Source organism: Microvirga sp. HBU67558, from assembly GCF_018069605.1.
Classification (GTDB): domain Bacteria; phylum Pseudomonadota; class Alphaproteobacteria; order Rhizobiales; family Beijerinckiaceae; genus Microvirga; species Microvirga terrae.
Window position 1 is genome coordinate 56,738 of the sequence record NZ_JAGPUP010000558.1, and the last position, 54,553, is coordinate 111,290.

The 54,553-nt window shown below is 66.6% G+C and carries 57 protein-coding genes and 1 other RNA gene (2 of these 58 cut by a window edge); 36 read left to right on the forward strand and 22 right to left on the reverse strand.

Annotated elements, in window-relative coordinates:
• On the reverse strand, nt 1-851 hold the 5' portion of the coding sequence (locus KBI52_RS27825) for a murein L,D-transpeptidase (protein WP_210812400.1). 913 nt of this gene lie to the left of the window's left edge; 851 of the gene's 1,764 nt are visible here — the first part of the coding sequence; its start codon is at nt 849-851; its stop codon lies beyond the left edge, outside the window.
• 428 nt (nt 852-1,279) lie between these two features.
• On the opposite strand from KBI52_RS27825, the gene KBI52_RS27830 reads away from it, so the two are divergent.
• The 9 genes from KBI52_RS27830 (at nt 1,280) to KBI52_RS27870 (ending at nt 12,049) form a co-directional block, all read left to right on the forward strand.
• On the forward strand, nt 1,280-3,106 hold the full coding sequence (locus KBI52_RS27830; RefSeq protein ID WP_210812427.1) for a M3 family oligoendopeptidase: 1,827 nt from the start codon (nt 1,280-1,282) through the stop codon (nt 3,104-3,106).
• A 92-nt stretch (nt 3,107-3,198) separates the two neighbouring features.
• Nucleotides 3,199-5,145, forward strand: a complete 1,947-nt coding sequence (locus KBI52_RS27835) for a PQQ-dependent sugar dehydrogenase (protein ID WP_210812401.1) — start codon at nt 3,199-3,201, stop codon at nt 5,143-5,145.
• Nucleotides 5,146-5,252: 107 nt separating this feature from the next.
• The gene (locus KBI52_RS27840) at nt 5,253-6,620 is read left to right on the forward strand and encodes an AarF/ABC1/UbiB kinase family protein (protein ID WP_173948059.1); all 1,368 of its coding nucleotides are present in this window, start codon (nt 5,253-5,255) and stop codon (nt 6,618-6,620) included.
• Between the two features lie 58 nt (nt 6,621-6,678).
• Nucleotides 6,679-7,896: a glycosyltransferase gene (locus KBI52_RS27845; RefSeq protein WP_210812402.1), complete on the forward strand. Its 1,218-nt coding sequence runs from the start codon at nt 6,679-6,681 to the stop codon at nt 7,894-7,896.
• A 113-nt stretch (nt 7,897-8,009) separates the two neighbouring features.
• Nucleotides 8,010-8,303 carry an aa3-type cytochrome c oxidase subunit IV gene (locus KBI52_RS27850; RefSeq protein ID WP_173948057.1) on the forward strand — a complete coding sequence of 98 codons (294 nt, stop codon included), beginning with the start codon at nt 8,010-8,012 and terminating at the stop codon, nt 8,301-8,303.
• A gap of 76 nt (nt 8,304-8,379) precedes the next feature.
• On the forward strand, nt 8,380-9,516 hold the full coding sequence (locus KBI52_RS27855; protein WP_210812403.1) for a Re/Si-specific NAD(P)(+) transhydrogenase subunit alpha: 1,137 nt from the start codon (nt 8,380-8,382) through the stop codon (nt 9,514-9,516).
• 20 nt (nt 9,517-9,536) lie between these two features.
• The gene (locus tag KBI52_RS27860) at nt 9,537-9,986 is read left to right on the forward strand and encodes a proton-translocating transhydrogenase family protein (protein WP_173948055.1); all 450 of its coding nucleotides are present in this window, start codon (nt 9,537-9,539) and stop codon (nt 9,984-9,986) included.
• 4 nt (nt 9,987-9,990) lie between these two features.
• Nucleotides 9,991-11,388, forward strand: coding sequence for an NAD(P)(+) transhydrogenase (Re/Si-specific) subunit beta (locus KBI52_RS27865; protein ID WP_210812404.1), 1,398 nt, complete (start codon nt 9,991-9,993; stop codon nt 11,386-11,388).
• A gap of 181 nt (nt 11,389-11,569) precedes the next feature.
• Nucleotides 11,570-12,049: a GNAT family N-acetyltransferase gene (locus KBI52_RS27870; protein WP_173948053.1), complete on the forward strand. Its 480-nt coding sequence runs from the start codon at nt 11,570-11,572 to the stop codon at nt 12,047-12,049.
• Here the strand turns inward: KBI52_RS27870 and KBI52_RS27875 are convergent.
• The 6 genes from KBI52_RS27875 to KBI52_RS27900 all read right to left on the reverse strand — a co-directional run bounded on the left by KBI52_RS27875 (nt 12,019) and on the right by KBI52_RS27900 (nt 16,028).
• Nucleotides 12,019-12,642: a nucleotidyltransferase family protein gene (locus KBI52_RS27875; RefSeq protein ID WP_173948052.1), complete on the reverse strand. Its 624-nt coding sequence runs from the start codon at nt 12,640-12,642 to the stop codon at nt 12,019-12,021. The two genes, KBI52_RS27870 and KBI52_RS27875, sit on opposite strands and share 31 nt — an antisense overlap.
• Before the next feature lie 20 nt (nt 12,643-12,662).
• Nucleotides 12,663-13,526: a tetratricopeptide repeat protein gene (locus KBI52_RS27880; protein ID WP_173948051.1), complete on the reverse strand. Its 864-nt coding sequence runs from the start codon at nt 13,524-13,526 to the stop codon at nt 12,663-12,665.
• Between the two features lie 228 nt (nt 13,527-13,754).
• Nucleotides 13,755-13,985: a 30S ribosomal protein S21 gene (gene rpsU / locus KBI52_RS33525; protein ID WP_009763401.1), complete on the reverse strand. Its 231-nt coding sequence runs from the start codon at nt 13,983-13,985 to the stop codon at nt 13,755-13,757.
• 166 nt (nt 13,986-14,151) lie between these two features.
• Complete coding sequence (locus tag KBI52_RS27890; RefSeq protein WP_210812405.1) at nt 14,152-15,234, reverse strand: 5-(carboxyamino)imidazole ribonucleotide synthase; 1,083 nt, start codon at nt 15,232-15,234, stop codon at nt 14,152-14,154.
• Between the two features lie 7 nt (nt 15,235-15,241).
• Nucleotides 15,242-15,733, reverse strand: a complete 492-nt coding sequence (purE, locus tag KBI52_RS27895) for a 5-(carboxyamino)imidazole ribonucleotide mutase (protein ID WP_173948049.1) — start codon at nt 15,731-15,733, stop codon at nt 15,242-15,244.
• Nucleotides 15,734-15,827: 94 nt separating this feature from the next.
• Nucleotides 15,828-16,028 carry a YdcH family protein gene (locus tag KBI52_RS27900; RefSeq protein ID WP_036355000.1) on the reverse strand — a complete coding sequence of 67 codons (201 nt, stop codon included), beginning with the start codon at nt 16,026-16,028 and terminating at the stop codon, nt 15,828-15,830.
• Between the two features lie 300 nt (nt 16,029-16,328).
• Between KBI52_RS27900 and KBI52_RS27905 the strand changes: the two genes are divergently transcribed.
• Nucleotides 16,329-16,511 (forward strand): YdcH family protein, encoded by a 183-nt coding sequence (locus KBI52_RS27905; protein ID WP_173948048.1) that lies wholly within the window; start codon nt 16,329-16,331, stop codon nt 16,509-16,511.
• 77 nt (nt 16,512-16,588) lie between these two features.
• Here KBI52_RS27905 and KBI52_RS27910 read toward each other — a convergent pair whose 3' ends face one another.
• The gene (locus KBI52_RS27910) at nt 16,589-17,347 is read right to left on the reverse strand and encodes a sulfite exporter TauE/SafE family protein (protein WP_210812406.1); all 759 of its coding nucleotides are present in this window, start codon (nt 17,345-17,347) and stop codon (nt 16,589-16,591) included.
• Nucleotides 17,348-17,460: 113 nt separating this feature from the next.
• Between KBI52_RS27910 and KBI52_RS27915 the strand changes: the two genes are divergently transcribed.
• Both KBI52_RS27915 and KBI52_RS27920 read left to right on the forward strand, forming a co-directional pair.
• Nucleotides 17,461-19,374, forward strand: a complete 1,914-nt coding sequence (locus KBI52_RS27915; protein ID WP_173948046.1) for a propionyl-CoA synthetase — start codon at nt 17,461-17,463, stop codon at nt 19,372-19,374.
• A 13-nt stretch (nt 19,375-19,387) separates the two neighbouring features.
• Complete coding sequence (locus KBI52_RS27920) at nt 19,388-19,597, forward strand: hypothetical protein (protein ID WP_210812407.1); 210 nt, start codon at nt 19,388-19,390, stop codon at nt 19,595-19,597.
• A 57-nt stretch (nt 19,598-19,654) separates the two neighbouring features.
• Here the strand turns inward: KBI52_RS27920 and KBI52_RS27925 are convergent, their stop codons facing one another.
• Together KBI52_RS27925 and KBI52_RS27930 are read right to left on the reverse strand one after the other, a co-directional pair.
• On the reverse strand, nt 19,655-20,371 hold the full coding sequence (locus KBI52_RS27925) for a DUF1013 domain-containing protein (protein WP_173948044.1): 717 nt from the start codon (nt 20,369-20,371) through the stop codon (nt 19,655-19,657).
• 151 nt (nt 20,372-20,522) lie between these two features.
• Entirely contained in the window at nt 20,523-21,521 is a 999-nt protein-coding gene (locus KBI52_RS27930) for an NAD(P)H-quinone oxidoreductase (protein WP_210812408.1), read from the reverse strand.
• Nucleotides 21,522-21,618: 97 nt separating this feature from the next.
• Here KBI52_RS27930 and KBI52_RS27935 point away from each other — a divergent pair, with 97 nt between their 5' ends.
• A complete protein-coding gene (locus KBI52_RS27935; RefSeq protein ID WP_173948042.1) occupies nt 21,619-21,825 on the forward strand; it encodes a DUF1192 domain-containing protein in 207 nt (68 codons plus the stop codon).
• Between the two features lie 299 nt (nt 21,826-22,124).
• Nucleotides 22,125-22,655 carry a DUF1465 family protein gene (locus KBI52_RS27940; RefSeq protein ID WP_210812409.1) on the forward strand — a complete coding sequence of 177 codons (531 nt, stop codon included), beginning with the start codon at nt 22,125-22,127 and terminating at the stop codon, nt 22,653-22,655.
• 162 nt (nt 22,656-22,817) lie between these two features.
• Here KBI52_RS27940 and rpmE read toward each other — a convergent pair whose 3' ends face one another.
• Nucleotides 22,818-23,057 (reverse strand): 50S ribosomal protein L31, encoded by a 240-nt coding sequence (gene rpmE, locus KBI52_RS27945; RefSeq protein WP_173948040.1) that lies wholly within the window; start codon nt 23,055-23,057, stop codon nt 22,818-22,820.
• Between the two features lie 164 nt (nt 23,058-23,221).
• Between rpmE and KBI52_RS27950 the strand changes: the two genes are divergently transcribed.
• The 3 genes from KBI52_RS27950 to pip all read left to right on the forward strand — a co-directional run bounded on the left by KBI52_RS27950 (nt 23,222) and on the right by pip (nt 26,299).
• Entirely contained in the window at nt 23,222-25,021 is a 1,800-nt protein-coding gene (locus tag KBI52_RS27950) for an ABC transporter transmembrane domain-containing protein (RefSeq protein ID WP_210812410.1), read from the forward strand.
• An 81-nt stretch (nt 25,022-25,102) separates the two neighbouring features.
• Entirely contained in the window at nt 25,103-25,276 is a 174-nt protein-coding gene (locus tag KBI52_RS27955) for a DUF3606 domain-containing protein (RefSeq protein ID WP_173948038.1), read from the forward strand.
• A gap of 54 nt (nt 25,277-25,330) precedes the next feature.
• On the forward strand, nt 25,331-26,299 hold the full coding sequence (gene pip, locus KBI52_RS27960) for a prolyl aminopeptidase (protein ID WP_210812411.1): 969 nt from the start codon (nt 25,331-25,333) through the stop codon (nt 26,297-26,299).
• On the opposite strand, the gene KBI52_RS27965 is transcribed toward pip, so the two are convergent.
• The 9 genes from KBI52_RS27965 to tkt all read right to left on the reverse strand — a co-directional run bounded on the left by KBI52_RS27965 (nt 26,286) and on the right by tkt (nt 36,597).
• Complete coding sequence (locus KBI52_RS27965) at nt 26,286-27,314, reverse strand: peptidoglycan -binding protein (RefSeq protein ID WP_173948036.1); 1,029 nt, start codon at nt 27,312-27,314, stop codon at nt 26,286-26,288. The genes pip and KBI52_RS27965 overlap by 14 nt on opposite strands.
• Nucleotides 27,314-28,279, reverse strand: coding sequence for a flagellar motor protein MotA (locus KBI52_RS27970; RefSeq protein ID WP_173948035.1), 966 nt, complete (start codon nt 28,277-28,279; stop codon nt 27,314-27,316). Before KBI52_RS27970 ends, KBI52_RS27965 begins: the two co-directional genes overlap by 1 nt.
• 234 nt (nt 28,280-28,513) lie before the next feature.
• Nucleotides 28,514-29,308 (reverse strand): inositol monophosphatase family protein, encoded by a 795-nt coding sequence (locus KBI52_RS27975; RefSeq protein WP_173948034.1) that lies wholly within the window; start codon nt 29,306-29,308, stop codon nt 28,514-28,516.
• Nucleotides 29,309-29,437: 129 nt separating this feature from the next.
• Nucleotides 29,438-30,337, reverse strand: a complete 900-nt coding sequence (locus KBI52_RS27980) for a tetratricopeptide repeat protein (RefSeq protein WP_173948033.1) — start codon at nt 30,335-30,337, stop codon at nt 29,438-29,440.
• The gene (locus tag KBI52_RS27985; protein ID WP_210812412.1) at nt 30,337-30,987 is read right to left on the reverse strand and encodes a thiamine phosphate synthase; all 651 of its coding nucleotides are present in this window, start codon (nt 30,985-30,987) and stop codon (nt 30,337-30,339) included. The genes KBI52_RS27980 and KBI52_RS27985 overlap by 1 nt, the downstream gene beginning before the upstream one ends.
• A 107-nt stretch (nt 30,988-31,094) precedes the next feature.
• Nucleotides 31,095-32,183 carry a class II fructose-bisphosphate aldolase gene (fba, locus tag KBI52_RS27990; protein WP_210812413.1) on the reverse strand — a complete coding sequence of 363 codons (1,089 nt, stop codon included), beginning with the start codon at nt 32,181-32,183 and terminating at the stop codon, nt 31,095-31,097.
• 222 nt (nt 32,184-32,405) lie between these two features.
• Entirely contained in the window at nt 32,406-33,596 is a 1,191-nt protein-coding gene (gene pgk / locus KBI52_RS27995; RefSeq protein ID WP_173948030.1) for a phosphoglycerate kinase, read from the reverse strand.
• A 13-nt stretch (nt 33,597-33,609) separates the two neighbouring features.
• A complete protein-coding gene (gene gap, locus KBI52_RS28000) occupies nt 33,610-34,617 on the reverse strand; it encodes a type I glyceraldehyde-3-phosphate dehydrogenase (protein WP_173948029.1) in 1,008 nt (335 codons plus the stop codon).
• 45 nt (nt 34,618-34,662) lie between these two features.
• A complete protein-coding gene (gene tkt, locus KBI52_RS28005; protein WP_247654702.1) occupies nt 34,663-36,597 on the reverse strand; it encodes a transketolase in 1,935 nt (644 codons plus the stop codon).
• Between the two features lie 421 nt (nt 36,598-37,018).
• Between tkt and KBI52_RS28010 the strand changes: the two genes are divergently transcribed.
• From KBI52_RS28010 to tolB, 17 genes are all read left to right on the forward strand, one after another.
• Entirely contained in the window at nt 37,019-37,312 is a 294-nt protein-coding gene (locus KBI52_RS28010) for a DUF4164 domain-containing protein (protein WP_173948027.1), read from the forward strand.
• A 3-nt stretch (nt 37,313-37,315) separates the two neighbouring features.
• A complete protein-coding gene (zapA, locus tag KBI52_RS28015; protein ID WP_173948026.1) occupies nt 37,316-37,684 on the forward strand; it encodes a cell division protein ZapA in 369 nt (122 codons plus the stop codon).
• A gap of 14 nt (nt 37,685-37,698) precedes the next feature.
• The gene (locus KBI52_RS28020) at nt 37,699-38,415 is read left to right on the forward strand and encodes a GNAT family N-acetyltransferase (protein WP_210812415.1); all 717 of its coding nucleotides are present in this window, start codon (nt 37,699-37,701) and stop codon (nt 38,413-38,415) included.
• 151 nt (nt 38,416-38,566) lie between these two features.
• Nucleotides 38,567-38,724, forward strand: a non-coding RNA gene (ssrS, locus tag KBI52_RS28025) — 6S RNA.
• Between the two features lie 4 nt (nt 38,725-38,728).
• The gene (locus KBI52_RS28030; RefSeq protein WP_173948024.1) at nt 38,729-39,310 is read left to right on the forward strand and encodes a 5-formyltetrahydrofolate cyclo-ligase; all 582 of its coding nucleotides are present in this window, start codon (nt 38,729-38,731) and stop codon (nt 39,308-39,310) included.
• Between the two features lie 13 nt (nt 39,311-39,323).
• Nucleotides 39,324-40,145, forward strand: a complete 822-nt coding sequence (locus tag KBI52_RS28035) for a TIGR00282 family metallophosphoesterase (protein WP_210812416.1) — start codon at nt 39,324-39,326, stop codon at nt 40,143-40,145.
• A 195-nt stretch (nt 40,146-40,340) separates the two neighbouring features.
• Nucleotides 40,341-41,033 carry an exopolysaccharide biosynthesis protein gene (locus tag KBI52_RS28040; protein ID WP_173948022.1) on the forward strand — a complete coding sequence of 231 codons (693 nt, stop codon included), beginning with the start codon at nt 40,341-40,343 and terminating at the stop codon, nt 41,031-41,033.
• Between the two features lie 181 nt (nt 41,034-41,214).
• On the forward strand, nt 41,215-42,504 hold the full coding sequence (locus KBI52_RS28045; protein WP_210812428.1) for an HD-GYP domain-containing protein: 1,290 nt from the start codon (nt 41,215-41,217) through the stop codon (nt 42,502-42,504).
• A 147-nt stretch (nt 42,505-42,651) separates the two neighbouring features.
• Complete coding sequence (locus KBI52_RS28050; protein ID WP_173948021.1) at nt 42,652-43,398, forward strand: YebC/PmpR family DNA-binding transcriptional regulator; 747 nt, start codon at nt 42,652-42,654, stop codon at nt 43,396-43,398.
• A 108-nt stretch (nt 43,399-43,506) separates the two neighbouring features.
• A complete protein-coding gene (gene ruvC / locus KBI52_RS28055) occupies nt 43,507-44,010 on the forward strand; it encodes a crossover junction endodeoxyribonuclease RuvC (protein ID WP_173948020.1) in 504 nt (167 codons plus the stop codon).
• Nucleotides 44,011-44,181: 171 nt separating this feature from the next.
• Nucleotides 44,182-44,799, forward strand: a complete 618-nt coding sequence (gene ruvA / locus KBI52_RS28060; protein WP_173948019.1) for a Holliday junction branch migration protein RuvA — start codon at nt 44,182-44,184, stop codon at nt 44,797-44,799.
• Nucleotides 44,800-44,896: 97 nt separating this feature from the next.
• The gene (gene ruvB, locus KBI52_RS28065; RefSeq protein ID WP_173948018.1) at nt 44,897-45,943 is read left to right on the forward strand and encodes a Holliday junction branch migration DNA helicase RuvB; all 1,047 of its coding nucleotides are present in this window, start codon (nt 44,897-44,899) and stop codon (nt 45,941-45,943) included.
• Nucleotides 45,936-46,382, forward strand: coding sequence for a tol-pal system-associated acyl-CoA thioesterase (ybgC, locus tag KBI52_RS28070; protein WP_210812417.1), 447 nt, complete (start codon nt 45,936-45,938; stop codon nt 46,380-46,382). The genes ruvB and ybgC overlap by 8 nt, the downstream gene beginning before the upstream one ends.
• A gap of 299 nt (nt 46,383-46,681) precedes the next feature.
• Nucleotides 46,682-47,422 carry a protein TolQ gene (gene tolQ / locus KBI52_RS28075; protein WP_173948016.1) on the forward strand — a complete coding sequence of 247 codons (741 nt, stop codon included), beginning with the start codon at nt 46,682-46,684 and terminating at the stop codon, nt 47,420-47,422.
• Between the two features lie 12 nt (nt 47,423-47,434).
• Complete coding sequence (locus KBI52_RS28080) at nt 47,435-47,881, forward strand: biopolymer transporter ExbD (protein ID WP_173948015.1); 447 nt, start codon at nt 47,435-47,437, stop codon at nt 47,879-47,881.
• Between the two features lie 28 nt (nt 47,882-47,909).
• Nucleotides 47,910-49,037: a cell envelope integrity protein TolA gene (gene tolA / locus KBI52_RS28085; RefSeq protein ID WP_371823222.1), complete on the forward strand. Its 1,128-nt coding sequence runs from the start codon at nt 47,910-47,912 to the stop codon at nt 49,035-49,037.
• Between the two features lie 27 nt (nt 49,038-49,064).
• Nucleotides 49,065-50,399: a Tol-Pal system beta propeller repeat protein TolB gene (gene tolB, locus KBI52_RS28090; protein WP_173948014.1), complete on the forward strand. Its 1,335-nt coding sequence runs from the start codon at nt 49,065-49,067 to the stop codon at nt 50,397-50,399.
• Between the two features lie 40 nt (nt 50,400-50,439).
• Here tolB and KBI52_RS28095 read toward each other — a convergent pair whose 3' ends face one another.
• Nucleotides 50,440-51,054, reverse strand: a complete 615-nt coding sequence (locus tag KBI52_RS28095; RefSeq protein ID WP_173948013.1) for an HdeD family acid-resistance protein — start codon at nt 51,052-51,054, stop codon at nt 50,440-50,442.
• A 203-nt stretch (nt 51,055-51,257) separates the two neighbouring features.
• Nucleotides 51,258-52,769, reverse strand: a complete 1,512-nt coding sequence (locus tag KBI52_RS28100) for a phosphatidylserine/phosphatidylglycerophosphate/cardiolipin synthase family protein (protein WP_210812418.1) — start codon at nt 52,767-52,769, stop codon at nt 51,258-51,260.
• Between the two features lie 261 nt (nt 52,770-53,030).
• Between KBI52_RS28100 and pal the strand changes: the two genes are divergently transcribed.
• Both pal and ybgF read left to right on the forward strand, forming a co-directional pair.
• The gene (pal, locus tag KBI52_RS28105; RefSeq protein WP_173948011.1) at nt 53,031-53,537 is read left to right on the forward strand and encodes a peptidoglycan-associated lipoprotein Pal; all 507 of its coding nucleotides are present in this window, start codon (nt 53,031-53,033) and stop codon (nt 53,535-53,537) included.
• 226 nt (nt 53,538-53,763) lie between these two features.
• Nucleotides 53,764-54,553, forward strand: the 5' portion of a protein-coding gene (gene ybgF, locus KBI52_RS28110; RefSeq protein WP_210812419.1) for a tol-pal system protein YbgF. Its footprint extends 221 nt past the window's final position; 790 of the gene's 1,011 nt are visible here — the first part of the coding sequence; the start codon lies at nt 53,764-53,766; its stop codon lies beyond the right edge, outside the window.

Sequence of the window (54,553 nt, forward strand, 5' to 3'; positions counted from 1 at the left end):
GGCCCTCGTGGAAGCCGGACGCTCGGCTGCGACGGGTGACTTTCGCGCAGCTTCGCCAGCCGCTCCTTCAGGGCCTTGTAGCCGGGATGCGGCGGGTTGTAGGCCTCGAGCGCTCCGCCCGCGTCTCCCGCGGAGGAGACGCGGCTCAGCACGTCACCGGGGGACGGGAGATCGAGCTTCGGGGTCACGAGCGGCGACAGCCGGGCGAGATCGATGCGCCCCCCGCGGGCGTCCCGGGCATAACGGATCACGGACAGGGAGAGCTTCACGTCGGCCCGAGCCCATTGCGCCGGCGGCGCATCCTTGCGCAGGCCCCGGTCGGGCAGAGCGTAATCGGCTGGATCGAGACCGTCCTCGTCGGCGGCTTTCAGGCGTTCCATCACGCCGCGGGCGGCAGGCGACCAGACCCCGTCCCGGGCCCAGACGAGGGGACGCTCGGCCTGAGCGTAATAGGCCGACAGGGCGTCCCGGTCCTTGCCGCTCACCCGCAGGTCGCGCATGGCGGCCTCGTCGGCGAGCAGGCCTTCCACGGCCATGCGGAAGAGATCCGTCTGCATCAGGGCGGTGACGGGCGCCGCATCGGGCAACGGGATGTCGATGACCGGGGAAGCCCTCAGATCGGCTGCCTCGACGGTGACGGGCGCAGGCTCGAGGAGCGGAATGGCTTGGGAAGCCGTGTCCGGCCTTGGCGGGGTCTCCGGAACGGCGGCATCGTGGAAGGAGGGTTCCGCGGGAGCGGTCTGGACGAGATCCGGCTGGATGCCGGCGTCTTCTGCAAGAGCGGCAAGGGGGAGGAGTGAAACAGACCCAATGAGGCCGAGCCAAAGTGCCGTCTTGCGCAAGCCACGCATGATCCTGCTCCTCGTCGCAATGAAGGTGGAGGCTCGAAAGTCCCCCATCGAAAGGATTTCGTCAGTGTTCCCGCACACGTTCTGTTACGCTTAACGCACAAAACGCCATGCGGCTTCACCCTCTAGGTCAAGTTCCTTCAATTTTCTGTAAAAAAGCCCGAGCACGGCGGGCCTCCCGCCTCCATACGAACGATGCGACCATCGCCTGCGAGTAGGCCGGACGAGGTATGAAGGGTCGAACCCGCGAGCGGGAATCGCCGAGGCGATGCCAGGAGAAGGGTAAACCGGCCGTTGACAGGAGGCAGGCGGCGCGCCCGGGCCGAGACGGGTTGATCCGCAGAGCGCGGCGGCCAATATGTGTGCAGGACCATTCCGTTAGACCGATCCCAAGCAGGCCATCGCCCGTGACCTCCCTGACAGCCTCTCACATGCATCATCCGTCCACCGCCGGCGCCGCGCAGGCCGAACTCGGGCTGCTGCCCGAATGGAACCTCTCCCACCTCTATCCTGGCATGGACAGCGAGGCCTTCAGGCAGGATCTCGCGAAGGCCGAATCGGAGTGCCGGGCCTTCGCCGCCGCCTATCGCGGCAAGCTCGACGGGATGGCCAGAGGCGAGAACGCGTCGGAGCGGCTGGACGACGTGGTGAAGCGCTACGAAGCGCTCGAAGATCTGCTCGGCCGCCTCATGTCCTACGCGGGCCTTGTCTATTCCGGCGACACCACCGACCCGGTCCGGGCGAAGTTCTACGGCGACACGCAGGAGCGCCTGACCGCCGCCTCGACGGAGCTTCTCTTCTTCGGGCTCGAACTCAATCGCATCGAAGACGCGGTGCTCGACAAGGCGGTGAGCGAGGAACCGCTCAGGCATTACAAGCCCTGGATCGAGGATCTGCGCAAGGACAAGCCCTTCCAGCTCGAGGACAAGATCGAGCAGCTCTTCCATGAGAAGTCGGTGACGGGCCGCTCGGCCTGGAACCGTCTGTTCGACGAGACCATCGCGTCGCTGCGCTTCACGGTGCGCGGCGAGGATCTGCCCATCGAGCCGACCCTGAACAAGCTGCAGGATCCGGACGAGAGCGTGCGCAAGGACGCCTCCGACGCCCTGGCCAAGACCTTCAAGGCGAATCTTCGCACCTTCACGCTCATCACCAACACGCTTGCCAAGGACAAGGAGATCTCCGACCGCTGGCGCGGCTTCGAGGACGTGGCCGATTCCCGCCATCTGGCGAACCGGGTCGAGCGCGAGGTCGTGGAGGCCATGGTGTCGGCCGTCCGGGAAGCCTATCCGCGCCTGTCGCACCGCTATTACGCCCTGAAGGCCCGGTGGTTCAAAAAGGACAAGCTCGACCATTGGGACCGCAACGCGCCCCTGCCGAAGGTCGAGCAGCGCACCATTTCCTGGAACGAGGCGAAGGATACGGTTCTGTCGGCCTATTCCGCCTTCTCGCCGCGCATGGCCGACATCGCGCAGCGCTTCTTCGACGAGGGCTGGATCGATGCGCCGACCCGTCCCGGCAAGGCGCCCGGCGCCTTCGCCCACCCGACCGTGCCCTCGGCCCACCCCTATGTGCTCCTGAACTACCAGGGCAAGCCGCGGGACGTGATGACCCTGGCGCATGAGCTCGGGCACGGGGTGCACCAGGTCATGGCCGGCCCTAACGGCGCGCTCATGGCGCCCACGCCCCTGACCCTCGCCGAGACGGCGTCCGTCTTCGGCGAGATGCTCACCTTCCGCCGTCTCCTCGACCAGACCGTCGATCCGGTCCAGCGCAAGGCGATGCTGGCCGCGAAGGTCGAGGACATGATCAACACGGTGGTGCGCCAGATCGCGTTCTATTCCTTCGAGCGCAAGGTGCATCTGGAGCGTCGCAACGGGGAGCTCACGGCCGACAAGTTGTGCGAGCTCTGGATGTCCGTCCAGGACGAGAGCCTCGGGCCGGCGATCCGGCTCGGCCCGGGCTACGAGAGCTTCTGGACCTACATCCCCCACTTCATCCACTCGCCGTTTTACGTCTACGCCTATGCCTTCGGCGATTGCCTCGTGAACTCGCTCTACGGCGTCTACGAGCGGTCCAACGAAGGCTTCGTGGACCGCTATTTCGCGCTCCTCTCGGCGGGCGGCACCAAGCACTACTCGGAGCTGCTCGCGCCCTTCGGCCTCGATGCGGGAGATCCGGCCTTCTGGCAGATCGGCCTGTCCATGATCGAACGGCTGATCGGCGAGCTGGAGGCGATGGAGACCCCAGCCTCCTAGCATTTTGCCGGGCGACCCGGAGACCGGCCGCCCGGGCCTGCACACGATAAGAACAGAACGAACACGGATGGGGCTGGACCGGGAGGTCGACCATGGCGGTTCGTATCGGGAGCCAGGCTGAGGACCGGCTGAGCGGAACCAAAGCGGCGGACACGATCTACGGGTACGATCCCAATGCCCGGACGCCGCCCACGGTGGCGGCCACCATGATCGTGTCCGGCCTGGACAACCCGCTCTATCTGACAGCGGCGCCAGGTGATTCCCGGCATCTTTTCATTCTCGAGAAGCGCGGGCTCGTGAAGGTCCACGACACCGGAACGGGCCAGACCCTCGGCGGACCCTTTCTCGACGTCTCGACACAGGTTGCGACCGCCGGGGAGCAGGGCCTCCTCGGGCTCGCCTTCGCGCCCGATTTTGCGACGAGCCGGCGATTCTACGTCTATCTCAGCACGACGGCCGGCGATGTCGAGATCCGGGAATACAGGACGCAGGCGTCGAACCCGCTCGTTGCGGATGCCGGCAGCATGCGGCTCATCGACCGGATCGACTACCCGTCGTCCACCAACCACCGCGGCGGGTGGATCGGCTTCGGACCCGACGGCTATCTCTACGTGGCGACCGGCGACGGCGCGAACGGCGCCAATGCGCAAAGCATCGGCAACCAGCTCGGCAAGATCCTCAGGCTCGACGTGAAAGCCGACGCCTTTCCGTCCGACCCGGCGCGGAACTACGCCCTGCCGCCGGACAATCCAGCCTCGATCGAGGGCATTGCCGGCAGTGCGGCGGGCACCGGCATCTATGCGGCCGGCCTGCGCAATCCCTGGCGCGTGAGCTTCGACCGCCTGACCGGCGAGATGATGATCGGCGATGTCGGCCAGAGCACCACCGAAGAGATCGATCTGGGGCGGGCGGGCGCCAATTACGGCTGGAGCGCCACCGAAGGCCCGTTCGATCCCCGGGCTTTCCCCAATTTCACGAACCCGATCCACGCCTATGGCCGCGATCTCGGCGTCGCGGTCACGGGCGGCTACGTCTATCGCGGGCCCGAACCGGATTTCCAGGGGATCTACTTCTTCTCGGATTTCGGCACCAGCGGCATCTGGACCCTGCAGCGCGCCTCCGGGTCATGGTCGTTCAAGGATCTCACCGGGCAGGTGGCCGTCGGGGGCGGTCCGATCGGATCCGTCTCGTCGCTCGGGGAGGATGGAGCCGGCAACCTCTACCTCGTCGATTACGGGGGCAAGATCTTCCGTCTGGACCTCAGGTCCGGCACTGGCCCGGACATCCGGGCCGATGCGGCGGACGTCCTCAGCGGCGGTGGCGGCAACGACCGGATCTTCGGCGGCGGCGGCAACGACTCGCTGTACGGAGGCGCCGGCAACGACACCCTTCGGGGCGGGCCGGGCGCCGACCTCCTGTCGGGTGGAAGCGGCGTCGACTATGCGGATTATCGTGATTCCTCCGGACCTGTGCGCATCGACCTCGCACGGAAGACCCAGGCGGGCGGCGATGCCGCAGGCGACCGCCTGGTCGGCATCCAGGGCGCGCTCGGCAGCGCGTTCAACGACGCGCTCAGGGGCTCCGGGAGCCACGACACGTTGCGTGGCGGCGCCGGCGACGACAGCATCTCGGGCAATGCCGGCAACGACAGGCTTTATGGCGATGCCGGTCAGGACACCCTCGTCGGAGGCCCAGGGAAAGACTGGATGTCCGGAGGACCCGGGGCCGACGTGTTTCGCTGGAGGTCGGCCGGGTCCGCCGGGCCGGATCTGAACAGCGCCGATGTGGTGCGCGACTTCAGCCACGGGGCTCACGATCGCCTGGATCTGGTGGCGATCGACGCCAACAGCCTGCGCGGCGGCAACCAAGCCTTCGCGTTCATCGGAAGGGCCGATTTCACGGCGGCCGGGCAGGTCCGGTACGAGGTCTCGGGATCCGAGACACGCGTTCTCCTGAACACGGATGCGGATCATGATGCCGAGGGCATCATCCGCCTCATGGCGATCCGCAGCCTGAAGGCGGGAGACTTTCTCCTGTAGCCAAGCCGAGCGCCCACCCCGGTAAAAGGCCGCGGAAGGACGCCCTGGCGCTCGGCAGACCACGCCATATCTAAAGCTCTCCAGTTCAGAGCAAGAGATTCCACGTCATGGCCGATACCGACCGCGAAGCGAACCGCTTCTCCGCGCGCGCCGCCCGCTATGCCCGCGTGGGCGCCAACATGGGCGGAGTCGCGGCCCGCATGGCCGGCTCCCGGCTGTTCGGCGGCGATGCCCGCGACGCGTCCAACGCGGCCGTGCTGGCGCAGGCGCTCGGCGGCCTGAAGGGGCCGATCATGAAGGTGGCGCAGCTTCTGGCCACCATTCCGGATCTGATCCCGCCGGAATACGCCGCGGAGCTTCAGAAGCTGCAGAGCGAGGCGCCGCCCATGGGAGCGGCCTTCGTGAAGCGGCGCATGCAGGCGGAGCTCGGGGCGCAATGGCAGAGCCGCTTCGGCTCCTTCGATCTCACCCCGGCCGCCGCCGCATCCCTCGGCCAGGTCCACCGCGCATCCACGAAGGACGGGGAGAAGCTCGCCTGCAAGCTGCAATATCCCGACATGCAGTCGGCCGTGGAGGCGGACCTCAAGCAGCTCGAGCTCGTCTTCGCCCTTCACCGGCGCATGGATCCCGCCATCGATACCCGCGAGATCGCCAAGGAGATCGGAGAGCGGGTGCGCGAGGAGCTCGATTACGAGCGCGAGGCGAAGCACGCAGCCCTTTATGCCCAGGCCCTGACCGACGTGGCGGAGGTCCGGGTGCCCCGGGTCCATCCGGACCTGTCCACCCGGCGGCTTCTGTCGCTCGAATGGCTCGAGGGCGAGAAGATCCTCGGCTTCACCGAGGCTCCGGTCGAGATCCGCAACCGGCTGGCGGTCGCCATGTTCAAGGCCTGGTGGCACCCCTTCAGCCATGCGGCCGTCATCCATGGAGATCCGCATCTCGGCAACTACACGGTGTTCTCCGAGGACGGGGAGGCGCAGGGCATCAACCTGCTCGATTACGGCTGCATCCGCATCTTCCATCCCCGCTTCGTGGGCGGCGTGGTCGATCTCTACCGCGGCCTTCAGACGGACGACCGGGCCCGGGTCGTCCACGCCTACGAGACCTGGGGCTTCAAGAGCCTCTCGAACGAGCTGATCGACATCCTCAACATCTGGGCCCGCTTCATCTATGCCCCGCTCCTCGACGACCGCGTCCGCACGGTGGCCGATGGGGTCAAGCCCGGCGAGTACGGCCGCCGCCAGGCCTTCGAGGTCCACAAGGCCCTGAAGGAGAAGGGGCCGGTCACGGTGCCGCGCGAGTTCGTCTTCATGGATCGTGCGGCGGTGGGTCTGGGCGCGGTCTTCCTGCATCTGAAGGCCGAGCTGAACTACCACCGGCTCTTCGAGAACGAGATCGACCGCTTCTCCCTGGACAACCTGGAGCATAAGCAGAAAGAGGCTCTGGCCGCCGCCGGTTTACCAAATCCGGTGTAATGAGGTTGCATCTTTCGCCGGTTGGCCGTAGAGGCTAACGGTAGGGTAGGGGCAACCGATGAAGATCGCTTTCGTTCACCAGAACTTTCCGGGCCAGTTCCTGCGTCTGGCCCGGACCTTCGTGGCCGAGGGGCATGAGGTCGTGGGCCTCGGGATGGTCAAGCAATGCGCCATCCCGGGCGTGAAGTACTTCTCCTACGACGCGGTGCCTGGGCCGGACGACGCGCCCTACCAGAACCGCTACTCGCCGGTCATTCCACGCCTGCGTCGGGCCTATGGAGTCGCCTACCGGGCAAAGGCGCTGGCCAGCCAGGGCTTCGAACCGGATGTCGTCGTGGTCAATACCGGCTGGGGCGAAAACCTGTTCCTGAAGGACATCTGGCCCAAGGCCCGCCATGTGGCCTATTTCGAATATTATTACCACGCCAAGGGGCAGGATCTGGACTTCGATCCCGAATTCCCGGTCACCAACGAGGAGGTGATCTGGCGCCTGCGCCTGAAGAATTCCATGCAGCTCGGGGCGCTCGACGCCGCCGACCTCGCCGTGGCGCCGACCCGCTACCAGCGGGACACGTTCCCCACCTACCTGCGCGACCGGCTCGCCATCATCCATGACGGCATCGACACCCACAAGCTCCTGCCGGACCCTCAGGTCAGGCTCCAACTCGGCGAGAGCGGGCCGCAGCTGACCCGCGAGAAGCCCGTCGTCACCTATGTGACACGCAACATCGAGCCGATGCGTGGCGCGCACGTGGTCTTCAAGAGTCTGCCCTATCTTCTCGACATCGATCCTGACCTCAGGGTCGTCATCGTCGGCGGCCGCGGCACGAGCTATTCCGGCTCCGCGCCCAACGGGCAGTCGTGGTTTGATGTGTTCAAGGCCCGGATCGAGCGTCCGATCGACTGGTCCCGGGTCCATTTCGTCGGAAACCTGCCCTATGACCAGTTCGTGAAGGTCCTGCAGGTCTCCTCGGCCCATGTCTACATGACCTATCCCTTCGTGCTGTCCTGGTCGTCCATCGAGGCCATGGCGCTCGAATGCCGGATCGTGGCCTCGGACACCGAGCCGGTGCGGGAGGTCATCCAGGATGGGGTGAACGGGCGCCTCTTCCCCTTCTTCGACGAGAAGGCCCTGGCTGATCGGGTGCGCGAGACGCTCGCGGAGAAGGAGAAATCCGCCGCCATGGCCGCCGAGGCCCGCCGGATCGCCGTGGCACGATATGATTACGAGACAGTCTGCCTGCCCCAGTGGCGAGAATTCCTCGGGATCAAATGAGCGCAAAATGCATTCATAAAGTTTTCGTTTGGAGCCATTCGAAAGATTGCGGCTCCTCATCGCATGCGCTAAACGCAGCAGTTAACAAGTGACGCTGAACAGGGCTTTGAAACATGGCCGATACAAAACATGCGCCGCACGGGGGCTACAGTCCGGATATGGACAGCCGCGCTCATGAGGCGACCTATCAGGGATTTGTCCAGTTCGCCGAAATCGCCACGGCGGTCATCATCTGCCACGTGCTGGCCCTCGCGGTCGGCGGGATCAAGCATGCCTGGCTGACGGCGATCTTCGGCGTGATCCTCTCGCTCGTGGCGGGCGGCATCGGCGCGATGGCTCCATCCGTCGGCGTTCGGGCTCCGGCAGCCGTCGGCGTCCTCCTCCTGCTGGCGCTCATCTTCTACTGAGCGGCGGACGATCGCCTGACAGAAACGAGACAAGAGCTTGTATCCAAGCCGTTGACCACATCTTAGGGGGGCCTACATGCGGATCGCCGTTCTCTCCGAAACCGATGGAGCGGAGACTCGCGTTTCCGCCACCCCCGAGACGGTCAAGAAATACAAGACGCTCGGCGCCGACGTGGTCGTGCAGGCCGGGGCAGGGTCCAAGGCCGGCATCCCCGATGCGGAGTTCGAGGCGGCCGGCGCTTCGCTCGCCGGGACCGCCGAGGAGGCCCTGAGGGATGCCGATGTCATCCTGAAGGTCCGCCGCCCCGCAGAGGGCGAGCTGAAAGGCGCCAGGCCCGGCGCGCTCGTCATCGCGATCATGGATCCCTACGGCCAGGACGCAGCCCTCAAGGCGCTGGCCGACGCGCAGGTCTCCGCGTTCTCCATGGAGCTGATGCCCCGCATCACCCGCGCCCAGGTGATGGACGTGCTGTCCTCCCAGGCCAATCTCGCCGGCTACCGGGCCGTGATCGATGCCTCCGCCGAGTATGGTAAGGCGTTCCCGATGATGATGACCGCGGCCGGCACCGTGCCGGCAGCCCGCATCTTCGTCATGGGCGCCGGCGTCGCCGGCCTCCAGGCCATCGCAACCGCCCGCCGCCTCGGCGCCGTGGTGACCGCCACCGACGTCCGGCCCGCCGCCAAGGAGCAGGTGGAGAGCCTGGGCGCCAAGTTCGTCGCCGTGGAGGACGAGGAGTTCAAGCAGGCCGAGACCGCCGGCGGCTACGCCAAGGAAATGTCGGCCGAGTATCGGGCCAAGCAGGCCGAGCTGGTCGCGTCCCACATCGCCAAGCAGGACATCGTCATCACGACGGCCCTGATCCCCGGACGGCCGGCGCCGAAGCTCGTATCCCGCGCCATGGTCGAATCCATGAAGCCGGGCTCCGTGATCGTCGATCTGGCGGTGGAGCGCGGGGGCAATTGCGAGCTGGCCCAGCCGGGCCGGGTGGTGGAGCATAACGGCGTGAAGATCGTGGGCCACCTCAACATGCCCGGGCGCCTCGCCGCAACGGCCTCCAGCCTCTACGCGAAGAACCTCTACGCCTTCGTCGAGACGCTGGTGGACAAGGAAACCAAGGCTCTGGCCGTGAAGTGGGACGACGAACTGGTCAAGGCCACCTGCCTGACCCGTGACGGCGCCATCGTCCACACCGCCTTCCAGCCGACCGCTTAAACCGTCCAGGGGAGGACACCATGGCAACGCTTACGCCCGAACAGGCCGTCGAACAGGCCCGAGCGGCGGCAGAGGCTGCCCGCCGCTCGGCCGAAGCCGCCCAGACCATCGCCGATCAGGTGGCGGATGCGGCCGGAGCCGCGGCCGCCGCCGTCACCCACGGGGCCGTCGACCCGACGGTGTTCCGTCTGGCCATCTTCGTCCTGGCGATCTTCGTCGGCTACTACGTGGTCTGGTCGGTGACCCCGGCGCTGCACACGCCCCTCATGTCGGTCACCAACGCCATCTCGTCCGTGATCGTGGTCGGCGCCGTGCTGGCGGTGGGCGTCGACGTGGCCCCGGCCCTCGGGGAAGGCCCGATCTGGGCCCGGGTGCTCGGCTTCATCGGCCTCGTCCTGGCGTCCATCAACATCTTCGGCGGCTTCCTGGTGACCCAGCGCATGCTCGCCATGTACCGCAAGAAGGGGTGAGGCGATGTCGGCCAATCTAGCCTCGATCCTCTACCTCGTCTCCGGCGTCCTGTTCATCCTGGCGCTGCGAGGCCTGTCGCACCCCACCACGTCCCGGCAGGGCAACCTCTACGGCATGGTGGGCATGGGGATCGCCATCCTCACCACCCTGTTCGTGTCCCCGCCGAGCGGCTTCGGCGGCTGGATCCTGGTGATCTTAGGGTTGGCCATCGGCGGCGGCGTCGGAGCGGTGGTCGCCCGGCGCGTGCCCATGACGGCAATGCCCCAGCTGGTCGCCGCGTTCCACTCCCTGGTCGGTCTCGCGGCGGTCCTCGTCGCGGCCGGCGCGCTCTATGCGCCCCAGGCCTTCGGGATCGGCTCGGTCGGCACCATCCACGGCGGATCGCTGTTCGAGATGGCTCTCGGCGTCGCCATCGGGGCGATCACCTTCACCGGTTCCGTGATCGCGTTCCTGAAGCTCGACGGACGCATGTCCGGCAAGCCGATCCTGCTGCCGAGCCGGCACCTGATCAATATCGGCCTCGGCCTCCTGCTGCTGGTCCTGCTCGTCGCCTTCATCCGCACGGAGAGCCACGCGGCCTTCTGGCTGATCGTGCTCGTCTCCTTCGTGCTCGGCGTCACGCTCATCATCCCCATCGGGGGCGCCGACATGCCGGTGGTGGTGTCGATGCTCAACTCCTATTCCGGCTGGGCGGCGGCCGGCATCGGCTTCACGCTCGGCAACCTCGCGCTCATCATCACGGGCGCGCTGGTCGGCTCCTCGGGCGCGATCCTGTCCTACATCATGTGCAAGGGCATGAACCGCTCCTTCATCTCGGTGATCCTCGGCGGCTTCGGCGGCGAGACGGCAGCCGCCGCCAGCGGCGCGGTCGAGAGCCGGCCTGTGAAGCAGGGCTCGGCGGACGATGCCGCCTTCATCATGAAGAACGCCGCCAAGGTCATCATCGTGCCGGGCTACGGCATGGCGGTCGCCCAGGCGCAGCACGCGCTGCGCGAGATGGCCGACGAGCTGAAGGCCGAAGGCGTCGAGGTGAAATACGCCATCCATCCGGTGGCGGGCCGCATGCCCGGCCACATGAACGTGCTGCTGGCGGAAGCCAACGTGCCCTATGACGAGGTGTTCGAACTCGAGGATATCAACGGCGAGTTCCCGCAGGCCGACGTGGCCTTCGTCATCGGGGCCAACGACGTCACCAACCCGGCCGCCAAGACCGATCCGTCCTCCCCGATCTTCGGCATGCCGATCCTCGACGTGGAGCGGGCCAAGACCGTGCTGTTCATCAAGCGCGGCATGGGCTCGGGCTATGCGGGCGTCGAGAACGAGCTGTTCTTCCGCGACAACACCATGATGCTCTTCGGCGACGCCAAGAAGGTCGTGGACGAGATCTTAAAGAATCTCTGATCCGCTCTGCCCTTGAATGTTTCATGCCCGGCGTCGTGCCGGGCATTTTCGTTCATGTCATCACCGGCCTCGTACCGGTGATCTCGGTTGGAAAAGAACGGAGCTTTCCATCGCGAGAGATGGAATGACGGCTCACGCAAAAGCTGGTTTAAGAGGCTGTCGTCTGTCCCGGAAATCCCTCATGTCCCCGATCACCCTCCGTACCGCCCTCCCGGCCGACCGGGATGCCGTCATCGAGCTCATCCACCAGCTTAACGTCTTCGAGGCCGACCTCGTCGGCGACCGGCGGCGCGACTACAAGGCAGCGGCGGAATATTACGACGAGCTGATGCAGCGCCTGTCCCGGCGCAACGGCCGCATCGTGCTGGCGCAGGCGGAAGGGGCGACGGTCGGCGCCATGGGCTTCTCGCTCGATCAGGACGCCGCCTATGTGGCCGACGGCTTCCGCAATCACGGCACGGTCACGGACCTGATCGTGCACGACGACTGGCGCGGACGCGGCATCGGGCAGATGCTGCTCAAGGAAGCCGAGCGCCTAACGAAGGAAGCGGGGCTCAAGCGGCTCTTCATCGGCGTCCTGGTGGCCAATGAGAGGGCGGACCGCACCTACCGGGCCTTCGGCTTCGAGCCTTATGTCTCGATCCTGTCCAAAGAGTTGTGAGGACCGGGCCAGGCCTCATCCCACGTTGTGAGCATCGTCAGCTTCGGCCAGCGGACCGGCCAGTCTTTTGCCAGAATCCTTTCGCGGTAAACGTTCATCTTGTGACCGAACGCCCGTGTCGGTCGCACGATCAGATCCAGAAGATCCCGAGTCCCATACGGGGCTATCACCTCGATCCTGCCGCCGATCGAGCGCGCCGCAACAGCGGTTGCTGTCTCAGGCCAGTGGGCAACGGCATCGAAGGCGTCACGATACGGCGCATCCCCGTTGCGAAGATGCATGCGGGCCTGGTTCTTCACCGACCAGTTCTGGCCCGGATCACGCTCGCGGAGCCGATGCTCGACGGCGCCGTCACGTTCCCCTCGGGTGTCAACCGGATCGAAGAAGATCACATCCACGTCGGTCAGGCATGAGACGTCGATCGTTCGCCCGTGCAGCACGTCCCAGGCGGGATTGCGGATGAAGCCGGCGCCGATCCAGGCATCAGGAAGCCCGAGACCCTCCACATGCGAAAGAAGCGCATGCAGGTCCGCATGCGCTTCGAAAAGACTTTGGATGTCGGCGATGGTGTGGAGGGGAGGGGCTGGGTTCATGCCGCCCCCCGCGACGGCACTTACGAGCGGAACAGGCCTGCCACGCCGCCCTGCAGCCGGGAGCTGCCCTGGCGGGCGACGCTGTTGCTGTTGTCGAGAGCGAGCGCGCGCTGATAGCTCTCGAGAGCCTGGCTCCGGTCGCCCTTGCGCTCGAGCGCCACGCCGCGCCAAGCCCAGGAATCGGCATCCTTGTTGTTGACGTTGAGGGCCGCGTTGAAGTCCTCGATGGCCTTGTCGTACTGGTTCGTCGCCACGAAGCTCTGGCCTCGTGCGGCATAGGGAGCGCCGACGAAGGGATTGCGGTCGATCGTGGCGTCGAAGTCGAGGATCGCCTGGGGGTGCATGCCCTGGCGCTGGTAGAGCAGGCCGCGGGAGTGGAGCGCCTCGGCCGATTCGGGCAGCAGGCGGGTCGCCATGTTCAGGTCGCTGAGGGCTTCCTGGTACTGGTTCTGGGCGCGGTACAGATTGGCGCGCCCGATATAGGCCGGGCCGTAGTTCGGATCGGCCTGAATGGCCCGGGTGAAGTCGGCGAGCGCCTGGTCGTTGCGGTTCGTCTGCCGCAGGGCGAGCGCGCGGTTGGTGTAGGCCGGCGCGTAGTTCGGGTCGAGCTGCACCGCCTTGGAGAAGTCGGACATGGCGCTGCTGTAGTTCCCGACGCGCGCATAGGCGGCGCCGCGGGTGTTATAGGCGCTCGGATCATTCGGGTTGCGCTGGATCACGTCCGACAGGGACGAGATGTTGACCGTGCTCGTCCCCTGCGTGTCCTCTTCCACGACGGCAATGCGCTGGGTGGGGCCGCCACCGGTGGTGCTGCAGGCGGCGAGACCGAGGGCAACGAGCGTCAGGCTCAAGGGGGCCAATTGGCGAATCGATGGGGCGAACACCTTCGTCTCCAGCTTATTTACTCAAGGTACCGGGAGCGGCACTCTGGCGGGAAATCCTTAACAGCCGTGAAACAAGGCATCAAAAAGGCGCCGGCGCAAGAGGCGTTGTAACTAAGTTCGCCAGAGTACGAAACAGACCCCCAGATATGCAAACAGCGCCCCGCTTGACGCGACGGGCGCTGGTTCACAACCGATCGGCGAGGCCTTTTACAGGCCCGCTCGAAGAGCTTAGCGGGTCGGACGGGGCTTGGAAGGCAGCAGGCCTTCGCGCTGCATGCGCTTACGGATCAGCTTGCGGGCGCGGCGAACGGCCTCAGCCTTCTCGCGGGCCTTCTTCTCGGACGGCTTCTCATAATGACCGCGAAGCTTCATTTCGCGGAAGATGCCCTCACGCTGCATCTTCTTCTTGAGAGCGCGGAGCGCCTGATCGACGTTGTTATCCCGGACAAGAACCTGCACGCGAATTCCTCGTGTTTGAACCGTTTCGATTGTGACAAAAAACAATGAGGCGCGTCATGCGCACCTCTATCTGGTCGGCGTCGATACCAGAAGAAGCCTTGCCTGTCCAGGGTTGCCTCTCAAGAAAAGCGCCGTTCCAGGGGAAACGGCCCCGGTCTTGAATGGTTCAGCCCTGGTCGGGGAAGACCCGGGTGACATGTCCCATCTTGCGGCCCGCGCGGGCCTCCATCTTGCCGTAGAGGTGCAGATGAGCCCCCGGCTCGGCCAGGATCTCCTCCCAGGCATCGACATCGTGCCCGATCAGGTTCTTCATCTCGACCCGACGCCCGAGCCGGGCGGTCTCGCCCAGAGGCCAGCCGCAGACCGCCCGCACATGCTGTTCGAACTGCGAGGTGGCGGCGCCGCCCAGCGTCCAATGGCCGGAATTGTGCACCCGGGGGGCGATCTCGTTCACCACCAGGCGCTCGGACCCGTCGTCGGTGACGAGGAAAAGCTCGACGGCGAGAACGCCCACGTAATCCAGGGACTCGGCAATCGACCGAGCGATCCGGACCGCCTGCTCCTCCGTGTCGGGCGAAACGCCGGCCGGAACCGCAGTGGTGTCGAGGATATGGTTGCGGTGCTCGTTGGCGCACAGGTCATAGGCGGCGAACGCGCCGGACGCGGTTCGCGCGGCGACCACCGAGACCTCCCGCTCGAAGGGCACGAAGCCCTCCAGGATGGAAGCCGCGCGCCCGATCTCGTCCCAGCCCGCGATCGGGTCGGCCTCGGGGCCGATCTTCACTTGGCCTTTCCCGTCGTAGCCGAAGCGGCGGGTCTTGAGCACGGCGGGCCGGCCGATCCGCTCGACAGCCTCGGCGAGTTCGGCCTCGCTGGACACGGGCGCGAAGGGCGCGACCGCAATGCCGAGGCCGGCGATGAAGCTCTTTTCGAGGAAGCGGTCCTGCGACACGGCCAGGGCCTGGGCGTTGGGGGCCAGCAGGGCGTGGGCGCTCAAGGTGGCGGCCGTTTCGCTCGGCACGTTCTCGAATTCGTAGGTCACCACGTCGACCGCCTTGGCGAAGCGCACCAGATTCGCCTCGTCCTCATAGGCCGCGATGGTGTATTCGGTCGCGACCTCGAAGGCCGGGCTGTTTTCCTCCGGCGCATAGACATGCGTCCGCAGGCCCAGCTGCGCCGCCGCCATGGCGATCATGCGGCCAAGCTGGCCGCCGCCGAGGATTCCGAGGGTGCAGCCGGGACGGATCATCGGTTCCTCACCCTTCGTTGGAGGGGCGCTCGGCCACGCTTTCGCTCTGGCGCTGCCGCCAAGCGTCGAGGCGCTCGGCGAGAGCGGGATCGTGCAGGGCCAGCACGGCCGCCGCCAGCAACGCCGCGTTCACCGCGCCGGCACGGCCGATGGCGAGGGTGCCCACGGGGATACCGGCCGGCATCTGGACGATGGAGAGCAGGCTGTCCTGGCCGGACAGAGCCTTGGATTCGACCGGGACGCCGAAGACGGGCAGGGGGGTCATGGCGGCCGCCATGCCGGGCAGGTGGGCGGCCCCTCCGGCGCCTGCGATGATGACCTGGAAGCCCTCGGCCCTGGCGCCCTTGGCGAAGGCATAGAGCCGGTCCGGCGTGCGGTGAGCGGACACGATGCGGGCCTCGTGGGCGATCCCGAGCGCATCGAGCGTCTCGGCCGCGTGGCGCATGGTGGCCCAGTCGGACTGGCTGCCCATGATGATGGCAATGGGAGGATGCGCCATGGCGTGGCTCCGGCTTCAAGGCCTTCAGATCTTCAGCCGGAATAGCGAAGCCGCCTCGGGCAGGCAAGGCCGTTCCCGCGAAGGCGCTGAATTCTCACGCGATAATGTCTGGGGTGAGCTGATCCTCGAGCCGGATGATCTGGTCCTTGAGGGAAAGCTTGCGCTTCTTCAGGCGCTGGACCTGCAGCTGATCGCCGGCCACCATGCTCTCCAGGGCGTCGATGGCCATGTCGAGATCACGGTGTTCCTGCTTCAGACGGGCCAATTCCGCTTCCAGTTCAGCCAATTCGGTCATTGAAAATACCTAGAGCCTCGGACCCAAAGTGGATTCCACCGTCGGGATCGATCCGATGCTCGATCCCTCCGGCGGCGCATCGTTGGGCGCGGAAAACCGGGTCCCCATTTCCGCACGATGCGCTAGATGCCCGGCCGACTTGCCTCTGGGCCAAGAGGGGCGGAAGTATGCTCTCGGGCCCTGTGGAGAGCAAGATCGCCCGATCATCTTCTACTCTCGATTCTTCGAATTTCGCCTTCGACTCGCCACACTCTGTCTGCCACAATCGGCCTGTCAGTAGATCGAATAGGAGGAACTGACATGCCGCTGCAGAATCACCTGACGGAACTGGAACGGAAGCATCGCGCCCTCGAGCGCGAGATCCAGGATACCCTCAACAGACCGTCGGCAGATGACATGAGGCTGGCAGAACTCAAGCGCAGGAAGCTTCAGCTCAAGGATGAGATTACCCGACTGAGAAGCTCCGAATCGGCGTTGCACTAGCCGTAGAATTCCCTGCAATTTCCCACCTGAAGAAGCCGTCGCTTCACCCAACGAGCGGCGGCTTTTTCATGGGCGCCTCACAGATACGCGGCGACGCCGTCATAGATCAGCTTGGCGCCCACGAGGATCAGCAGGACATAGACGGCCGTGTAGAACGCCTGTCCGGATACGCGGCGCACGAGGAGGACGCCGGCCCAGGTCGAGGCGATGGCCACGGGAAACAGGGCACCCGCCGTCGCCATGTTCTCGAGCGTAAACTGCCCGAGGGCCAGATAGGGCGGAACCTTGATCCAGTTGACGAGCGCGAAGAGCACGGCCCCCGTGCCGACGAAGATGTCGCGCGGCAGCCGCTGGGGCATGACATAGATCTGGAAGGGAGGGCCGCCCGCATGGGCCACCATGCTGGTGAAGCCTGTCACCCAGCCCCAGAAAATGCCGCGTGGAACGTCGGCTGGCGCGGGCTTCGGCGGGGTGGCCCGGCGTTCCACCACCATGCGGCGGATGGCGAAGGCCACCGAGATCACGCCCACGGCCAGCTTGACCGCCGCATCGGAGACCTGGGCGGCCAGGAGATAGCCCGTGAGGATGCCCGAAACGGCGCCCAGGAGCAGGATCACCACGTTGCGCCGGTCCCAGGCATGCCGGTAGGCCCAGACGGATACCACGTCCTGGACGATCAGGATCGGCAGGGTGATGGCGGCGGCCTGAACGGGCGAGACCACGAGCGCCATCAGGGGGAGCGAGAGGGCGCCGAGCCCTGAGAAGCCGCCCTTGGCCAAGCCGAGTAGGATCACCGCGGGAATGGTGGCGGCATAGAAGAGAGGATCGGTAATCACGACAGCACTCGCCGAAAGTCGACTCACCGAAAGTCGCCCCTGACCACGGCTTGGGGGCCTGCTACCACAGCAGGCGCTTGAAGTCTCATGCACAGAACGCAACGGGGAACGCCATGCCATCCGCCCAGAGCCGGTATCACGAGGTCTATGCCGGCTGGAAAGCTGATCCCGTAGGCTTCTGGGAACAGGCGTCCCGGGAAATCGACTGGATCAAGCCCGCGGAGGCGGTGTTCGACCCGCAGGCGGGCGTCTACGGCCGCTGGTTCGTCGGTGCCGAGTGCAACACCTGCTACAACGCCGTCGACCGGCACGTGGCCACGCGTGGCGACCAGCCGGCGATCATCTACGACAGCCCCGTCACCGGCACCAAGCGCAGCATTACCTATGCGGAACTGCAGGACGAGGTCGCAACCCTCGCGGCCGTGCTGCAGGACATGGGCGTCGCGAAGGGCGACCGGGTCGTCATCTACATGCCGATGATCCCGGAGACGAGCTTCGCGATGCTGGCCTGCGCGCGCATCGGGGCCATTCACTCCGTCGTCTTCGGCGGCTTCGCCGCCAAGGAACTCGCGACCCGCATCGACGACGCACGGCCGAAGATCATCCTGTCCGCGTCCTGCGGCATCGAAGGCGGGCGCGTCATCCCCTACAAGCCGCTCCTGGACGAGGCGATCGCCTTGTCCTCGTCAAAGCCGGAGGCCTGCCTCGTCTTCCAGCGGCCGCAACTCGCCTGCGCCCTCGCCGAGGAGCGCGACCGGGACTGGGCCGGCGCCGTTGCGGCGGCCAGGTCCGAAGGCCGGACGGCGGACTGCGTCCCGTTGGCGGCGACCGACCCGCTTTACGTGCTCTATACGTCGGGCACGACCGGCATCCCGAAAGGCGTGGTGCGCGACAACGGCGGCCATATGGTCGCGCTCAAATGGTCCATGGGCCACTTCTTCGGCGTGAAGCCGGGCGAGGTGTTCTGGGCGGCCTCCGACGTGGGCTGGGTGGTCGGCCATTCCTACATCGTGTACGGGCCGCTCCTGCACGGCTGCACGGCCATCCTCTACGAGGGCAAGCCGGTGGGCACGCCCGACGCAGGGGCCTATTGGCGGGTGATCTCGGATCATGGGGTCGTGACCCTCTTCACCGCGCCGACCGCCTTCCGGGCGATCAAAAAGGAGGATCCGAAGGCGGAACTCCTGAAGACATATGATCTATCGTCGTTCCGAGCCCTGTTCCTGGCCGGCGAGCGGGCGGATCCGGACACGGTCAAATGGGCCGAGGACATCCTGCAGGTGCCCGTCATCGACCATTGGTGGCAGACGGAGACCGGCTGGCCCGTGGCCGGCAATCCCCTCGGGCTCGGCGCGCTTCCCGTCAAGCATGGATCGCCCACGGTGCCGATGCCGGGCTACACCCTCGAGGTGCTGGACGAGGGCGGCAAGCCCGTCGGGCCCAACACTATGGGGGCCATCGTCATCAAGCTGCCGCTGCCGCCCGGCGCCCTGCCGACCCTGTGGCACGCGGACGGCCGCTTCCGGGATTCGTACCTGTCGGTCTATCCCGGCTACTACAACACCTCGGACGCGGGCTATCTCGACGAGGACGGCTACATCTGGGTCATGGGCCGCACCGACGACATCATCAACGTTGCGGGTCACCGCCTCTCGACGGGTGGCATGGAGGAGGTGTTGGCCTCGCATCCGGCGGTGGCGGAATGCGCCGTGATCGGCATGAAGGACGCGCTCAAGGGCGAGGTGCCGTGCGGCTTCGTTGTTCTGAAGTCCGGCATCGACCGGCCACCGGAGGAGATCGAGACGGAGCTGGTGGCGCTGGTGCGTGACAAGATCGGGCCCGTGGCCGCCTTCAAGCTCGCGATCACCGTGGCACGCCTGCCCAAGACCCGTTCGGGCAAGATCCTGCGCGGCACCATGAAGAAGATCGCCGACGGCGATTCGTGGTCGACGCCGGCCACCATCGATGACCCAATGATCCTGGCCGAGATCGGGGACGCGCTGCGGGCGAGGGGGCTGTCCGTCTGAAGGGGACATGAGGATGCCGGATTCCGCCGAGGACGAGCAGGCGCGTTTCGAGGCTCTGTTGGCGCAGGCTCTCGGAGACGACGACAAGATCCTGGCCCACCGCGCGACCAAGAATGTGCGCAGCGAGGCGCGACACGATGCCGTCAGGGCGAAGGCGAGCTTCGAGCGTCAGCGCGACAGGCCCGCGAAGCCGCGCCGACGGCGGCCGCGCCGCCAGGAGTGAGTGGACGCCCCCTCAAGGAAAAGGCCCGGATCGCTCCGGGCCTTCTGGGTAGAAATCCTACTCCTCGTCCTCGTCGTCGCGCCTGAGCTGCTTGAGCTTGGCGAAGACCGAGTTGACGTCGATGTTCTCTTCCTGCGCCGGCTTCGGGCGGCTCATGTCGGCGAAGGGATCGACCCGCTCGGGAGCCGTGGAGACTTCCGCCGGCATCAGGGTGCCGCCATGCTCCTGGGTCTCGACCTGCGGACGGTCCTTGGCGGCGCGCTGCACCTCGAAGTCGAGATCGATCTGTGAGCAAAGGCCGAGCGTCACCGGGTCCATGGGCGACAGGCTCGCCGAGTTCCAGTGCGTGCGGTCGCGGACCTGCTGGATCGTGGTCTTGGTGGTGCCCACCAGGCGCATGATCTGCGCGTCCTTCAACTCGGGATGGTTGCGCACGAGCCAGAGGATCGCATTCGGGCGGTCGTGGCGGCGGGACACCGGGGTGTAGCGCGGCCCCTTCTTGACCCGCTTCTGCTCCGGCAGCTTCACGCGCATCTCGGCGAGCCGAAGGCGGTGGTTCGGGTTGGCCTGCGCTTTCTCGATCTCCTCACGGGTAAGCTGGCCCGTGGATACGGGGTCGAGGCCCTTGATGCCTGCCGCGACTTCGCCGTCGGCGATGCCCTTCACCTCGAGCGGGTGGAGCTTGCAGAAATCGGCGATCTGATCGAACGACAGCGATGTATTCTCGACGAGCCAAACGGCTGTCGCCTTCGGCATCAACGGTCCCTGGGACATGGATGTGAACCTCCTTCAGGCCGGGCGCCGGATGTCGGCGCCGCACGGCAAAACTCTCTCGCGCTCCGAACCGGCCCGGACCGGAGCATCTCGTCTCACGATGTGAGGGAAACGAGATGATTATAGGGATCGTGCCGGGATGTTGCAAATTTTAAAGGCTCAGCACGATCTTGCCGATGTGCTCACCCCCGTCCATCCGCGCATGAGCCTCGGCCACGTCCTCGAAGGCGAAGCGCGAGTCCAGGATCGGCCGGCACCGGCCCTGCGCCAGGAGCGGCCAGACCTTGTCCTCGAGCGCCTCGGCGATCTCGGCCTTTTCCGCCGGCGACCGCGGGCGCAGGGTCGAACCCGTATGGGTGAGCCGCTTGACCATCAGGCGGCGGAAGTCGACTTCGGCCTTGGGGCTCTGGAGAAAGGCGATCTGAACGATCCGGCCGTCCTGGGCGGCAGCCTCGTAGTTGCGGGTGATATAGTCGCCGCCGACCATGTCGAGGATCACGTCGACGCCTCGGCCCCCTGTGGCCTCCTTGGCGGCCACCACGAAATCCTGGTTCCGGTAGTTGATCGCCACATCGGCCCCAAGTCGCAGGCAGGCGTCGCATTTGTCCGCCGATCCGGCGGTCGCGATCACCGTGGCGCCGAAAGCCTTGGCGAGCTGGATCGCCGTGGTGCCGATTCCGGAGGTTCCGCCATGGACGAGGAGCGTCTCGCCCGATCGCAGACGCCCCCGGTCGAACACGTTGGTCCAGACGGTGAAATAGGTTTCCGGGATGGCGCCCGCCTCCTCGAAGGAAAGGCCTGCGGGAATCGGGAGGGCGTTGCTCTCATGGACCACCGCGTAATCCGCATAGCCCCCGCCGGGGACCAGAGCCATGACCGGTGTGCCGACGGCAAACCGCGCGGCGTCGTGACCGGCGGCCGCGACCTCGCCGGCAATCTCGAGACCGAGGATGTCCGGAGCGCCGGGCGGTGGCGGGTAGCCGCCCTGCCGCTGAATCACGTCGGGGCGGTTCACGCCGGCGGCCTTCACCTTGACCAGGATTTCGCCCTCCTTCGGCACGGGTACCGGGCGCTGGACAACCTTGAGAACCTCCGGCCCACCGCTCCCCTCGGCAATGACGGCACGCATCATCTGCGGGATCTGCCCCATTTTTCCCTCCTTTGGTCAACAAGCTCCCGGGATATAGGCCCCGTTGGCAAGGAATACATGCCGGATTAACGTTGACGATGAACAGGAGGAGAATGCCATGGCCCTCGACCCCTTCGCCGATGAGCCTCGCCAGATCATGAGCGGGCACGAGATCGGCCAGGATCTCTCGATGCTGTCCATCGACGAACTCGACGAACGCGTCGAGATGCTGGAGCAGGAGATCGCACGCCTCAAGGAGGCGAGGGACCGGAAGGAGAATTCCCGTGCGGCCGCGAGCGCCTTCTTCAAGCTCGGCCAGGGGTGAGGCCGGGAACCGAGGTCCATGTAACGAAGGAACGTCCTTAACGGCCCGTTAACCATTTCCGGGTTAGATGTCAGGCATCCGGGCCTCGTCCTGGATGCCGAGTGGCTTCGAAGCCTACTCTGTTTGACGCTTCCCTGTGAGACTTGAAGAGCCGCCGCGAGCGGCTCGATTTTTGTGGTTGGCGCCTTAACCTTAAGAAGAGGTTACCGAGGCAAGACCAGCGGGACCGTCCTATAGTCATCTCAACAGGTCGCAACCTCCGTCGTTCGGTGCGGAGGGCAGGTTTTTGGGAGATGTGCGTGAACGAACCCGACGTGATCCAGCTCGATGTCGATCCTGTCCGGTTCGGACAGAGTTTCGTGGGGTCCGAAGCCTTCAAGGCCCTCTTCCAGGAGGGCATGGAGCTCATCGAGGAAACCGCCGCTTATCTCGACGGCCCCGGCCGTGAGGGATCCCGCAATCTGCCGCGCCAGGAAAGCCTCGTCTATGCCAGCGAGAGCATGCGCCTCACCACCCGCCTGATGCAGATCGCCTCATGGCTGCTGCTGCAGCGCGCAGTGGCCGAAGGGGAGATCTCCCCTGATCAGGCGCAGCTGGAGAAGAACCGGGTCCGCCTGAACTCCCATGACACCGCCACCACGGTTTCCGAATACGAGACGCTTCCCGAGCGCCTGCGCGAGCTGATGGGCTTGGCGACACGGCTTCACACCCGGATCCTCCATCTCGAGCGCCTCATCGCCGAAGCCGGAGCGCCTTCTCAAGCCCCGGTTCCTAACCCGGTCGCCACGCAGCTCGGCATGCTCCAGCGGGCTTTCGGGCTGACGGAGTAGCGGCTTTGGCCCGGCCCGGGTCGCCATCGCCCGGACAAGCTCGGCGATGGCGGCGTTACACTGCGGCGTTCCTGGCCAGGGCAAGAGAATGAGCCAAGAAAAAGCCCCGCCGAAGCGGGGCTTTTGCATTCCGGTCTGAAGAAACCGACGCGAGGCGCCAGCTTACTTCTTGCCGCCGAGGCCCAGGCCGCCGAACTTCGAGTTGAAGCGCGACACGCGACCGCCACGGTCGAGCAGCTGCTGCTGGCCGCCGGTCCAGGCCGGGTGGGTGTTCGGGTCGATGTCGAGGTTGAGGGTGTCGCCCTCTTTGCCGTAGGTCGAGCGGGTCGTGTACTCGGTGCCGTTGGTCATGACCACTTTGATGAAGTGGTAGTCGGGATGATCGGTTTCTTTGCGCGCCATTGCCATAGTCCTTCTTGCGGCCAGCCAGATCTGGTCAGCCCGCAATGTTGAGATCGAGCCTGAATTGATGAATGCGCGCCTATACCTCACTTAAGACCTTGAAACAAGCCGGGCTAATGGTGCTAAACCGCCCGATGTCGCAATTCCCGAAGACGTAAGGTGTCATGGCCGACCATTCCCAAGGGCAGAACCGCCCCAAGGCTGCGCTGAGCGCCCTGAAGCCGCTCGTTCCCTACGGCCTGGCTTACAAGGGGCGGATCGCGGCGGCGCTGGTTGCCCTCGCCATGGCGTCGGCTGCCACTCTGGTCGTGCCGATCGCGGTCAGGCGGGTCATCGATTTCGGCTTCTCGGAACAGGGCCGGGCCTACATCAACGCCTATTTCGCCCTGCTGGTCGTGGTCGTGGGCGTGCTCGCCCTGGCGAGCGCCCTTCGCTACTACTGCGTCATCACCCTCGGCGAACGGGTCGTGGCCGACCTGCGCTCCGCCGTGTTCCGGCACCTGACTTCCCTCGATCCCGCCTTCTTCGACCAGACCAAGAGCGGTGAGATCGTCTCCCGGCTCACCGCGGACACCACCCAGGTCAAGGCGGCTTTCGGGGTCAGCATTTCGATCGCCCTGCGCAATCTCTTCCTCTTTCTTGGCGCGACCGTCCTCATGATCATCACGAGCCCGAAGCTCTCGGCGCTCGTGCTTCTCGCCATCCCGGTCATCGTCCTGCCCCTGGTCTTCTCCGGCCGGGCCGTGCGGCGGCGCTCGCGCGCCGCCCAGGACCGCCTCGCGGATGCTTCCGCTTATGCCGCGGAGGCGATCGGGGCTGTCAGGACCATGCAGGCGTTCGGCATGGAGAGCCTCACCGCCGCCCGCTTCGCTGCAGCCGCCGAGGACGCTTTCGACGCGGCCAGGCTGTCGACCACCATGCGGGCCTTCCTGACCGGGGCCGGCATCTTCCTGATCTCGGCGAGCGTGGTCGGCGTGCTCTGGTACGGCGCCCAGGACGTCCTGGCCGGGCAGATGACCGGCGGGCGCCTGTCGCAGTTCGTGCTCTATGCGGTCTTTGCCGCAAGTTCTCTCGGCCAGCTCTCGGAGGTCTACGGCGAACTCGCCCAGGCGGCCGGCGCTGCGGAGCGCCTGGGCGAGATCCTTGCCGCGAAGCCGGCCGTGGAGCGGCCGCGCCAACCCAAAGCGCTGCCGGAGCCGCCGCTCGGCACGGTGGCTTTCACGGATGTGCACTTCGCCTATCCGACCCGGGCCGACCAGCGCGCGGTCCACGGCCTGAGCTTTGCCGTGCAATCCGGAGAGCGCGTCGCCATCGTCGGGCCCTCGGGAGCCGGCAAGAGCACGATCCTTCAGCTGCTGCTGCGCTTCTACGATCCTCAAGCTGGAACGATCCGGGTCGACGGGGTGGCGATCCAGGAGGCGGACCCCTTTGCCCTGCGGGCCCGTATGGCCCTCGTGCCTCAGGAGCCGACGATCTTCGCCGCCTCGGTCCTCGACAACATCCGCTACGGCCGCCCGGACGCCAGCGAGGAGGAGGTGCGCCGCGCTGCCGAACTCGCCTCCGCGGACGGCTTCATCCAGGCTCTGCCGGAGGGCTACCGGTCCATGATCGGCGAGCGCGGCGTGACCCTGTCGGGCGGCCAGCGCCAGCGTCTCGCCATCGCCCGGGCGATCCTGAAGGACGCCCCGATCCTGCTCCTCGACGAGGCGACCTCGGCGCTCGACGCGGAGAGCGAGCGCAAGGTCCAGACCGCCCTCGACCGGCTGATGGAAGGCCGCACCACTCTGGTCATCGCCCATCGCCTGGCTACCGTGCGCTCCGCCGACCGCATCCTGGTCATGGACAAGGGCGTGATCGTCGAGGAGGGCACCCACGAGACGCTCCTTGCCCAGGGTGGTCTCTATGCCCGTTTGGCCCGACTCCAGTTCACGAGCGCCGAGGAGCATCACGAGGCGGCCGAATAAAGTCTCTGCCCGACCCATGTTTGCCATGCTTTCATGGGAGACAGGACCTGCACAGGCGATTCGTCCGGCCCGGAGGACGGCATGGTGGTCAGCAGGAGGCACCCTCAGGATTCCCCCCGCATCAACGTCCTCGAGCCGTGGGATCTCCAGTACTGGTCCGACCGCTGGAACGTCCCGCGCCAGCAGGTCGTCGACACCATTCGACGCGTCGGAGATCAGGTCCATGACGTCGCGCTGGCTCTAGGGAAGAGGTAAGCGCAAAGGTCTGCCGTTCTGGTGTGCCCGTCCGGGCATGCTAGAACACGGCTCATGCCCGATCTTTACCCACCCATTGAACCCTTCGATGCCGGCATGCTCGACGTCGGGGACGGGCATTGCGTCTACTGGGAAGTCTGCGGGAATCCGGCTGGACAGCCGGCTCTCGTTCTCCACGGAGGTCCCGGCTCAGGCTGCACCGCGAATGCGCGGCGCAGCTTCGACCCGAGGGTCTACCGGATCGTGCTGTTCGATCAGCGCGGCAGCGGGCGGAGCACACCCCATGCGAGCGAACCCGGCATCGACCTGTCCACCAACACGACCGCCCATCTGATCGCGGATATCGAACGGCTGCGGCAGCATCTCGGGGTCGGGCGCTGGCTGCTGCTGGGCGGCTCCTGGGGCTCGACCCTGGCGCTCGCCTATGCCGAGCGGCATGCGGAGCGTGTTTCGGCAATGGTGCTGTTCAGCATCGCCACCACCACGGCGGCCGAGATCGACTGGATCACCCGAGGCGTCGGGGCCTTTTTCCCCGAGGCGTGGAGCCGGTTCAGGGCAGGCGTCCCCGAGGCGGATCGGGCGGGGAGCCTCGTCGAGGCCTATCACCGCCTTCTCATGGATCCGGACCGTGGCGTCCACGAGAAGGCCGCCCGGGACTGGTGCGACTGGGAAATGGCCATCGTGGCGGTGCATCCGGGCCACAAGCCCCATCCCCGGTATGAGGATCCGGCCTTCCGCTTGGGGTTCGCGCGGCTCGTCACCCATTACTGGCGCCATCGCGCCTGGCTCGGGGAGGGGGCTCTGCTGCGCGACGCCGGCCGCCTTGCCGACATTCCCGGCATCCTGATCCACGGCCGGCTCGATATCGGGGGTCCACTCGTGACGCCCTGGAGCCTTCAACGGCATTGGCCCGGCAGCGAACTCATTGTCGTGGCCGAGGCCGGGCACGACGCGCGCGATCCGGGCATGACCGAGACCATCGTGGCCGCGACGAACCGGTTTGCGCGGCTCACCGCTCCGTGAGCTTCAGCTCGATACGGCGGTTGCGCGCATAGGCCTCCTCCGTCGTCCCGCTGTCGAGGGGCTGGAACTCGCCAAAGCCGGCGGCGACGAGATGCTGGGGCTGGACGCCGCGGGCGACGAGCGCCTGCACCACCGCGATGGCGCGGGCGGAGGACAGGGCCCAGTTCGACGGGAACTGCGAGGTGTTGATGGGCCGCTGATCGGTGTGGCCGTCGACGCGGATCACCCAGGGGATGTCCGGCGGAACCTGACGCTCCAATTCGATGAGGGCGGAGGCGATGCGGTCGATCTCGCCGGAGGCCTCCGGCCGCAGGAAGGCCTGGCCGGCCGGGAAAAGCACCTCGGACTGGAATACGAAGCGGTCGCCGACGATGCGCACGTCGGGCCGGCTGCCGAGGATCTGCCGCAGGCGGCCGAAGAAGTCGGACCGGTAGCGGGCGAGCTCCTGGACCCTCTGGGCCAGAGCCACGTTGAGGCGGCTGCCGAGGTCGGCGATGCGGGCCTGGCTTTCCTTGTCCCTGTTCTCGGACGCGGATAGGGCGTCCTCGAGGGCGGCCAGCTGACGGCGCATGGCGGCGATCTGCTGGTTGAGGATCTCGACCTGGCTCAGGGCCCGGCCGGTGGCCTGACGCTCGGTTTCGAGCTGGGTGCCCAGCTCCTGCGCCTGAACCTGCGCGGCGCCGCCGCTGTCGAGAAGGCTCTGCAGGCGCGCCCGCTCGGCCTCGTTGGCGCGCAGGGTGGTCTGCAGGGACGTGACCGTGTCCTCGATGGTGCGCCGGTTCGAGCGCTCGAGGGAGAGAAGGTCGGTCAGTTCCGAGATCTGGCGGTTGAGGCGGTCGAGCACCGTGTCGCGACCCGACAGCTCGCGGGACAGGAAGAACTGGCCCACCGTGAAGACCGAGATCAGGAAGATGATGGCGAGCAGCAGCGTCGACAGGGCATCCACGAAGCCAGGCCAGTAATTGATCTGGCCGCCGCGCCCGCGCCGCCGGCCTCCTGCGCTCGAGACCGGCATCAGGGCAGCCTTTCACGGGAGAGGCGGTCGAGCACCTGCTTGAGCTCCTTCTCGCGGGCAGCCTGAGCCTCGACCCAGTCGCGGATCATCTGTTGCTCTGCGCGCATGTGCTGCACGAGACCCTGCACGCCCTCGGCCAGATTGGCCATGGCCTGGGTCGCGGCCCGGCCGCCAGCACCGTCGTTCACGGCCGCGGTGAGGCGGTTCAGCGCCACCGTCAGGTCGTGCGAGGTGGCGCCGGAGCGCAGGGACGTATCGGCCGGCGTGTCCATGGTGGAGGTGGCGAGCCAGTCCTCCAGCTCCGTGTAAAAGCGGCTCTGAGCTTGGCCGGCCTGAAGGTCGAGGAAGCCCAGGACGAGGGAGCCCGCGAGGCCGAAGAGCGAAGCCGAGAACGACAGGCCCATGCCCTGCAGGGGGCCGGCCAGGGAGTTCTTCAGCTCGTCGAAGAGCACTGCCGTGTCCTGGCCGGTGCGCAGCGACGAGATGATGCGCCCGACCGAGCCCACCGTATCGATCAGGCCCCAGAAGGTGCCGAGCAGGCCCAGGAACACCAGAAGGCCGGCGAGATAGCGCACGATCTCCCGGCTCTCGTCGAGGCGGGCCCCGATGGAATCGAGCACCGAGCGGGTCGCGGCGACGGAAAAGCCCGCCTGGCCGGGACGGTTGCCGAGGAGAGCCGCGAGGGGCGCCAGCAGGACCGGCGGGGAGGGGGCGACGAGCCCGTCTTCGGATTGCCGCAGGGTGTTGACCCACCGCACTTCGGGAAAGAGCCGCCAGACCTGCCGGATGGCCAGCACGATGCCGATGAACATGACGCCCAGGATCAGCGCGTTGAGGCCGGGATTGGCCTGGAACGCCTCCCAGATCTGCCGGTAGAGGATGAAGGCGACAAACCCTGCCAGAACCAGGAAGACCGCCATGCGGATCAGGTAGATCCGCGGTGGGGTAAGGGGTTGGTCCGCCATCGCTATCCTGTGCGTTCGTGCTTCGGGCCTGCTCTAGAGCCTCGGACCCGCAAGTGGAATCCACTTTCGGGATCGATCCGATGCTCCTCGCCCTGAAGCGGCGCATCGTTCCCTGCGGAAAACCGGGGCCACTCTTCCGCACGATGCGCTAATGTGACCGCGCCCGTCCGAAGGATCAAGCGCGACCATGGTCCCCCTTGGCCGGCACGAACAGAAATATCGTCGGCGGAAAGACTAGCCTTTGGCTTTTTTCAGCAGCTTGAGCAGGTCGCGATGCATGACCTCGTTGCCGCACGCGATCGAGCCCTTGGCCATCGGGTCGCTGCCGCCGTCCGCGTCGGACACGAAGCCGCCCGCCTCGCGGACCATCAGGATGCCGGCCGCCATGTCCCAGGAGTTCAGGCCCCGTTCCCAATAGGCGTCGAAGCGCCCGCAGGCCACATAGGCGAGGTCGAGGGAGGCGGCGCCCCAGCGGCGCATGCCGCCCACATAGCCCATCACGGCGGCGGTCTCGCGCAGGAAGAGGCCATGATCGCCCCGGCCGATATGGGGCAGGCCGCAGGCCACGACGGCATCGGCGAGGTCGCCGCGGGCCGCCACGCGGATGCGGCGGTTGTTGAGATAGGCGCCCTTGCCGCGCTCGGCGATGAAGAATTCGTCCTTGGCCGGATCGTAGATCACGCCGGCGACGATCTGTCCGTCGCGCTCAAGCCCGACCGAGATCGCGAATTGCGGCAGGCCGTGCAGGAAGTTCGTGGTGCCGTCGAGCGGGTCGATATGCCAGCGATGGCTCGTGTCGGTGCCCTCGACCACGCCTTCCTCCTCCATGATGAAGCCGTAGCCGGGGCGCGCCTTCTCGAGCGCCTCGCGGAGGATCTTTTCCGCCTTGCGGTCGGCCGCCGAGACGAAATCGCCCGGGCCCTTGCGGGAGACCTGCAGGTTCTCGACCTCGCCGAAATCGCGCTTGAGCGAGCGCGAAGCCTTCATCACGGCATCGGTCATGACGGTCATGAGGGGCGAACGGATCATCGGGCAGGTCCTGGCAAAGAGCGAATATCAATAGAAGGTGTGGTCGATGGACCACGGGGCGAGTTGCGTCAAGCGGTGGTCAACCGGGCCGAGACGCAAATGATCCCGGGCCCAGGGCATTTCATGCACTCAGCGCATGCCGAGGCGCTCCGCAGCCAGCTTCTCGGCGCGTTTGCGGTCCTCGGCGCTCATGTCCTTGAGCGCGTCGTCGAGCCAGGGGTCGGCGAGTCCCTGGGCGGCTGCCAGAATATGCCAGGCCGCCGCATCGACCTTGTTGGCGGGCACGCCGCGACCGGCGACGAGGAGACGGGCCAGACGGTTCTGCGCGATGGCATTGCCCTTGGCGGCGGCGCGGCGGAAATAGCGCGCGGCCTGGGATTCGCTGGCCGGAACACCGTCCCCGTTGAAGAGCAGGATCGCGTATTCCACTTCGCCGACCGAGCTGCCGTTGCGGGCGGCACGCTCGAACAGCCGGGCCGCATCCGCGGGACTGCGAGCGACGCCCCGGCCCTTGAGGTAGAGCACGCCGAGCGCATGCTGCGCATCCGGGATCTCCGCGGCGGCTGCCCTCTTCAGGAGTTCGACGGCCTTCTGCAGGTCCGCGTCGTTGCCGCTGGTGAGCAGGAGCAGGGCGAGATTGTGGGAGGCCAGCGGGTTGCCCTTGGCGGCGGCCTCTTCGAGCCAGGCGCGGCCCTGCCCGGCGTTTTTGGCCATTCCGCGGCCGTCGAGGGCCATCAGCCCCAGGGACGCGAGCGCATTAGCGTCGCCGCGCTGCGCCGCCAGGCGGTACCATTCGGACGCCTTCTTGGGATCCATGGCGATCCCGAGGCCCTGATTGTAGAGCTCGCCCAAGAGGGTCATGGCAGCCGCATCGTTGTTGTTCTTCTCCAGCCGCAGGGTCGCTTCGCGGAAGGCCGTTTCGTAGAGGCCGCGCTGATAGGCCCCGTAGGCGAGATCAAGCTCCTTGGCAGGGCTCGCGGTCGCGGAAGCCGCCAGCAGAACGCCGCCGATGATCCAGGACAGCCGCATCAGCGCGAGGCCTCCTGCCGGTCCAGGATCTCCAGGGCCGCCTTCACGGCCGCCGCTGGCCCGTCAGGATGGGACCAGACGGCCTCGCCCAAGGCGACGAATTCCGCCTGCGTGGCCGCCAGGGGCTCGACCGCGTCGAGGCTTGGCGCATAGGCCACGCACGGCGTCTCGAAGATCTCGGCCCACCAGGAGGCCCGCTCCACCACGCTCTCCAGAGAGGGCACGGATCCGTCCGGACGCGGCTCGCCGAAGAGCAGGTAGTCGGCCCCGGCTTCGCCGAGGGTCATTGCGTCATCCTTGGTCCGGATCGATCCGGCTCCGATGACGCGCTCGGATTTCAGGCGGTCTCGCAATTCGCGCAGGCGGGCCGGATCGCCCGGAACATGCACGCCGTCGGCGCCGCCCCGGGCCGCAACGGTCGCAAGATCCGCCTCGCCTTCGGCTGAGACGATCGCGGCCGCGCCATGCTCCTGCGCTGCCGGGGCGAGCGCCTTGACCTGATTGATCAAGCTCCGCTCGTCGGCGGAGCCGAGCCGTAGCAGGACGGCCGCCACGGCTCCGGTGGCGCAGGCCTCGGCCAGGCGCGGCGCGAAGGAGGCGTCCTCCAGGACGGGGGTGATGAGGTAGAGGCGGGCGGCGGTATCGGCCATGGATCTTCGAGGTCACGAAAGAGGATAGACAGCATTCCCATAACGAAAACGGGGCCGTCTTGCGAGGCCCCGCTTGTCGGTGAGGATTGAGGCGAAAAGCGGAACGCTTATTCGGCCGCCTGGCGGCTCGTGCCGAAGGTCGGGTCGAGTTCGCCGGAGGCGTAGCGCTTGGCCATCTCGGCCAGGGTGAACACGCGCTTGATCTTGGAGGCCTGGCCGGCGGTGTTGAACTCCTGCAGACGCTGCTTGCAGAGCTTCGTCATCGCCTCCATGGCGGGCTTCAGATACTTGCGCGGGTCGAACTCGCCCGGGTTCTCGGTCAGGACCTTGCGGATCTGGCCGGTCATCGCCATGCGGTTGTCCGTGTCGATGTTGATCTTGCGCACGCCGTGCTTGATGCCGCGCTGGATCTCCTCCACGGGAACGCCCCAGGTCGGCTTCATCTGGCCGCCGTACTGGTTGATGATGTCCTGGAGGTCCTGCGGGACCGAGGACGAGCCGTGCATCACCAGGTGGGTGTTCGGGAGCTTCTTGTGGATCTCCTCGATCACGTGCATGGCGAGGATCGCGCCGTCCGGCTTGCGGGTGAACTTGTAGGCGCCGTGCGAGGTGCCCATGGCGATGGCGAGCGCGTCGACCTTGGTCTCGGCCACGAACTTCACGGCTTCGTCGGGATTGGTCAGCAGCTGGTCGTGCGAGAGCTTGCCCTCGGCGCCGTGACCGTCCTCGGCCTCGCCTTCGCCGCTCTCGAGCGAGCCGAGCACGCCGAGCTCGCCTTCCACCGAAATACCGCCGAGATGGGCCATCTCGACCACCTTCCGGGTGACGCCGACATTGTAGTCCCAATCGGCCGGAGTCTTGCCGTCGGCCTTGAGGGAGCCGTCCATCATCACCGAGGTGAAGCCGGCCTGGATGGCGGTCATGCAGGTGGCGGGCTCGTTGCCGTGGTCGAGATGCACGCAGACCGAAATGTGCGGATAGATCTCGGTGACCGCATCCATCATGTGCTTGAGCATGACGTCGTTGGCGTAGGAACGCGCACCGCGGCTCGCCTGGATGATCACCGGCGCATCGACTTCGCCGGCAGCCGCCATGATCGCGAGCGCCTGCTCCATGTTGTTGATGTTGAAGGCAGGCACGCCGTAGCCTTGCTCGGCTGCGTGATCCAGAAGCTGCCTCATGGTAATGCGGGCCATTTAGTCCTCCGTCTTGGTTTTGGTTTTAAACAGCGCAGAAGCTGAACCTCAGCTTAAGCCATCTAGAGCATCGGCCCTAAAAGTGGATCCCGCTTTTGAGGCCCAGCCGATACTTGTTCTAACCTGGTGCATCGGTGAGCGCGGAGGACCGGGTCCCCTATCCCGCGCGATGCGGCGCGCTTTCGCTTGGCACAGTGGGGAGCCACTCTGCCAAGCCTGGTCTCAGGCTCTCAGCGCTTCCACGCCGGGCAGCGATTTGCCCTCGAGCCATTCGAGGAAGGCGCCGCCTGCCGTCGATACATAGGTGAAGTCGTCCGCAACGCCGGCGTGGTTGAGGGCCGCCACCGTGTCGCCGCCGCCCGCCACGGAGACGAGCTTGCCGTCCTTCGTCCGCTGGGCCGCATGGCGGGCGGCCGCCACCGTGCCCTGGTCGAAGGGCGCGATCTCGAAGGCGCCGAGCGGGCCGTTCCACACCAGCGTGGCCGCGTCGTTGATCGCCGCCGAGACGCGCTCGACCGACTGCGAGCCCACGTCGAGGATCATCTGGTCCTCGGGGATCGCGTCGATGCCGTAGGTGTGATTCATCGCGCCGGCCTTGAATTCATAGGCGCAGACGCCGTCGACGGGCAGGATGATGGCGCAATTGGCCTCACGGGCCTTGTCGATGATCCGCAGGGCGGTCGCGGCCAGATCCTTCTCGGCGAGCGACTTGCCGATGCCGAGGCCCATGGCGTGCACGAAGGTGTTGGCCATGCCGCCGCCGATCACCAGAGCATCCACCTTGGCGACGAGGTTCTCGAGCAGATCGATCTTGGTCGATACCTTGGCGCCGCCCACGATGGCGACGACCGGGCGTTTGGGAGCTTCCAGGCCCTTGGTCAGGGCATCGAGTTCCGCCTGCATGGTGCGGCCCGCATAGGCCGGCAGCACGCGGGCGAGACCCTCGGTGGAAGCGTGGGCGCGATGGGCCGCCGAGAACGCGTCGTTCACGTAGAGGTCGCCGAGTTTCGCCAGATCCTGCACGAAGGCCGGATCGTTCTTCTCCTCGCCCGCATGGAAGCGGGTGTTTTCCAGGAGCAGCACGTCGCCGTCCCTCAGGGCGGCGACGGCCTTGCCCGCGGCCGCGCCGATGCAGTCGTCGGCGAAGGCCACGGGCTTTCCGAGATGCGTCGAGACCGCTTCCGCGACCGGCTTCAGGGATTCCTTGGGATCGCGTCCCTTCGGGCGTCCGAAATGGGCGAGAAGGATCACCTTTCCCCCCTTGTCGGCGATCTCCCGGATGGTGGGCAGGACGCGCTCGATGCGCGTCGCGTCCGTCACCCGGCCGTTCTCCATCGGGACGTTGAGATCGACCCGGACGAGAACGCGTTTTCCCTTGACGTCGGCCTGGTCGAGCGTGCGGAAGGCGGTCATGAAGCGGCCTCCCTTAGATGAGCTTCGCCATGGCGACGGCGGTGTCCGCCATGCGGTTCGAGAAGCCCCACTCGTTGTCGTACCAAGACAGCACGCGCACGAAGTTGCCCTCCATCACCTTGGTCTGGTCGAGGTGGAACACGGAGGAATGCGGATCGTGGTTGAAGTCGGACGAGACGTTCGGCTGGTCCGTGTAGCCGAGGATGCCCTTCAGCGGGCCGTCGGCGGCAGCCTTGATCGCCGCGTTGATCTCCTCCTTCGTGGTGTTCTTCTTGGCCACGAACTTGAAGTCGACCACGGAGACGTTCGGGGTCGGTACGCGGATCGACGAACCGTCGAGCTTGCCGTTCAGGTCGGGCAGCACGAGGCCCACCGCCTTGGCGGCGCCGGTCGAGGTCGGGATCATGTTCAGGGCCGCCGCGCGGGCGCGGTAGAGATCCTTGTGCATCTGATCGAGGGTCGGCTGATCGTTGGTGTAGGAGTGGATCGTCGTCATGAAGCCCTTCTCGATGCCCACCGCCTCATGAAGCACCTTCGCCACGGGGGCGAGGCAGTTCGTGGTGCAGGAGGCGTTCGAGATGACCACGTGGTCCTTCGTCAGCTTGTCGTCGTTGACCCCGTAGACGACCGTGAGGTCGGCACCGTCGGCCGGGGCCGAGACGATGACGCGCTTGGCGCCGGCGGTTAGGTGCGCCGAGGCCTTCTCCTTCGAGGTGAAGATGCCGGTGCACTCCATGGCGATGTCGACGCCGAGCTCCCGGTGCGGCAGAGTCGCCGGATCCTTGATCGCCGTCACGCGGATCTTCTGGCCGTTGATGACGAGGAACTCGCCGTCGACCTGCACGTCGGCCGGGAAGCGGCCATGGACGGAATCGAAGCGGAGCAGGTGAGCGTTCGTCTCGACCGGCCCGAGATCGTTGATGGCAACCACCTCGATGTCCTTGCGGCCGCTCTCCACGATGCCGCGGAGGATGTTGCGTCCGATGCGACCGAATCCGTTGATCGCGACCTTCACCGTCATAGTCTTAGCTCCCTTGTGTAGCGAGGCCTCAGGTCTTCTCGAGCCTCAGAGATTGTGTGTCCGGAGGACCTTCTCGGCCACGGCTTCGGCCGTGATGCCGAAGTGCTTGTAAAGGTCCTTGTAGGGCGCGCTGGCGCCAAACCCATGCATGCCGACGAAAATTCCGTCCGGGCCGATGACCGAATCCCAGCCGAAGCGCACCGCCGCCTCGACCGCGACCTTGATCGGCGCGTCGCCGATGACGCGGGCGCGGACCTTCTCGGGCTGGGCCAGGAAGAGGTCGAGCGAGGGGACCGACACGACACGGACGGCGAAGCTTTGCTCGTCGAGAAGCTTTTGGGCCGCGAGCGCAATCTCGACCTCGGAGCCCGACGCGAAGATGGTCACGCGAGCCTTGCCGTTCGCCGGCGAGAGCTCGTAGGCGCCCGTGGCCGAGAGATTGGTCGCGCCGCCGTCCCGCCGGACCTGCGGCAGGTTCTGGCGGGTGAGCGCCAGGGTGCTCGGCCCGTCGGTGCGCTCGAGGGCGAGCTGCCAGGCTTCCGCCGTCTCGATGGCATCCGCCGGGCGGAACACGCGCATCTTCGGCATGGAGCGAAGGGCGGCCAGATGCTCCACGGGCTGGTGGGTGGGGCCGTCCTCGCCGAGGCCGATCGAGTCGTGGGTCATCACGTAGACCACCGGAATGCCGGCGAGCGCCGCGATGCGCATGGCGGGACGGGCATAATCGGTGAAGACCAGGAAGGTTGCGCCGGCCGGCACGTAGCCGCCATGGAGCGCGATGCCGTTCATGGCCGCTGCCATGCCGTGCTCGCGGATGCCGTAATGGATGTAGCGGCCAGCGTAGTTGCCCGGCGAGATGGCGGTCAGGTTCTTGGTCTTGGTGTTGTTGGACGGCGTCAGGTCGGCCGAGCCCAGGATCAGCTCCGGCACCGCCTCCGTAATGACCTCGAGGGCGATCTCGCTCGCCTTGCGGGTGGCGACGGCCTGCGGCTCGGCGACGAGCCGGTCCTTCAGCCGGGCGACGGCGTCGGCCAAGCCCTCGGGACGCACGCCCTTCACCCGGCGCTCGAACTCGGCGCGCTTCTCGGCGGGCAGGGCCTTCAGGCGATCGGTCCAGGCCTTGCGCTGCCGGCGGCCCTTCTTGCCGGCCTTCGCCCAGGCGTCGCGGATGTTGTCCGGAATCTCGAAGGGCGCGTGGCTCCAGCCGTAGGCGGCCTTGGCGCCGGCCAGTTCCTCGGCGCCGAGCGGCTCGCCATGGGCCTTGGAGGTGCCGGCCTTCTTCGGGGCTCCGTAGCCGATGGTGGTCCGGCAGGCGATCAGGGTCGGCTTGTCGGACTTCTGGGCCCGGGCGATGGTGCGTTGGAGAGCCTTGGGGTCGTGGCCGTCGACGCGCACCGCGTTCCAGTTGCAGGCTTGGAAACGCTTCACTTGGTCAACGGAATCGGAGAGCGACAGCGGTCCGTCGATCGAGATCTGGTTGTCGTCCCACAGGACAATCATGCGGTTGAGCTTCAGGTGGCCGGCGAGCGCGATGGCCTCCTGGCTGATCCCCTCCATCAGGTCACCGTCGGAGGCGAGCACATAGGTGTAGTGGTCGACCAGGTCGCTGCCGTATTCGGCGTTCAGCATGCGCTCGGCGAGCGCGAAGCCCACCGCCGTGGCAAGGCCCTGGCCAAGGGGGCCGGTGGTGGTCTCGACGCCCGGGGTCATGAAATTCTCAGGATGCCCGGGGGTCTTCGAGTCGAGCTTGCGGAAGTTCCTCAGCTCCTCGATGGTCATGCCCTTGACGCCCGTCAGGTGCAGGAGCGAGTAGAGCAGCATCGAGCCGTGGCCCGCGGAGAGAATGAACCGGTCGCGGTCGGGCCAGGTCGGATCGGCGGCGTCGTATTTCAGGAATTTGGTGAACAGCACCGTCGCCATGTCGGCCGCCCCCATGGGCAGGCCCGGATGGCCGGATTTGGCTTGTTCGACGGCGTCCATGGCGAGGACGCGCACGGCGTTCGCCAGATCGGAATGGGTGACGCGATCGACGGGGACGGTATCTTGCACGGCGAGATCCACAAATCTTGAGGGCCCCGCAACGGGGCGGTCTGTCCGGAAAAGGCCCGGGCTCCTTAACACGCGGCCAAGGCGAGTCAAAGGCTGGAACGGCGTAATCCCCTTGAGGACCTCCGGTCCCGGTGCCGGCGAAATCGGGTGCCCCGCCTCCTCACGAGGAGCATTGTGCCGAAAACCGGGTCCACTTTTGCCCGCGATGCGCTCGAGCATCGGACCAAAAAGTGGGTCCACTTTTGGGATCGATCCGATGCTCAATTCCTTAAGCGGCGCATCGTTCGGTGCGGAAAACCGAGTCCACTTTTCCGCACGATGCGCTAGTGTCGTGCGCGATTCAGGAGGCATGATGGCGCCCACACTCGAGGAAGCGATGAAGCGGCTGGACATGGCCTTGGGGCTTCTGGAGGCATCCGTCTCCCGTCGTCTGGAGGCCGACCGGCGGCGCGGCGGCCTGGAAACCGAGCTCCAGCTCATGCAGGACGACCGGGCCCGTCTGGCCGTCGAGCTCGACGGTGCGCTCACCAGGCTCCATCGTTTCGAGGCGGCGACGGACGATGTCGGCCGGCGGGTCCGCCAGGCCATCGGAGCCGTCCAGACGGTCCTGGCCCAGGCGGGTCAGCTCGAGCCCGAGGAGGGCTAGGCCATGCCTCAGGTGACGGTGACGATTGCCGGGCAGACCTACCGCATGGCCTGCGGCGAGGGCGAGGAGGGGCATCTCGAGGGCCTGGCGGCCTCCTACGATGCCCGGATCGAGGACATGCGGGTTGCCTTCGGCGAGATCGGCGACCTGCGCCTTCACGTGATGGCGGCCATCGCCCAGGCGGACGAGCTGCACGAGACCAAGCGGCGGGTCGCCGCCCTGGAGGCGGAGGTGGCGACGCTCAACAGCATCAATGCCTCGCGGGACGAGCGCCTCGAACGGATCGAGGCGAGGCTCGCCGAGGGCGTCCAGATGGCGGCCGAGCGGATCGAGGGGCTCGCGCGCAGCCTGAACGGGGCGGGGCAGGGCTGAGAGGCGGCCAGGACATGTCGTCCCCAACCGCCGATCCTCTCGCCAGACGCGTCGAGGAGGCCTGCCTGAACGGCTGGCCCGCCCTTCGGGAGGTGGTCTTCGACGGCTGGCTGATCCGGTTGGCCGAGGGACATACAAGGCGCACGAACTCGGTCAACCTGCTCGGCCCGGGGATTCTGCCGCTGGACCGGAAGGTCCGCTACTGCGAGGAAATCTACGCAGCCCAAGGGCTGCCGACGATCTTCTGCATGCCGTCCACGGTTGACCCCACCCTCGGCCGTCTCCTCGACGGGCGGGGCTACGACCCGCCCGAGGACGAGAGCTGCGTGCTGTTCATGGATTTCAAGGAGACGCCGCCCCGGCCTGCGACGGATGCGCTCCTGGAACAGGGGCTTCCGGGCGAGGCCTGGATGGCCGCTCTCGCGGAGCTTCACGGCCAGAGCGGTCCCGCACGCCGGACCCATCGGAGGATCCTCGAAAGCTTGTCGGTTCCGGCCGTCTTTGCGGCCGTGCCCCGGGATGACGGCCGCCCGGGGGCCCTTGCCTATGGCGCCGTCCATGACGGGATCGTCTGCGTGAACTCCGTCGTCACCCATCCCGCCCTCCGGCGCAGGGGTTTGGCGCGCCAAGCCGTCTCGGCGGTTCTCTCATGGGCGCAGGCGCGGCACGGGGCGACGGGCGCATGCCTGTCGGTCGTCGCCGCAAATGGTCCCGCACGGGCGCTCTATTAGGGCATGGGCTTCACGCGCGAAATGTACCGATACCATTATCGCCGGCGACAGGCCTGAGCGGAATTCCTCGGTCGGGTCGCCGACGAGAAAGATTGGGCGGCGCCCCACTTTTCCCCTTCCCCCGGACCATCCCGATCCCTACATAGGGAAGGCGGGGCTGCGGGGCGCGTTAGGAGTTCATATTCCCCGGGGCCTTATCGATCCTGAAGGGAGCTGTCCCTGACCCGGTCCGTGGACCGGGACATACGGCGCCCACCTACTTTGTAGGTTCCCGGGATCGCTTCTCCGACGGCTTTTCGTGGCTCCGCACCTTATGCAATCTCCTCCCCCCTCCGAACTGAAAGAACGCGTCCGCGGCGAGGTTTTCGCGCGGCGCGATGGCCTCGACAAACACGTCCGCCACGAGGCAGCGCGGGGCATCGCCGACCGCGCTCTCGCATTGCCGGAGTTGAAGGACGTGACTCCGGTCGGAGGCTATTGGCCGATCCGCAGCGAGGTCGATCCGCGCCCGCTCATGGAAGCGTTGCTCGCGCGCGGCCAGGACGTCGCCCTGTCCCAGATCCTCCACCCCCATCTGAGCTGGCGCCTGTGGCAGCCCGGCGACGTGCTGGTCAAAGGCGGCTTCGGCGTGCGCGAGCCCGGCCCGGATGCCCCGGAGGTGTTTCCCAAGGCTCTCCTCGTGCCCCTCGTCGCCTTCGACCGCCGGGGAGGGCGCATCGGCTACGGCAAGGGGCATTTCGACCGGGCCATCGCGGCGCTGGAGGGGCAGCATCCGGTCTTGACGATCGGGCTGGCCTATGCGGTTCAGGAGATCGACGAGGTGCCGGTCGAGCCCCATGACCGGCTCCTCGACGTTGTCATCACCGAAGCCGAACTCATTCGGACGGCCTCCTAGTCAAGGACCCATCATGCGTCTTCTCTTCCTCGGCGACATCGTCGGGCGGCCCGGCCGCAACGCGGTGATCGAGCGCCTGCCCGGCTTACGCGACCGGTGGCAGCTCGACTGCGTGGTGATCAACGGCGAGAACTCCGCCGGCGGATTCGGCATCACGGAGGTCATCTGCGACGAGATCTTAGGCGCAGGCGCCGATGCCATCACGCTCGGCAACCATTCCTGGGATCAGCGCGAGACGCTGGTGTTCATCGAGCGTCAGCCCCGGCTGCTTCGGCCGGCGAACTACCCGCCGGGCACGCCCGGGCGCGGCGCCAATCTCATCGACACCCGCTCGGGCGCCCGGGTCCTCGTCGTCAACGTGATGGGCCGCCTGTACATGGACGCGCTCGACGACCCCTTCGCGGCGGTGGACCGAGAGCTCGAAACCTGTCCGCTGGGGCAGGTGGCCGATGCGGTCATCGTCGACGTGCACGCGGAAGCGACGAGCGAGAAGGAGGCCATGGGGTATCATCTCGACGGCCGGGCGAGCCTCGTCGTCGGCACCCACACCCATGTGCCCACCGCCGATCACCGGGTCCTGCCGGGCGGCACCGCCTATATGTCGGATGCGGGCATGTGCGGCGATTACGATTCCGTCCTCGGCATGCAGAAGGAAGAGGCGATCCGCCGGTTCCTCCAGAAGACGCCCGGCACGCGCCTCGAACCGGGCCTGGGGGAGGGCACGCTTTCGGGCATCGCAGTCGAGACCGACGACCGCACGGGCCTCGCACGGCGGGTGGCGGCGGTTCGCCTCGGGCCGAACCTGGAGGAGACCTGGCCCCGGTTCTGGGATTGAGCAGCGCCCTCCGACGTTATGGCCGGGCCTGTCTTGGCCATTCCGATCCTGTGAGGCGCATCATTTTTTCAATCGGGATCACCGGCATACGGCCGGTGACGATGCGAGGATGCACGGAAGAGAAGCGCGCGACAGCGCACATTCCCTTGGCATGGAGCGTCGCCGTTCCCATCTCTCCCGTCACGGAGGGGACCTTTGGACGCGGATACGGAGACGACACGGCCGAAAAAGGGCCTCTACCACGAGGAGAGCGAGTTCCATCGCGCCCACGAGCACCAGAGCGCCTCTGCAGTCCTGCGGGCCGTCATCGACGAGGCCAAGGGCGAGACGATCTCGATCGGCGAGATCATCGAGGCCTTCGGGGAGCGCGCCTTCGGGTTCGTGTTGATCCTGTTCTCCCTGCCGAACTGCGTGCCGGCCCCGCCGGGCATCGCCGGCATCGTCGGCACGCCGGTCCTGATCTTCGGCATCCAGATGATGCTGGGCCATACCCGGCCCTGGCTGCCCGGCTTCATCCTGCGGCGCAGCGTGTCCACGGCGAAGTTCAAGCGCCTCATCGACATCGCCGAGCCCAGGCTCCGGAAGCTCGAGAGCTACTGCCGGCCGCGGCTCCTTCCGCTCTTCGGGCCCCTCGGGGACCGGGTCGTCGGGTTCTTCGCCTTCCTGGTTGCCGTCTCGGTGCTCATCCCGTTCCCGGGCACCAATTTCCCGCCCTCCATCGCGCTCGTGATCGCGTCCATCGCCATCATGGAGGAGGACGGCTATCTGCTGATCGTCGGGTACCTCATCGGCCTGGCGGGGCTCGCCTATACGGTCACGGTGCTGGGCGCCTCCTACCACCTCATTCTCGCGACCATGCACAACCTGCCGTCCTGGCTCGGATTTTAAGGGCGGGCGAAGAGGGGTCCGGGCACGATCTCTTAAGTGGCGGCCCGTAAACCTATCCCGATTGGATCTCCGGGGGCAGCAGGTGGGCGTACAATCAAGCGAATGGCGGAGCGATCTGACTGACGCTCCGCAGGCGGTCCGGCTATCGGAGGTCCTGGGAGCGCTCAGCCATGCTCTCGACATGACCGAAGGCCAGCCGGTGGGCCATTGCGTAAGGGTCTGCTGGATTGGCGTGCATGTGGGGCGCGAACTCGGACTGGGCGATGCGGCTCTCTGGGAACTCTATTACACGCTTCTCCTGAAGGATCTGGGCTGCAGCAGCAACGCGGCCCGGATCTGCCAGCTCTACCTGACGGATGACCTCACCTTCAAACGAGACTTCAAGTCCGTGGGCGACCGGCTCCCGCAGGTTCTGGGCTTCGTCCTGTCCCATGCCGGCCTGAAGGCCGGGCTGGCGCAGCGGTTCCGCACGGTGATCAACATCGTCCAGAACGGGGGCGAGATCGCTCGCGAACTGATCGAAACCCGCTGCCAGCGCGGCGCCGAGATCGCCCGGCAGCTGCGCTTCCCCGAAGGCGTTGCGCTGGGCATCCAGGCGCTCGACGAACATTGGAACGGGGGCGGCAAGCCGATGGGCACGGCGGGAGCCGACATCCCGGTCTATTCACGCATCGCCCTTCTGGCCCAAGTGGTGGACGTGTTTCATACCGGCGCCGGGGAGGCGGCGGCCCGGCGGGAGGCGCGGGAGCGGTCCGGCACGTGGTTCGACCCCTGGATCGTCGAGGCATTCGAGCGCGTGGCCGAACGCCGGACATTCTGGGAGACCCTGGGGTCGGACGCGGTCGAAAGCGCGGTCTTCGCCCTCGAACCCGCTCAGCGGATCGAACTCGCGGACGAGAATTATCTCGACGACATCGCGGCCGCCTTCGCGCGAGTCGTCGACTCGAAGAGCCCCTATACGAGCGGACACAGCGATCGTGTGGCCTTCTTCGCCGACATGATCGCGGAGGAGATGGGCCTCGACGAGGCGGGCAGACGTCGCCTCCGCAGAGCGGCCCTGCTCCACGATATCGGGAAACTCGGGGTCAGCAACGAGATCCTCGACAAGCCGGGCAAGCTGGACGACGCGGAGTTCGCCGCGGTGCGCCACCATGCCCTCTACAGCGAGACCATCCTGTCCCGGATCGGCGCTTTCCAGGACTTGGCCCGCATCGGCGGGGCCCACCACGAGCGGCTCGACGGCAAGGGCTACCCCAGGGGTCTGATGGGTGATGCGATCGGCCGCGAGACCCGGATCATCTCCGTGGCGGACGTGTTCGACGCCCTGACGGCCGACCGGCCGTACCGGCCTGCCATGCCGGTCTCGAAGGCCATGGGCATCATGACGGCGGATGTCGGAACGGCCTTCGATCCGGACTGCCTGGAGGCTCTCCGCCGAGGCCTCGAGCGGCTCGGGACCGGCCAGCCCTGACCGGCCGGGCCTGTTTCGACGCAAGTCGCAGAAGGGGGCTTTGCCTGAAGCCCTTCGCCGCCTTATAAGCCTGCCATCGTCAACTTTCACGGCCTGACGGGCGCTTGCGGGACAAGCCGCCCTCGGCCGGACTTTCCGGAGGCCCCCATGGCCGGGCATTCACAGTTCAAGAATATCATGCACCGCAAGGGCAAGGTGGACGCGGTGCGGTCCAAGGTGTTTTCCAAGCTCGCCCGCGAAATCACCGTGGCGGCCAAGATGGGCATGCCCGATCCGAACATGAACCCGCGCCTGCGGGCCGCGATCCTGGCCGCCCGCGCCGAGAACATGCCCAAGGACAACATCCAGCGGGCCATCAACAAGGCCTCCGGGGGCGATGCGGAGAACTACGACGAGATCCGCTACGAGGGCTATGGCCCCGGCGGCGCCGCCATCATCGTCGAGGCGATGACCGACAACCGCAACCGCACGGCCTCCGACATTCGCTCCTACTTCACCAAGAGCGGCGGCAACCTGGCCGAGACCGGCGCGGTTTCCTTCATGTTCGACCGGGTCGGCTACATCGAGTTCGGTCCCGACGTGGCCGATGCGGACGCCATGCTGGAGGCGGCGATCGATGCCGGCGCCGATGACGTGGTCTCGTCCGAGAACGGCCACGAGATCTATTGCGACCAGGGCACCCTCAACGAGGTGACGAAGGCCCTCGAGGACAAGTTCGGCGAGCCGAAGGCGTCCAAGCTCGTCTGGAAGCCCCAGACCCCGGTGGCCGTCGACGACGAGACCGGCGAGAAGCTCATGAAGCTCATGGAATCCCTCGAGGAGCACGACGACGTCCAGAGCGTCTACGGCAACTTCGAACTCTCCGACGCCCTGATGCAGAAGATGGCCGGGTGATTTTGGCTGTGCGTGGCGCCCGGGTTCACCCTGGGTATCCACGTCTTCTTAACCGTTGATGGCGTGGATGGCCTGAGCAAGTCCGACCCCGACGGTGGAGAACGAAAAGTGAGCGAACGCGTCCGCATCCTCGGCCTGGATCCCGGCCTGCGCAATACGGGCTGGGGCGTCATCACCGTCGAGGGGACGAAGCTCGCCTTCGTGGCCTGCGGGGTCGTGACGTCGGACGGCGATCTCGACCTCGCCCTGCGCCTCAAGCAGCTCCACGACCGTCTGACGGAGGTGATCCGGACCTGGACGCCCGACGAGGTCTCCGTCGAGGAGACCTTCGTCAACAAGGACGCCCAGGCGACCCTCAAGCTCGGCCAGGCCCGCGCCATGTCCCTGCTGGTCCCGGCCCTCCACGGCCTGCCGGTGGCGGAATACGGCGCCAACCAGGTCAAGAAGACCGTGGTCGGTGTGGGACACGCCGACAAGGATCAGGTCCAGGCCATGGTGAGGATCCTGCTGCCCAAGGCGGACTTCAAGAAGGCCGATGCGGCGGACGCGCTCGCGATCGCGATCGCCCACGCCCATCACCGGAAGGCCCGGGCCCTGGCGGCGAGCTACTGAGGTAGCCCGAACACATAACCCCGTCTCGGACGAAGCTTGAGTTGGCGACCGGGATCGCTGTAAGAACAAAGCGCGACCAAACCCTCCTCGAGAGAGGAAGGGGTTTTACTTGATAACCGTCACCGGCTCCGCTCCGCGGTCTTGAGGTGACGCTGTGGAGCAGAGACGAACGTGATCGGCAAACTCAAGGGCGTGGTGGATTCCTACGGCGAGGATTTCGTGATCCTCGACGTGCACGGGGTCGGCTACGTGGTCCATTGCTCCTCCCGGACCCTCCAGAACCTGCCCACCACCGGCGAGGCGGCTGTTCTGTCCATCGAGACCCATGTTCGCGAGGACATGATCCGGCTGTTCGGATTCCGGTCGGATTCGGAGCGGGAATGGTTCCGGCTGCTCCAATCGGTCCAGGGCGTGGGCTCCAAGGTGGCGCTCGGCATCCTGTCGGTGCTCGACCCCGGGGCTCTCGCGACCGCCATCGCGACCGGCGACAAGGCGTCCGTGGCCCGCGGTCCCGGCGTGGGACCCAAGCTCGCCCAGCGCATCGTGTCCGAGCTCAAGGACAAGGCACCGGCTTTCGCGGCCGTCGATCCGGCCCTCATCCGCCTGACCGGGGCGGTCGAGGACAAGAGCGCCCCAGCGCCTGTCTCTGATGCCATCTCGGCCCTGGTCAATCTCGGCTACCCTCAGGTTCAGGCTTCGGCCGCGGTCGCCGCCGCCATGAAGCAGGCGGGCGAGGAGGCCGAGGCGAAGACCCTGATCCGGCTTGGCCTGCGCGAGCTGGCGCGGTAGCCGGTTCATCATAAGGGAATGTTCCTGTTTTGATCCCACCTGGAATGGCGTATGAGAAGGTCATCGCCTATATGAAGTCTCTGGAAGGTAAGCCTCTTTGACCGATTCCCGCCGCCTGATCAGCCCCGAAAAGCGCGAGGACGACGTTGATGCGTCGATCCGGCCGCTCTCGCTCGACGATTTCACAGGCCAGAAGGCCGCGCGCGCCAATCTCCAGGTCTTCATCGATGCCGCCAAGGCCCGCGGCGACGCCCTCGACCACGTGCTCTTCGTCGGCCCTCCGGGCTTGGGAAAGACCACCCTGGCGCAGATCGTCGCCCGCGAGCTCGGGGTCAATTTCCGCTCGACCTCGGGTCCGGTGATCGCGAAAGCGGGCGATCTGGCGGCTCAGCTCACCAACCTGGAAGAGCGCGACGTGCTCTTCATCGACGAGATCCACCGCCTGAATCCGGCCGTTGAGGAAATTCTCTACCCGGCCATGGAGGATTACCAGCTCGACCTCATCATCGGCGAGGGGCCGGCCGCCCGCTCGGTGAAGATCGAGCTGCCGAAATTCACGCTGGTCGGCGCCACCACCCGGGCGGGTCTGCTCACCACCCCCCTGCGCGACCGCTTCGGCATCCCAATCCGGCTCGAGTTCTACACCGTCGACGAGCTGGAGTTGATCGTGCGCCGCGGCGCCCGGGTGCTCGGCCTCGGCATGAGCGAGGAGGGCGCGAACGAGATCGCCCGCCGCTCCCGCGGGACGCCCCGCATCGCCGGCCGTCTCCTGCGCCGCGTGCGCGACTTCGCCATCGTGGAGGGCGTCCAGACCGTGTCCCGCGATCTTGCCGACCGGTCCCTGCGCCTCCTCGACGTGGACCCGATCGGGCTCGACCTGATGGACCGCAAGTACCTGACGATGATCGCCAATTCCTTCGGCGGCGGCCCCGTCGGCATCGAGACCATCGCGGCGGCCCTGTCCGAGCCGCGCGACGCCATCGAGGACATCATCGAGCCGTACCTGATCCAAAAGGGCTTCGTGCAGCGCACGCCGCGCGGGCGCATCCTCACGCCCCACGCCTTCAAGCATCTCGACATCCCGGAGCCGACCCGCGAGACCGCGGCGCAGTTCGGGCTGTTCAACGGGGACGGAGATGAGTGAGGCAAGCCTCGGCGCCAGCCTTTCCGGCTTCATGCAGGACGGCGCTCACATCCTCCCTCTGCGCGTCTATTATGAGGACACGGATTTCTCGGCTCGCGTCTACCACGCGAGCTATCTACGCTTCATGGAGCGCGGCCGCACGGAGCTCCTGCGGGCCGTCGAGGTCGCGCAATCGGACCTGCATGCGGAGATGGGCGGGCTCGCCTTCGTGGTCCGCAAGATGACCATCGATTTCCTCGGCGGCGCCGTGATGGACGACGTGCTCACCGTCGTGACCCGCCCGAAGGAGATGCGCGGCGCCTCGATGACGCTCGCCCAGGAGGTCCGGCGCGGCGACGAGGTGCTGGTCAGGGCCGACGTCATGGTGGCGGCCGTGAGGGGAGGGCGGGCCGTGCGGATCCCGGACGAATTGCGGGCTGCCCTGACGGCGGGCGTCTAGGCCATGCCCCATGGTCAGGGCGCGCAGGGGGCCTGCCTCTTGCGCATGTCAGGGCGATTTTTTCATCAATTTCAGCATTTTCCGCTCCAAGGCGGTCCCTCTTAAACGAGACCTTAACCCTAACCTGTGCCTAACAGGTAACGGTCTCGGAGGATCTCGGGCCTTGTTACCATGTGCCCTTACTTTCGACAGATTCAGGGGCGAACGAACGGTAATACAAGAACAGATTTTCCTAGAACCTGTTGCGGGAAGCCCTGGGTCGTCTTCCAGGACTGCTCCAAGAGCGAGGACGAGAGATTATGAACCCGGCTGATGTGGCCCAGGCCGTCCCTGTGGCCCACGAACTGTCCTTCTTCGGCCTGTTCTGGCAGGCCCATTTCATCGTCAAGCTCGTGATGCTGGGCCTGCTGGCCGCCTCCGTCTGGTGCTGGGCCATCATCATCGACAAGACGCTCCTCTACGCCCGCTCCAAGCGCGCCATGGACCGATTCGAGGACGTGTTCTGGTCCGGCCAGTCGCTCGAGGAACTCTACCGCTCCCTCCAGAGCCGCCCGGCCACGGGCCTCGCGGCCGTGTTCGTCGCCGCCATGCGCGAGTGGAAGCGTTCGTTCGAGGGCTCGGGCCGCTCGTTCCAGAGCCTGCCCCAGCGCATCGACAAGGTTCTCGACGTGACCATCCAGCGCGAGGTGGAGCGGCTCAATTCCCGCCTGACGGTGCTGGCCTCCATCGGCTCGGCCGGCCCGTATATCGGCCTGTTCGGCACGGTGGTGGGCATCATGAACTCCTTCACGTCGATCGCCGCCTCAAAGAACACCAGCCTGGCGGTCGTGGCGCCGGGCATCGCGGAGGCGCTGTTCGCCACCGCCATCGGGTTGTTCGCGGCCATTCCGGCGGTGCTCGCCTACAACAAGCTCCAGTCGGAGGTCGGCAAGCTCCAGACCCGGCTTGAAGGCTTCGCCGACGAATTCTCGGCCATCCTGTCGCGCCAGATCGACGAGCGCATCGGCCATGCGGGTCACCACCCCGCCAACGCGGCGTAAGGGGGATCCGGCATGGCCATGACGGCAGGAGCGGCAGGGGGCGGCGGACGGCGGCGCAGGCGCGGCCGCACGCCCGGCGCGATCAACGAAATCAACATGACGCCGTTCATCGACGTCATGCTGGTGCTGCTCATCATCTTCATGGTGGCGGCTCCCATGATGACCGCCGGCGTGCCGCTCGACCTGCCGCAGACCAAGGCCGCGCCGCTGAATTCCGATGCGACGCCCGTGACACTCTCGATCAAGGCGACCGGCCAGGTGTTCCTGGGCGAAGCCGAACTGGTGGACGAGGCCATCGTGGGCAAGCTCGCGGAGGTGTCGAAGTCCGGCTTCGACGAGCGGATCTTCGTGCGCGGGGACAAGAAGGTGGATTACGGCCGTGTCGCCCAGGTGATGTCGATCGTCACCACGGCGGGCTACAAGCGCGTCGCCCTCGTGACCGAGGTCGACCAGCGCTGAGCGGAATGAGAGCAGGGGGCAGACACACGTGGCGTTGAAGCTGAAATTCAACACCTCCGAGCCGGGCCTGTGGGTCTCGGGCGTCGCGCACGCGTCGCTGTTGGCGGCCGCCCTGATCGGCCTGTCGGTCGGGACCGAATTTCCCCAGGCCGAGGAGGGGATCCCGGTCGAGATCATCACCGACAACCAGCTCTCCCAGATCACCAAGGGCGAGAAAACCGCCAAGGACATGCAGCCGAAGCCGTCCCGCGCCGAGCGTGTGGCCGACAAGGCCGAGCTGAAGGATCCCGGCGAGGACAAGCGCGATGCGCCCGCACCTCCGAAGCGTCCTGAAGAGATGAAGGTCGCCGACAAGGAAGAGCCGGTGGCCGCCAAGCCTCCGCCGCCCGCGCCGCCGACCCGCTCCCAGGAGGAGAAGGCCGCCGAGGCCAAGGCCGCAGAAGAGAAGAAGCTGCAGGAAAAGGCCGAAGCCGAGGCCATCGAGAAGGCCAAGGCGGCCGAGCAGGCGAAGGTCGAGGCGGAAGCCAAGGCCAAGGCGGAGGCCAAAGCGAAGGCGGAAGCCGACGCGGAGGCGAAGCGCGTCGCGGAGGCGAAGGCCAAGGCCAAGGCGGAAGCGGACGCCAAGGCGAAGGCCGAGGCCGAGAAGAAGCTCGCGGAGGCCAAGGCCAAGGAAGAGGCCGAGGCCAAGGCGCGCAAGGAGGCCCAGCTCGCCAAGAAGCTCGACATGGGCGACCTGAAGCAATTCCTCGACAGCAAGGAAAAGAACCAGTCCACCGGCGCGACCGGCGCGGAGGTCCAGAAGACCGCTTCCCTCGGCACCGCGACGGGATCGGCCGCGAAGCTGTCGCCGAGCCTGCGCGACGCGCTCATCGGGCTGCTGGTCTCGCAGATCGAGCGCTGCTACAGCGCGCCGATCTCCGCCTCGGGCGGGCAGGTCACGGCTCCCATTCTCGACATCCGTCTGAATCAGGACGGATCGCTCAGCACCGAGCCCCGCATTCTCCAGGCCGGGAGCAGTTCGACCGATCGCGCGGTCGCCGACGCGGCCGTCCGCGCCATCCGCAAGTGCCGCCAGTTCGAGATCCCGGCGAAGTTCGTTCCGTATTACGCGGACTGGAAGGTCCTGAACGTCCAGTTCGATCCTCCTCTCTCTTAAAGCCCATCACGCTTGAGACAGCATCCCATGATCACTCGCTTCCTTTCCCGTCTTCTCGTCGCGCTGGCCGTCGTCGTGCCGATGGCGGCGCTCGCGCCGGCCGCCCAGGCGCAGCTCTCCTTCCGCGTCGGACCGGGCGGGCAGTTCCAGCCCATGCCGATCGCCGTTGCCGATTTCTCCGGCGAGGGCGATCTCGGGCAGCGGGTGTCCGGCATCATCACCAGCAATCTGCAGCGCTCCGGCTATTTCGCGCCGCTCGACAAGTCGCGCTTCCCCGAGCGTCCCTCCTTCGACGCGGCGCCGCGCTTCGACGCCTGGAAGATGGCGGGCGCCCAGGCGCTCGTGACGGGCCGCGTCTCGCGCGATCCGTCGGGCCGCCTTCGCGCCGAGTTCCGCCTGTGGGACATTGAGTCCGGCCAGCAGCTCACCGGCCAGCAATACGTGACGGACGCCAATTTCTGGCGCCGCGTCGGCCACATCATCTCCGATGCGGTCTATTCCAAGGTGACGGGCTTCGGCGGCTTCTTCGACACGCGCATCGTGTTCGTCGACGAATCGGGCCCGAAGGAGAACCGGCGCAAGCGCCTGGCGATCATGGATCAGGACGGGGCCAACGTGCGCTACCTGACGCAAGGCGACACCTCGGTGGTGACGCCGCGCTACTCGCCGGCCACCCAGGACATCACCTATTCGGCCCAGGTCGAGGGCCAGCAGCCGCGCGTTCAGGTCATTAACCTGGAGACAGGCACCCGTCAGGTGCTGGGCAACTTCCCCGACATGGCCTCCTCGCCGCGCTTCGCGCCCGACGGGCAGCGCATCGTCATGAGCCTGCAGCAGGGCGGCAACGCCAACATCTTCATGATGGATCTGGGCTCGCGCAACACCACGCGCCTGACATCGACGGCCGCCATCGACACCTCGCCGTCCTTCTCGCCGGACGGCAGCCAGATCGTGTTCGAGAGCGACCGCGGCGGCAAGCAGCAGATCTACGCCATGAACGCGGACGGCTCGAATCAGCGCCGCATCTCCTTCGGCGACGGCGCCTATTCGCAGCCGGCCTGGTCGCCCCGCGGCGACTACATCGCCTTCACGAAGCAGCGCGCGGGCGGCTTCGCCATCGGCATCATGAAGCCGGACGGCTCGGGCGAGCGCATCCTTACGGAAGGCTTCCACAACGAGAGCCCGACCTGGGCGCCCAACGGCCAGTACATCCTGTTCTTCCGCGATCCGGGCGGACAGGCCGGCGGCAAGCTCTACATGGTCGACATCACCGGCCGCGTGGAACAGCCGGTGCCGACCCCGTCCTTCGCGTCCGACCCCACCTGGTCGCCGCTTCTGAGCGAGAGCCGGCAGAGCAACTGAATCGACGTCGAAAGGGCGCCTCTGGCGCCCTTTCCCTTATTCAGGCGGCCATCGGGGCTGCGCTGCCGGTCTCGTCCTTGTGGCCCTTGAGCTTGAAGGCGAGGACCAGGAGGGAGATGCCGAAGACGAGCGCATAGGCGCCGAGCCACCAGGTCAGCACCACGGCGCCGACGAGGGGGGCGAGCAGCAGCGCGACGCCGAACAGCACCGACACGATGCCGCTGAAGATCAGCCAGCCGCGGCCGTAGGTCGGGTTGAGCTTGAACGCGGCCACGATCATCAGGACGCCGGTGATCAGCGACCACACGGCCATCAGGGTGACGAAGAACAGGACCGTCAGCCCGGGCATGATGAACGCGACGACGCCGACCAGGATGTTGAGGATGCCCTCGAGGATCAGAAGGCCCCAGCGCTGGTTGTTGGACGCGGCCCGGACCGCCGCCACGATGCCGAACACGCCGTCGACCAGCATGTAGGCGGCGAAGACCCAGACCAGGGACAGGAGCGTGGCTCCCGGCGAGAAGAAGGCGATGAGGGCAAAGATGATCGCAAAGACGCCGCGGAGCGCCAGAGCCCACCAGTTCTGCGCCAGAAGCTGGCTCATGGCGTGGGTGCGATCAAGGGTGTTGAAAGAGCCGGTGGTGCCTGTAGCCATAGGAGTCCTCCTCGAAAAGGGACGCACTGCTTTCAGCATCGGACGTGGCATGCGGATCTCCAGTCGGGACCCATCCGATGTTCACTCCCCTGGGGCGCATTCTGATGACGTCTTGCTGACGCGGTCCTTCCGGCCCGCGCGATGCGCCTGCTCGAGGTCAACGCCAAGCTTGACCGTTGGTTTCCTTTTATTCTTCTCGATGCCTATTCGCCGGGCGCCGTCTCGTTCTGCTTGATCTTGCTCAGTTTGCGCCGGAGGGCAAGCTTCCGGTGCCTCAGGCGCACCCGCCGCTTGAGCCGGAAGGCGCGGATCAGGAGCGCGATCCCGAGCCAGGCCAGCACGATGACGATCGGAGAGACGATCACGACAGGGAAGGCCGTGACCAGCGCGGCGAGGGCCAGGAATGCGAAGCCGATGATCGCGACGCTGCTCGCCTCCGTGGCCGTGAGGGAGCGGGATCCGACTGCCTTGCCGACCGTGCTCGACAGCGCCAGGGCGCCGGCCGCGAGCCTGCGCACGCCGCCTCTCTTGAAGCGATGGCCGCGGCGCGAGCGCATGTTCCTGGCCTGGCGCCGCCTCGACTGCCAGCCGGGGACGATCTCCGTCGCGTTGGCTAGATCCTCCAGGTACATCGCCTCCATGGCCTCGGCGAAGCCCGGATCCTCGACCACCACGTCGAGCTCCCAGTTCGTCGCCCAGCTGGCGATGTTGAGGTTGGTGGACCCGACCCGGGCCCAGCGTCCGTCTACCACCGCCGTCTTGGCGTGGAGCATCGAGCCGTTCCATTCATAGACCCTGATGCCGGCTTCGATGAGGGAGCGGTAGCCGGCCCGCACCACCGGCTGCAGGGCCGGCACGTCGCTCGATCCGGGAACGAGGAGACGCACGTCCACGCCGTCTCGCGCCGCTTCCCCCAGGGCCTGCACGTAGGACGTGGTGGCGACGAAATAGGCGTCGGTGAGCCAGAGGTTGCGCTGGGCGGTCGCGGCGATGAACTGGTCGACCCGGTAGGTACGGAACATGCCGGGCTCGCCGCTGATGACCCGCGCCGCCACGGAACCGGCATGCGGGATCAGGTCGGCGTGGGGCATCTCGGACCTCGGGATCGGCTTCATGCCGGCGAGAACCCAGCTCTCGGCGAAGGTCGCGTCGAGATCCGCCACCACGGGCCCTTCCAGGGACAGGCCCGTATCACGCCATGGTTCGTGGCCGTTCTTGCCGACCCAGTTGTCCGAGATGCACAGACCGGACACGAAGGCGATGCGCCCGTCGACGGTGATCAGCTTGCGATGGTCGCGGCGAACCCAGAACGGGTCGGTCAGCCGGGGAGGGTTGAAGACCCGGGCCTCGACCCCGGCCTCGCGCAGGCGTCGCCAGTAACGGGGCAGGGCGCGGAAGGAGGATCCGAGCCAGTCGTAGAGCACCCGGACCCGCACGCCGGCACGGGCCCGCTCCATGAGGGCTTCCGCGAAGGCCTGGCCGGTCTCGTCGTCCGCGATGATGAAGTTCTCGAAATGGATCACGGTCCGCGCCGACCGGATCGCCTCCAGCCAGGCCGGGTAGTTCTCCCGCGAGTCCCGCAGCAGGGCGATGGCGTTGCCGTGGCGCAGGTCGCTGTCGGCGATGCGCGAGAACGCCCTCTCCAGACGGAGATCGTCCAGGGCTTGGCGATAGGGATGTCCGCGGCTTCCGGACTGGGTCGTCACGATATTCATCACCTCTCAACGCTCGAGACGCACAATCGGCAGCAGCCGAGCTTCGCGTGGACCACCTTGCGGGATGACCTTACGATAGGAATGAAGAACGCCGCATGAAGGTTTTTACGGGCGGTTAACCCTAACCCGAACTTCCACAACTTGGCCATAATTCACCTTAATCCCGCATGTCTCCTCACGGTTGACGGAACCCTCCTTTAACCATCCTCCCGATATGAAAGACACAACGTTCGGCAAACGTATGTGTAAGGAGTATTGCCAATGATGACGCTGCGCGCCGTCAAGTTCGCCGCTGCTATCGTCCTCGCCCTCGGGGCGGCGGCGTGTTCGTCCAACAAAGATGGCATGGCCGATGGAGCTGGAGCCGGAGGCTTCGGGGCCGGCGGCGCCGCCACCCCGGGCAGTGCCCAGGATTTCGTCGTCAACGTGGGCGACCGCGTGTTCTTCGAGACCGACTCGACCGACCTGACCCCCACGGCCGTCGCCACCCTCGACAAGCAGGCGCAGTGGCTGCAGCGCTATCCGAACTACACCTTCATCCTCGAAGGCCATGCGGACGAGCGCGGCACCCGCGAGTACAACTACTCGCTCTCCGCCCGCCGCGCCCAGGTCGTCCGCGACTATCTCATCTCCCGCGGCATCCCGGGCAACCGTTTCCGCACCGTGTCCTACGGCAAGGAACGTCCCGTCGCGGTCTGCAACGACATCTCCTGCTGGTCGCAGAACCGCCGCGCGGTCACCGTGCTCGGCGGCGGCGCCGGGGCATAAAGCCTCACCCGGCGCATCGTGCCGACAAGTGGATCCGGTTTTCCGCCCGGACGATGCGCTCTTCAATGAGGGAGCATTGGCTTTGATCCCACGAACCGGGTCCATGGTCGGGTTCGGGTCTCGAGTTCAAGCTCTCGTGACATCGCAAAGCGCCGCCACGGTATCGCCGTGGCGGCGCTTTTGTGTTATCGGCCTCCTCGTCCGAGGACCCTCACGGTATCCCAGCATGTTTCGACGTCTGTTTGTCTTTTTCGCCTTTGCCTTGGCTCTGGCTGCAACTGCGGTCTCCCCTGCCGCTGCGCAGGATGCCGCCGATGCGATCGTGCGCCTGAACCGGCTCGAGAGCCAGTTCCGCCAGCTCTCCGGCCAGATGGAGCAGCTTCAGCACGAAAACCGCCAGCTCAAGGAGCAGCTCCGCAAGTTCCAGGAGGACGTGGAGTTCCGCTTCCAGGAAGGCCGTGGCGGTTCTCGGCCTTCGTCGCCCAACACCACGCCGGCACGCCCGGCGCAGCCCCAGGCCCAGCCGGCCCCAGCCCAGCCGCAGCGCCGCAGCGACGTGTTCGATCCGTCCGAGACGCCGGACGCTCCCGGGGCGCCCCGGCCGCTCGGCACCACGACCCCGTCTGCCCCTCTGACGGCGGATGCGGGCCGTCCCATGCCGCTGCCCGGCGGGCGGCTCGCCGGGATCGGCGACCTGATCGAGCAGGACGAGGAGGGCGGCCTCGACGGAGTTCCGATGGATGGCGGCGGTGCGCACGAGCGTGTCGCCGGGCTGCCGCAGGGAGCCCTTCCCCAGCCCCAGGGTGCCCTGGCCGAGCGGCCGGGCCCGAGCGTCGCGGCAACGAGCGTCGGCAACCCTCGCTCCGATTTCGATGCCGCCTATGCCTCCTTCGCGCAGAAGCAGTACGACCAGGCCGAGATGGGCTTCCGCCGTTTCCTGCAGTCCAATCCCCGCGACAAGCTGGTGCCCGAGGCGACCTTCTGGCTGGGCGAGACCTACCTCCAGCGTAACCGCT

Excerpts from the sequence above, each read along its gene's own strand:
- KBI52_RS27930 (WP_210812408.1), bottom strand. The coding sequence starts at position 21,521 with ATGGGGCAGATCCCGCAGATGATGCGTGCCGTCATTGCCGAGGGGAGC.
- KBI52_RS27855 (WP_210812403.1), top strand. The coding sequence starts at position 8,380 with ATGCGGATCGCCGTTCTCTCCGAAACCGATGGAGCGGAGACTCGCGTT.
- pgk (WP_173948030.1), bottom strand. The coding sequence starts at position 33,596 with ATGACCGCCTTCCGCACGCTCGACCAGGCCGACGTCAAGGGAAAACGC.
- KBI52_RS27975 (WP_173948034.1), bottom strand. The coding sequence starts at position 29,308 with ATGATCCGTTCGCCCCTCATGACCGTCATGACCGATGCCGTGATGAAG.
- KBI52_RS28050 (WP_173948021.1), top strand. The coding sequence starts at position 42,652 with ATGGCCGGGCATTCACAGTTCAAGAATATCATGCACCGCAAGGGCAAG.
- KBI52_RS27840 (WP_173948059.1), top strand. The coding sequence starts at position 5,253 with ATGGCCGATACCGACCGCGAAGCGAACCGCTTCTCCGCGCGCGCCGCC.
- KBI52_RS28045 (WP_210812428.1), top strand. The coding sequence starts at position 41,215 with ATGACCGAAGGCCAGCCGGTGGGCCATTGCGTAAGGGTCTGCTGGATT.
- KBI52_RS27920 (WP_210812407.1), top strand. The coding sequence starts at position 19,388 with ATGCCGGATTCCGCCGAGGACGAGCAGGCGCGTTTCGAGGCTCTGTTG.
- KBI52_RS27860 (WP_173948055.1), top strand. The coding sequence starts at position 9,537 with ATGGCAACGCTTACGCCCGAACAGGCCGTCGAACAGGCCCGAGCGGCG.
- KBI52_RS28080 (WP_173948015.1), top strand. The coding sequence starts at position 47,435 with ATGGCCATGACGGCAGGAGCGGCAGGGGGCGGCGGACGGCGGCGCAGG.
- KBI52_RS27935 (WP_173948042.1), top strand. The coding sequence starts at position 21,619 with ATGGCCCTCGACCCCTTCGCCGATGAGCCTCGCCAGATCATGAGCGGG.
- KBI52_RS27890 (WP_210812405.1), bottom strand. The coding sequence starts at position 15,234 with ATGATCCGTCCCGGCTGCACCCTCGGAATCCTCGGCGGCGGCCAGCTT.
- KBI52_RS27950 (WP_210812410.1), top strand. The coding sequence starts at position 23,222 with ATGGCCGACCATTCCCAAGGGCAGAACCGCCCCAAGGCTGCGCTGAGC.
- KBI52_RS27925 (WP_173948044.1), bottom strand. The coding sequence starts at position 20,371 with ATGTCCCAGGGACCGTTGATGCCGAAGGCGACAGCCGTTTGGCTCGTC.
- KBI52_RS27980 (WP_173948033.1), bottom strand. The coding sequence starts at position 30,337 with ATGCGGCTGTCCTGGATCATCGGCGGCGTTCTGCTGGCGGCTTCCGCG.
- KBI52_RS27850 (WP_173948057.1), top strand. The coding sequence starts at position 8,010 with ATGGCCGATACAAAACATGCGCCGCACGGGGGCTACAGTCCGGATATG.
- KBI52_RS27970 (WP_173948035.1), bottom strand. The coding sequence starts at position 28,279 with ATGGCGGACCAACCCCTTACCCCACCGCGGATCTACCTGATCCGCATG.
- KBI52_RS28010 (WP_173948027.1), top strand. The coding sequence starts at position 37,019 with ATGGCGCCCACACTCGAGGAAGCGATGAAGCGGCTGGACATGGCCTTG.
- KBI52_RS28020 (WP_210812415.1), top strand. The coding sequence starts at position 37,699 with ATGTCGTCCCCAACCGCCGATCCTCTCGCCAGACGCGTCGAGGAGGCC.
- purE (WP_173948049.1), bottom strand. The coding sequence starts at position 15,733 with ATGGCGCATCCTCCCATTGCCATCATCATGGGCAGCCAGTCCGACTGG.
- KBI52_RS27870 (WP_173948053.1), top strand. The coding sequence starts at position 11,570 with ATGTCCCCGATCACCCTCCGTACCGCCCTCCCGGCCGACCGGGATGCC.
- fba (WP_210812413.1), bottom strand. The coding sequence starts at position 32,183 with ATGGCCCGCATTACCATGAGGCAGCTTCTGGATCACGCAGCCGAGCAA.
- ybgC (WP_210812417.1), top strand. The coding sequence starts at position 45,936 with ATGAGTGAGGCAAGCCTCGGCGCCAGCCTTTCCGGCTTCATGCAGGAC.
- KBI52_RS27900 (WP_036355000.1), bottom strand. The coding sequence starts at position 16,028 with ATGACCGAATTGGCTGAACTGGAAGCGGAATTGGCCCGTCTGAAGCAG.
- KBI52_RS27865 (WP_210812404.1), top strand. The coding sequence starts at position 9,991 with ATGTCGGCCAATCTAGCCTCGATCCTCTACCTCGTCTCCGGCGTCCTG.
- zapA (WP_173948026.1), top strand. The coding sequence starts at position 37,316 with ATGCCTCAGGTGACGGTGACGATTGCCGGGCAGACCTACCGCATGGCC.
- KBI52_RS27830 (WP_210812427.1), top strand. The coding sequence starts at position 1,280 with ATGCATCATCCGTCCACCGCCGGCGCCGCGCAGGCCGAACTCGGGCTG.
- tolQ (WP_173948016.1), top strand. The coding sequence starts at position 46,682 with ATGAACCCGGCTGATGTGGCCCAGGCCGTCCCTGTGGCCCACGAACTG.
- tkt (WP_247654702.1), bottom strand. The coding sequence starts at position 36,597 with ATGGACGCCGTCGAACAAGCCAAATCCGGCCATCCGGGCCTGCCCATG.
- rpmE (WP_173948040.1), bottom strand. The coding sequence starts at position 23,057 with ATGGCGCGCAAAGAAACCGATCATCCCGACTACCACTTCATCAAAGTG.
- tolB (WP_173948014.1), top strand. The coding sequence starts at position 49,065 with ATGATCACTCGCTTCCTTTCCCGTCTTCTCGTCGCGCTGGCCGTCGTC.
- KBI52_RS27965 (WP_173948036.1), bottom strand. The coding sequence starts at position 27,314 with ATGCCGGTCTCGAGCGCAGGAGGCCGGCGGCGCGGGCGCGGCGGCCAG.
- KBI52_RS27955 (WP_173948038.1), top strand. The coding sequence starts at position 25,103 with ATGGTGGTCAGCAGGAGGCACCCTCAGGATTCCCCCCGCATCAACGTC.
- KBI52_RS27915 (WP_173948046.1), top strand. The coding sequence starts at position 17,461 with ATGCCATCCGCCCAGAGCCGGTATCACGAGGTCTATGCCGGCTGGAAA.
- KBI52_RS28035 (WP_210812416.1), top strand. The coding sequence starts at position 39,324 with ATGCGTCTTCTCTTCCTCGGCGACATCGTCGGGCGGCCCGGCCGCAAC.
- KBI52_RS27845 (WP_210812402.1), top strand. The coding sequence starts at position 6,679 with ATGAAGATCGCTTTCGTTCACCAGAACTTTCCGGGCCAGTTCCTGCGT.
- KBI52_RS28095 (WP_173948013.1), bottom strand. The coding sequence starts at position 51,054 with ATGGCTACAGGCACCACCGGCTCTTTCAACACCCTTGATCGCACCCAC.
- KBI52_RS27905 (WP_173948048.1), top strand. The coding sequence starts at position 16,329 with ATGCCGCTGCAGAATCACCTGACGGAACTGGAACGGAAGCATCGCGCC.
- KBI52_RS28030 (WP_173948024.1), top strand. The coding sequence starts at position 38,729 with ATGCAATCTCCTCCCCCCTCCGAACTGAAAGAACGCGTCCGCGGCGAG.
- pip (WP_210812411.1), top strand. The coding sequence starts at position 25,331 with ATGCCCGATCTTTACCCACCCATTGAACCCTTCGATGCCGGCATGCTC.
- KBI52_RS27875 (WP_173948052.1), bottom strand. The coding sequence starts at position 12,642 with ATGAACCCAGCCCCTCCCCTCCACACCATCGCCGACATCCAAAGTCTT.
- KBI52_RS27985 (WP_210812412.1), bottom strand. The coding sequence starts at position 30,987 with ATGGCCGATACCGCCGCCCGCCTCTACCTCATCACCCCCGTCCTGGAG.
- KBI52_RS28100 (WP_210812418.1), bottom strand. The coding sequence starts at position 52,769 with ATGAATATCGTGACGACCCAGTCCGGAAGCCGCGGACATCCCTATCGC.
- gap (WP_173948029.1), bottom strand. The coding sequence starts at position 34,617 with ATGACGGTGAAGGTCGCGATCAACGGATTCGGTCGCATCGGACGCAAC.
- pal (WP_173948011.1), top strand. The coding sequence starts at position 53,031 with ATGATGACGCTGCGCGCCGTCAAGTTCGCCGCTGCTATCGTCCTCGCC.
- KBI52_RS27835 (WP_210812401.1), top strand. The coding sequence starts at position 3,199 with ATGGCGGTTCGTATCGGGAGCCAGGCTGAGGACCGGCTGAGCGGAACC.